Annotated in this window: 52 protein-coding genes and 1 tRNA gene (1 of these 53 running past the window's edge); 15 read left to right on the top strand and 38 right to left on the bottom strand. The window is 43.7% G+C overall.

Annotation, left to right across the window (positions count from 1 at the left end; all coding sequences use genetic code 11):
• Nucleotides 1-1,253 carry the beginning of an ATP-binding protein gene (locus AB4180_RS10305; protein ID WP_102250056.1) on the bottom strand. Its footprint begins 3,040 nt before the window's first position, so only the first 1,253 of its 4,293 coding nucleotides appear in the window; its start codon is at nucleotides 1,251-1,253; the stop codon falls past the left edge of the window.
• Nucleotides 1,254-1,473: 220 nt separating this feature from the next.
• Here AB4180_RS10305 and AB4180_RS10300 point away from each other — a divergent pair, with 220 nt between their 5' ends.
• The gene (locus AB4180_RS10300; protein WP_009846433.1) at nucleotides 1,474-1,746 is read left to right on the top strand and encodes a hypothetical protein; all 273 of its coding nucleotides are present in this window, start codon (nucleotides 1,474-1,476) and stop codon (nucleotides 1,744-1,746) included.
• Nucleotides 1,747-1,765: 19 nt separating this feature from the next.
• Nucleotides 1,766-3,130: a hypothetical protein gene (locus AB4180_RS10295; protein WP_009846432.1), complete on the top strand. Its 1,365-nt coding sequence runs from the start codon at nucleotides 1,766-1,768 to the stop codon at nucleotides 3,128-3,130.
• A 225-nt stretch (nucleotides 3,131-3,355) separates the two neighbouring features.
• Here the strand turns inward: AB4180_RS10295 and AB4180_RS10290 are convergent, their stop codons facing one another.
• Together AB4180_RS10290 and hisC are read right to left on the bottom strand one after the other, a co-directional pair.
• Nucleotides 3,356-4,129 carry an ABC transporter substrate-binding protein gene (locus tag AB4180_RS10290; RefSeq protein WP_017061505.1) on the bottom strand — a complete coding sequence of 258 codons (774 nt, stop codon included), beginning with the start codon at nucleotides 4,127-4,129 and terminating at the stop codon, nucleotides 3,356-3,358.
• A 10-nt stretch (nucleotides 4,130-4,139) separates the two neighbouring features.
• Nucleotides 4,140-5,291: a histidinol-phosphate transaminase gene (gene hisC, locus AB4180_RS10285; protein WP_102250057.1), complete on the bottom strand. Its 1,152-nt coding sequence runs from the start codon at nucleotides 5,289-5,291 to the stop codon at nucleotides 4,140-4,142.
• A gap of 181 nt (nucleotides 5,292-5,472) precedes the next feature.
• Here hisC and AB4180_RS10280 point away from each other — a divergent pair, with 181 nt between their 5' ends.
• From AB4180_RS10280 to AB4180_RS10255, 6 genes are all read left to right on the top strand, one after another.
• Nucleotides 5,473-6,360 (top strand): LysR substrate-binding domain-containing protein, encoded by an 888-nt coding sequence (locus AB4180_RS10280; RefSeq protein ID WP_009846429.1) that lies wholly within the window; start codon nucleotides 5,473-5,475, stop codon nucleotides 6,358-6,360.
• A 285-nt stretch (nucleotides 6,361-6,645) separates the two neighbouring features.
• Nucleotides 6,646-6,894, top strand: coding sequence for a hypothetical protein (locus tag AB4180_RS10275; protein ID WP_012603658.1), 249 nt, complete (start codon nucleotides 6,646-6,648; stop codon nucleotides 6,892-6,894).
• A 161-nt stretch (nucleotides 6,895-7,055) separates the two neighbouring features.
• Nucleotides 7,056-7,658, top strand: coding sequence for a septation protein A (locus AB4180_RS10270; RefSeq protein WP_017101043.1), 603 nt, complete (start codon nucleotides 7,056-7,058; stop codon nucleotides 7,656-7,658).
• Between the two features lie 195 nt (nucleotides 7,659-7,853).
• Nucleotides 7,854-8,252 (top strand): acyl-CoA thioester hydrolase YciA, encoded by a 399-nt coding sequence (gene yciA, locus AB4180_RS10265; RefSeq protein WP_009846426.1) that lies wholly within the window; start codon nucleotides 7,854-7,856, stop codon nucleotides 8,250-8,252.
• 209 nt (nucleotides 8,253-8,461) lie between these two features.
• Nucleotides 8,462-8,758 (top strand): YciI family protein, encoded by a 297-nt coding sequence (locus AB4180_RS10260; RefSeq protein WP_012603655.1) that lies wholly within the window; start codon nucleotides 8,462-8,464, stop codon nucleotides 8,756-8,758.
• 1 nt (nucleotide 8,759) lies between these two features.
• A complete protein-coding gene (locus AB4180_RS10255) occupies nucleotides 8,760-9,158 on the top strand; it encodes a GspS/AspS pilotin family protein (RefSeq protein WP_029223165.1) in 399 nt (132 codons plus the stop codon).
• A 142-nt stretch (nucleotides 9,159-9,300) separates the two neighbouring features.
• Here AB4180_RS10255 and metE read toward each other — a convergent pair whose 3' ends face one another.
• Nucleotides 9,301-11,649: a 5-methyltetrahydropteroyltriglutamate--homocysteine S-methyltransferase gene (metE, locus tag AB4180_RS10250; protein ID WP_102250058.1), complete on the bottom strand. Its 2,349-nt coding sequence runs from the start codon at nucleotides 11,647-11,649 to the stop codon at nucleotides 9,301-9,303.
• Between the two features lie 281 nt (nucleotides 11,650-11,930).
• Between metE and AB4180_RS10245 the strand changes: the two genes are divergently transcribed.
• Nucleotides 11,931-12,842 (top strand): LysR substrate-binding domain-containing protein, encoded by a 912-nt coding sequence (locus AB4180_RS10245; RefSeq protein ID WP_102250059.1) that lies wholly within the window; start codon nucleotides 11,931-11,933, stop codon nucleotides 12,840-12,842.
• A 154-nt stretch (nucleotides 12,843-12,996) separates the two neighbouring features.
• Here AB4180_RS10245 and AB4180_RS10240 read toward each other — a convergent pair whose 3' ends face one another.
• Both AB4180_RS10240 and AB4180_RS10235 read right to left on the bottom strand, forming a co-directional pair.
• Nucleotides 12,997-13,197, bottom strand: coding sequence for a DUF4250 domain-containing protein (locus AB4180_RS10240; RefSeq protein ID WP_004736508.1), 201 nt, complete (start codon nucleotides 13,195-13,197; stop codon nucleotides 12,997-12,999).
• Nucleotides 13,198-13,318: 121 nt separating this feature from the next.
• Nucleotides 13,319-13,999: a hypothetical protein gene (locus tag AB4180_RS10235; protein ID WP_102250060.1), complete on the bottom strand. Its 681-nt coding sequence runs from the start codon at nucleotides 13,997-13,999 to the stop codon at nucleotides 13,319-13,321.
• A 237-nt stretch (nucleotides 14,000-14,236) separates the two neighbouring features.
• Here AB4180_RS10235 and AB4180_RS10230 point away from each other — a divergent pair, with 237 nt between their 5' ends.
• Nucleotides 14,237-16,642, top strand: coding sequence for a YgiQ family radical SAM protein (locus AB4180_RS10230; protein ID WP_102250061.1), 2,406 nt, complete (start codon nucleotides 14,237-14,239; stop codon nucleotides 16,640-16,642).
• A 125-nt stretch (nucleotides 16,643-16,767) separates the two neighbouring features.
• Here AB4180_RS10230 and AB4180_RS10225 read toward each other — a convergent pair whose 3' ends face one another.
• Genes AB4180_RS10225 through AB4180_RS10215 form a run of 3 tightly spaced genes read right to left on the bottom strand, consistent with a single transcriptional unit; the run spans nucleotide 16,768 to nucleotide 19,722 of the window.
• Nucleotides 16,768-17,232, bottom strand: a complete 465-nt coding sequence (locus AB4180_RS10225; protein WP_102250062.1) for a GtrA family protein — start codon at nucleotides 17,230-17,232, stop codon at nucleotides 16,768-16,770.
• Nucleotides 17,219-18,706 carry a glycosyltransferase family 39 protein gene (locus AB4180_RS10220; RefSeq protein WP_017098517.1) on the bottom strand — a complete coding sequence of 496 codons (1,488 nt, stop codon included), beginning with the start codon at nucleotides 18,704-18,706 and terminating at the stop codon, nucleotides 17,219-17,221. Before AB4180_RS10220 ends, AB4180_RS10225 begins: the two co-directional genes overlap by 14 nt.
• Nucleotides 18,703-19,722 carry a glycosyltransferase family 2 protein gene (locus AB4180_RS10215; protein ID WP_017098516.1) on the bottom strand — a complete coding sequence of 340 codons (1,020 nt, stop codon included), beginning with the start codon at nucleotides 19,720-19,722 and terminating at the stop codon, nucleotides 18,703-18,705. The genes AB4180_RS10220 and AB4180_RS10215 overlap by 4 nt, the downstream gene beginning before the upstream one ends.
• Before the next feature lie 125 nt (nucleotides 19,723-19,847).
• Here AB4180_RS10215 and AB4180_RS10210 point away from each other — a divergent pair, with 125 nt between their 5' ends.
• The 4 genes from AB4180_RS10210 (at nucleotide 19,848) to AB4180_RS10195 (ending at nucleotide 23,731) form a co-directional block, all read left to right on the top strand.
• Nucleotides 19,848-20,525 carry a response regulator transcription factor gene (locus AB4180_RS10210; RefSeq protein ID WP_102250063.1) on the top strand — a complete coding sequence of 226 codons (678 nt, stop codon included), beginning with the start codon at nucleotides 19,848-19,850 and terminating at the stop codon, nucleotides 20,523-20,525.
• The gene (locus AB4180_RS10205; protein WP_102250064.1) at nucleotides 20,522-21,820 is read left to right on the top strand and encodes a HAMP domain-containing sensor histidine kinase; all 1,299 of its coding nucleotides are present in this window, start codon (nucleotides 20,522-20,524) and stop codon (nucleotides 21,818-21,820) included. Before AB4180_RS10210 ends, AB4180_RS10205 begins: the two co-directional genes overlap by 4 nt.
• A gap of 127 nt (nucleotides 21,821-21,947) precedes the next feature.
• On the top strand, nucleotides 21,948-22,877 hold the full coding sequence (locus AB4180_RS10200) for a pyridoxal-phosphate dependent enzyme (protein ID WP_102250077.1): 930 nt from the start codon (nucleotides 21,948-21,950) through the stop codon (nucleotides 22,875-22,877).
• A 116-nt stretch (nucleotides 22,878-22,993) separates the two neighbouring features.
• Complete coding sequence (locus tag AB4180_RS10195) at nucleotides 22,994-23,731, top strand: dienelactone hydrolase family protein (RefSeq protein WP_102250065.1); 738 nt, start codon at nucleotides 22,994-22,996, stop codon at nucleotides 23,729-23,731.
• Nucleotides 23,732-23,811: 80 nt separating this feature from the next.
• On the opposite strand, the gene AB4180_RS10190 is transcribed toward AB4180_RS10195, so the two are convergent.
• The 5 genes from AB4180_RS10190 to AB4180_RS10170 form a co-directional block, all read right to left on the bottom strand.
• On the bottom strand, nucleotides 23,812-25,065 hold the full coding sequence (locus AB4180_RS10190) for a D-amino acid dehydrogenase (protein WP_017101033.1): 1,254 nt from the start codon (nucleotides 25,063-25,065) through the stop codon (nucleotides 23,812-23,814).
• A 225-nt stretch (nucleotides 25,066-25,290) separates the two neighbouring features.
• Nucleotides 25,291-26,217 (bottom strand): LysR family transcriptional regulator, encoded by a 927-nt coding sequence (locus tag AB4180_RS10185; protein ID WP_102250066.1) that lies wholly within the window; start codon nucleotides 26,215-26,217, stop codon nucleotides 25,291-25,293.
• A 584-nt stretch (nucleotides 26,218-26,801) separates the two neighbouring features.
• Nucleotides 26,802-26,892 (bottom strand) — tRNA-Ser (locus AB4180_RS10180).
• A gap of 180 nt (nucleotides 26,893-27,072) precedes the next feature.
• Nucleotides 27,073-27,522 (bottom strand): L-alanine exporter AlaE, encoded by a 450-nt coding sequence (locus tag AB4180_RS10175; protein ID WP_009846408.1) that lies wholly within the window; start codon nucleotides 27,520-27,522, stop codon nucleotides 27,073-27,075.
• A gap of 248 nt (nucleotides 27,523-27,770) precedes the next feature.
• Nucleotides 27,771-30,227 carry a hybrid sensor histidine kinase/response regulator gene (locus AB4180_RS10170; protein ID WP_102250067.1) on the bottom strand — a complete coding sequence of 819 codons (2,457 nt, stop codon included), beginning with the start codon at nucleotides 30,225-30,227 and terminating at the stop codon, nucleotides 27,771-27,773.
• Between the two features lie 170 nt (nucleotides 30,228-30,397).
• On the opposite strand from AB4180_RS10170, the gene AB4180_RS10165 reads away from it, so the two are divergent.
• Nucleotides 30,398-30,967 carry a UPF0149 family protein gene (locus AB4180_RS10165; RefSeq protein WP_009846406.1) on the top strand — a complete coding sequence of 190 codons (570 nt, stop codon included), beginning with the start codon at nucleotides 30,398-30,400 and terminating at the stop codon, nucleotides 30,965-30,967.
• A 117-nt stretch (nucleotides 30,968-31,084) separates the two neighbouring features.
• On the opposite strand, the gene AB4180_RS10160 is transcribed toward AB4180_RS10165, so the two are convergent.
• The 24 genes from AB4180_RS10160 to aspS all read right to left on the bottom strand — a co-directional run bounded on the left by AB4180_RS10160 (nucleotide 31,085) and on the right by aspS (nucleotide 57,249).
• Nucleotides 31,085-32,116 (bottom strand): potassium channel family protein, encoded by a 1,032-nt coding sequence (locus AB4180_RS10160; RefSeq protein ID WP_009846405.1) that lies wholly within the window; start codon nucleotides 32,114-32,116, stop codon nucleotides 31,085-31,087.
• Nucleotides 32,117-32,305: 189 nt separating this feature from the next.
• Entirely contained in the window at nucleotides 32,306-33,118 is an 813-nt protein-coding gene (locus AB4180_RS10155) for an ABC transporter ATP-binding protein (protein WP_065678736.1), read from the bottom strand.
• Between the two features lie 354 nt (nucleotides 33,119-33,472).
• A complete protein-coding gene (locus AB4180_RS10150; RefSeq protein WP_102250068.1) occupies nucleotides 33,473-34,534 on the bottom strand; it encodes an iron chelate uptake ABC transporter family permease subunit in 1,062 nt (353 codons plus the stop codon).
• Nucleotides 34,531-35,571, bottom strand: a complete 1,041-nt coding sequence (locus AB4180_RS10145; protein WP_102250069.1) for an iron ABC transporter permease — start codon at nucleotides 35,569-35,571, stop codon at nucleotides 34,531-34,533. Before AB4180_RS10145 ends, AB4180_RS10150 begins: the two co-directional genes overlap by 4 nt.
• Nucleotides 35,572-35,610: 39 nt before the next feature.
• Nucleotides 35,611-36,594 (bottom strand): Fe2+-enterobactin ABC transporter substrate-binding protein, encoded by a 984-nt coding sequence (gene fepB, locus AB4180_RS10140; protein ID WP_102250070.1) that lies wholly within the window; start codon nucleotides 36,592-36,594, stop codon nucleotides 35,611-35,613.
• Between the two features lie 117 nt (nucleotides 36,595-36,711).
• Nucleotides 36,712-37,527, bottom strand: coding sequence for a siderophore-interacting protein (locus tag AB4180_RS10135; protein WP_102250071.1), 816 nt, complete (start codon nucleotides 37,525-37,527; stop codon nucleotides 36,712-36,714).
• 168 nt (nucleotides 37,528-37,695) lie between these two features.
• A complete protein-coding gene (locus AB4180_RS10130) occupies nucleotides 37,696-39,756 on the bottom strand; it encodes a TonB-dependent receptor (RefSeq protein WP_102250072.1) in 2,061 nt (686 codons plus the stop codon).
• 905 nt (nucleotides 39,757-40,661) lie between these two features.
• The gene (gene nadA, locus AB4180_RS10125; protein ID WP_009846384.1) at nucleotides 40,662-41,723 is read right to left on the bottom strand and encodes a quinolinate synthase NadA; all 1,062 of its coding nucleotides are present in this window, start codon (nucleotides 41,721-41,723) and stop codon (nucleotides 40,662-40,664) included.
• A 209-nt stretch (nucleotides 41,724-41,932) separates the two neighbouring features.
• Nucleotides 41,933-42,715, bottom strand: a complete 783-nt coding sequence (gene ybgF, locus AB4180_RS10120) for a tol-pal system protein YbgF (protein WP_009846383.1) — start codon at nucleotides 42,713-42,715, stop codon at nucleotides 41,933-41,935.
• A gap of 33 nt (nucleotides 42,716-42,748) precedes the next feature.
• Complete coding sequence (gene pal / locus AB4180_RS10115; RefSeq protein ID WP_009846381.1) at nucleotides 42,749-43,291, bottom strand: peptidoglycan-associated lipoprotein Pal; 543 nt, start codon at nucleotides 43,289-43,291, stop codon at nucleotides 42,749-42,751.
• A gap of 111 nt (nucleotides 43,292-43,402) precedes the next feature.
• Nucleotides 43,403-44,755 carry a Tol-Pal system beta propeller repeat protein TolB gene (gene tolB, locus AB4180_RS10110; RefSeq protein WP_009846380.1) on the bottom strand — a complete coding sequence of 451 codons (1,353 nt, stop codon included), beginning with the start codon at nucleotides 44,753-44,755 and terminating at the stop codon, nucleotides 43,403-43,405.
• Nucleotides 44,756-44,767: 12 nt separating this feature from the next.
• The gene (gene tolA, locus AB4180_RS10105) at nucleotides 44,768-45,835 is read right to left on the bottom strand and encodes a cell envelope integrity protein TolA (protein WP_102250073.1); all 1,068 of its coding nucleotides are present in this window, start codon (nucleotides 45,833-45,835) and stop codon (nucleotides 44,768-44,770) included.
• A gap of 13 nt (nucleotides 45,836-45,848) precedes the next feature.
• Nucleotides 45,849-46,292: a protein TolR gene (tolR, locus tag AB4180_RS10100; RefSeq protein ID WP_004736481.1), complete on the bottom strand. Its 444-nt coding sequence runs from the start codon at nucleotides 46,290-46,292 to the stop codon at nucleotides 45,849-45,851.
• 3 nt (nucleotides 46,293-46,295) lie between these two features.
• Nucleotides 46,296-46,979 carry a protein TolQ gene (tolQ, locus tag AB4180_RS10095; protein WP_009846377.1) on the bottom strand — a complete coding sequence of 228 codons (684 nt, stop codon included), beginning with the start codon at nucleotides 46,977-46,979 and terminating at the stop codon, nucleotides 46,296-46,298.
• Nucleotides 46,969-47,406, bottom strand: coding sequence for a tol-pal system-associated acyl-CoA thioesterase (gene ybgC, locus AB4180_RS10090; RefSeq protein ID WP_102250074.1), 438 nt, complete (start codon nucleotides 47,404-47,406; stop codon nucleotides 46,969-46,971). The genes tolQ and ybgC overlap by 11 nt, the downstream gene beginning before the upstream one ends.
• Before the next feature lie 172 nt (nucleotides 47,407-47,578).
• Nucleotides 47,579-47,881, bottom strand: a complete 303-nt coding sequence (gene ybgE, locus AB4180_RS10085) for a cyd operon protein YbgE (protein ID WP_102250075.1) — start codon at nucleotides 47,879-47,881, stop codon at nucleotides 47,579-47,581.
• The gene (gene cydX / locus AB4180_RS10080) at nucleotides 47,874-47,981 is read right to left on the bottom strand and encodes a cytochrome bd-I oxidase subunit CydX (RefSeq protein ID WP_000270284.1); all 108 of its coding nucleotides are present in this window, start codon (nucleotides 47,979-47,981) and stop codon (nucleotides 47,874-47,876) included. Before cydX ends, ybgE begins: the two co-directional genes overlap by 8 nt.
• A 31-nt stretch (nucleotides 47,982-48,012) precedes the next feature.
• Complete coding sequence (gene cydB, locus AB4180_RS10075; protein WP_009846374.1) at nucleotides 48,013-49,149, bottom strand: cytochrome d ubiquinol oxidase subunit II; 1,137 nt, start codon at nucleotides 49,147-49,149, stop codon at nucleotides 48,013-48,015.
• 13 nt (nucleotides 49,150-49,162) lie between these two features.
• On the bottom strand, nucleotides 49,163-50,749 hold the full coding sequence (cydA, locus tag AB4180_RS10070; protein WP_009846373.1) for a cytochrome ubiquinol oxidase subunit I: 1,587 nt from the start codon (nucleotides 50,747-50,749) through the stop codon (nucleotides 49,163-49,165).
• Between the two features lie 551 nt (nucleotides 50,750-51,300).
• The gene (gene ruvB, locus AB4180_RS10065) at nucleotides 51,301-52,317 is read right to left on the bottom strand and encodes a Holliday junction branch migration DNA helicase RuvB (RefSeq protein ID WP_009846372.1); all 1,017 of its coding nucleotides are present in this window, start codon (nucleotides 52,315-52,317) and stop codon (nucleotides 51,301-51,303) included.
• Between the two features lie 103 nt (nucleotides 52,318-52,420).
• A complete protein-coding gene (gene ruvA, locus AB4180_RS10060) occupies nucleotides 52,421-53,032 on the bottom strand; it encodes a Holliday junction branch migration protein RuvA (RefSeq protein WP_009846371.1) in 612 nt (203 codons plus the stop codon).
• A gap of 92 nt (nucleotides 53,033-53,124) precedes the next feature.
• The gene (locus tag AB4180_RS10055) at nucleotides 53,125-54,585 is read right to left on the bottom strand and encodes a methyl-accepting chemotaxis protein (RefSeq protein WP_102250076.1); all 1,461 of its coding nucleotides are present in this window, start codon (nucleotides 54,583-54,585) and stop codon (nucleotides 53,125-53,127) included.
• Nucleotides 54,586-54,779: 194 nt separating this feature from the next.
• The gene (ruvC, locus tag AB4180_RS10050) at nucleotides 54,780-55,301 is read right to left on the bottom strand and encodes a crossover junction endodeoxyribonuclease RuvC (RefSeq protein WP_009846369.1); all 522 of its coding nucleotides are present in this window, start codon (nucleotides 55,299-55,301) and stop codon (nucleotides 54,780-54,782) included.
• Between the two features lie 169 nt (nucleotides 55,302-55,470).
• Nucleotides 55,471-57,249: an aspartate--tRNA ligase gene (gene aspS / locus AB4180_RS10045; RefSeq protein WP_009846368.1), complete on the bottom strand. Its 1,779-nt coding sequence runs from the start codon at nucleotides 57,247-57,249 to the stop codon at nucleotides 55,471-55,473.
• Nucleotides 57,250-57,671 lie beyond the last annotated feature (422 nt).

The following is a 57,671-nucleotide window of genomic DNA, read 5'->3' as shown; positions in this document are numbered from 1 at the left end:
TCCACGGCATCGAGCAAAAGCAACTCAGAGCTATAGGTCTTAATTGGGCAAGCCTCACAATAGCGTTTCACAAGCTCTATTCCGACACTGTCGTTTATAGTTCCAATAACGGAGCTCTTCGTTAACTCACCGAATACCGCCAATTTACTCGTATCACTTTTACCAACCAGTGCCCACGGCTCAACCATGAAAGGCTTAGAATAGAGGTGATGCTCATCGTCACCAGTAGAAGGTGTCGCCTTAGTATGAATTACTGGAAGAGAAACTGGATGAGCTTGGTTGCCCTGTAAAACGAGGTCGTTGTCATAAATAAAGTTTAACCCCGTAAGTCGGGATATTTCACTCAATATATCAATCGAAATACCATCAGGCTTACCTTCACTATTCATGAAAGATATAGGCTTAGAGTCTGCCGTCGATGATACATATATGTTCGGATTAAGAAGAAGGAACTGCTGTTCTTTTTCAGTTAATAGCAGCTTGTTTTTACTAACGACTAACAGAAGACGCCTTTGTATTTCGTTCAACCACTTTTTGCGAATATTAACAAGCTTGCTTGAGTTATCTTGGTTTATAGCGTTATTGATAATACCCAGCAACTTCCTATTTTCAGGCGTATCCAGCAAGGCAATAACATAATTATTTAAGGGTAAACCATCATGTAAGTTGACCGACAAAAATAACTCATAGGGGCTATTCATTAACTTGTTGTGCAGTAACACTCCATCATCAACAATGGCTAACGCGTTCTCTCGAGCTACAGCAGCAATCGCGGTTTGATAGGATGAATATGACTTAAAAGAAGAAAATGGGAGAAGCGATTTCACAGAAGACGCGTTACTCGAGTCTTCAAAATAAGCCAGGTTTCGTCCCTTCATTAATAAGTGGCTTTCAATAGGCTCACTACTTAGGCTAACCATTCGACTAGATAAGATAGGTTTAGAGTAAATAACACCGCTACTAGAAACATTTTGTTCAGCCGTAATAATGGCATCAACTTGTTCAGTTTTAAGTACGTTATTTAGATCCGACGGAGAATGAAAACCGACAAACTCCAAGCCATTCAACTCACGCTCTGCATAGAAACCGGTCAATTCAGGCAATAATCCCGAAACCTCCCCCTCTTGGACAACAACGTACGGAGAAAATCCTGAGGTTTGAACTCCGATGGTAATCGAACCACTAGCCTTAACGTAAAAAGATACGGAAGAAGCCAGGATAATTAGAGAAAGTAGATTAAAAGCGCGGAACATGAATAACCTAGAGTTTTATTAATTAGTGCACCTTATATCTTATTCACAGTCTCGACTCACCAATTTGCACTGAACAATATGGAACTTCTGTTTAACGCAATCGGTTGCTCCGTTTTGGCAGTATGACTTATAAAATGAATTGTAAGCAGTTGATACAAAGCTTAATAACCCAATCAGCTACTAGGTTGGTCTCCCCGATGTTATATGAGGTCCCATAACAATGATTAAATTTCTACATATCAGTGCAATTATATTACCTATAGCTTTGATCGGCTGCGGGGGAGATAGTTCAAAAAAATCAACCACCACTTCAAAGCCTAAAACCCAGCAAGTTACCGCGACTAAATCTACTCTAAACCAAAAACTGAACAAGGTAGATTTGCAATCAAAAAAACTGAGCTCAGAAGGCGTTAATACGATTATGAACTTGCCTGTCGGAAAGACGAGCCTATCTATCTCTACACCGACCAAATTCAGTCAAGTTAAACAATAGATATTGAAGGATTAGTATTATGAAAAAAACCGTTTTAGCTTCAACCATTTGTATAAGCCTATTCTCTTCATCTATCGTTAACGCCCACTACAATGGTGCTCATGAAGTCGGTGAGAACATGCGTAGTAGCATTGATGAAATGATTACAACTAAGCTTAAAGCGTCATTTTTTGACTCTGCTGCGCTTTATATGGACGCAACAAATGTTAAGCAATTAAAAACCTCCCCAACTGGATTGCTAACATCTTTGACTACGGGTTCGCAGAACACGGAACTTCCGTTGGAAACTAGACAGGAGTTGATCGACGCATCTCAAGAAGTCGGCTTTGTCGTTGACTACTTGAAGAAAAACCCTAAGACACAAGGTGTCGATAAAGAGGTGATGGATTTCTGTATTGCAGAAAACGTAGAAGCGAAGAATTGGCCGGGTATTGATTATGTTGTCGATCAATACGGCACAAAAAATGGTATCACTACGCTCCCCGTCTCTATTATCTATTTCGCATCCAAAGGCGAATGCCAAGATCCAAATGATTGGGCACCCAAGTTAAATCAGAGCACCGCAAAATCAGAATTTGAATCCTCAATTCCCCAAGAGATCATTGCTTACAGCTCAAACGTAGGTAACACTGGCGGTGAACTCGTCTTCATTCTTGAAAACAGTTATAACTTCAGTGACGAGCCCGAAGAGCAATTTGAGTCTTTTACTTTCTATCAAACATCAAGCGATGACACTCCTGGAACAGGTCTGTTTAGACGTACTCAAGTTAATAAAAACTCCTCAGATCCTACGCAAGCGTATTCAAAGTTTATCAACGTGGCATGTCAGGACTGTAATAGTGACAACGAGAAGTTTAAAGTTGAGAGCCGCGCCGAGTCTGGCTACGGTACAGTGTCAGTCGCTTCAAGTGCTGTCGAATCTGGAGGCAAATTAATTCCTGGTTTCGTAAGTGAAGATTCAACCGAAACCGAATACTTTGTTCAAGTAAACTATGAGACAAAGGCCCCTAACAAGGCTACATCTCTATTCGTTGATGCATTCAAATTCGAAGACTCCCTGATCCATGGCCGTTACTATTACGATGGTTTTAAAGGTGTGAAGTTCAGTGCTGAAGAGTTACAAACCGCGAATTTAATTGCTGAATATTCCCTAGCTCATCCCCTAAGCTTAAACGGGCTATCGGTAGTGGAAACCAACGGTGTTCTAACGAATAACTCTTACTCACTACAGGTAAAATCAAATAACTCGGTCATTGTTGCTCCAGTAACCGTGACGGACGCAGAAGATATTCAATTATTAAATGAGATATCTAAGGTTACAGCAGAAGCTATCAATTACGACAATAGCGATGTGACGATTGCTGATTGGAATAAAATATACTAATCAGATCATTAGTTACGATTGTTCGCAAGGCACTGCCTACTTTCCTTGCACTAAGCCACTCAGTCGAGTGGCTTTTTTTGTACGTCTCTTCTCCCCTTCCCAACTACACACTTAAACACTTAAACACTTAAACACTTAAACAATGGTCTTTTGGAGCCAATAAAAATCCGAGAGTCTCACAGCCTTCGGATGTTTTTGGTGTTCTACTTTCAGATGCTAGGCGAATTACAAATCAGCGCCATAGATATCAAATGTGAAGTACTTCGCTGCGATCTTATCATAGGTGCCATTTGCTCTAATCTCTTCAATCGCGGCATTGAATTGTTTCGCCAGTTTTGAATCCTGCTTTCTTAGTGCTAAAGCCGTACCTTCGCCAATGTAGGCTTTGTCGGTTACTGCTTTACCTTTAAATTCAAAGCCCTCACCTTCTTTTTTATCTAAGAAAGCTAATGACAGTTGATCCGAGTTGCCAAAGGTTAGATCTAGACGACCATTTTGCAGATCCAGATAAACTTCATCTTGGCCGGTATAGCGTTTAATGTTTGCCACATCACCAAACTTGTCGGTTACGTAGCGATCGTGAATCGTACCTTGCTGAACACCGATGGTTTTACCCGCTAAGCCGGCCTCATCAATGCTGAACTCGGCGCTCTTAGCAGCAACAAACACGGCTGGAGTTTGGTAGTACTTATCGGTGAACAAGATTTTGCGCTTACGCTCTTCGGTAATACGCATCGAAGCCATGATCACATCTGATTTTCTCGCCAATAGACTTGGAATCAACGAATCCCAGCTTTGCGATACCCACGTGCAATCGAGTTTAGCTTGCTCACACAAGGCGTCAGCTATCTCAATATCAAACCCGACAGGCACACCGTCACTGTTTTTATAGTTGAATGGCGGATACGTAAAGTCCGACGCCAAACGGATTTCTTTCGCCTGTACCGTTGTACCAAGTAAAGCGGCCGCACAAGCGAGTCCTAGTATTATCTTTTTCATCATTGCCATCCTAGATATGATCTTTATCGAGTTGAGATTGAGTTTCTATATATTGATCTTGTTGACGCTGTCGTTTTTGCTGATCTTGTTGAGTCTGTTGTAGCTCGATTTGGTAGCGTGTTAGTGACGTTATCACTTCTAGCATGCTCTCTTGGCTACCAATACTGATTCGAACACAGTTACGCAAAGCAGGTTCGTGGTTTTGATTCCTTGTCACAATGCCATCCTTCGCCAATACACTGAACACTTGATGCCCAGGTTTTTGACGCAGCAAAATAAAGTTCGTCGATGAAGGGTAAACAGACTCGATGAAATCAAACTGCGTTAACTCACAAGCAAACCAGTTACGTAGTTCGACCAGCTTTTGTGTCGCGTCTTGCATCACTGAGACTCGCTCATCAGACAATGCATCTAACACGATTTGAGATGAGCAATCTGGCATTGGATACGGTGGAATTAATTTAGCGACATACTGCATCACATTTTGACTCGCTATGATAAAGCCACATCGAACCGCAGCCAGTCCAAACGCCTTAGACAAGGTGCGAATCACTACCAAATGCGGATAACGCTCAATAAGGCTCACCGCTGACGTTTGTGGTTCAAACTCGATATACGCTTCATCGACTACCACTAGAGATTTTCCAATCGTACCTTCCAGTACCTGAATCAAATCCGATTTGGGAATCACATTGCCCGTTGGGTTATTTGGTGAGCAAAGAAACACGATGTTAGCCAACTTCGCTTTGTTCACGATATCAGCGACATCAAGACTGAAATCTTCCTGCAATGGGGAGTCCAAGGTATTTATCGCCAATGCATCGGCGCAAAACTCATACATAGCATACGTTGGAGAACAGATAAGTATATTGTCACTCGCTGGCTTACAGAATGTTCTAATCAGCAAATCAATCGCTTCATCTGCACCACGGACAGCAACCGTCGCGGCATCAGTGCCACAGTAACCTTGGTAAGCCTTAGCAATATCTTGTGGTAAGAAGTCTGGGTATCGATTGTGACTCGCTTCTCCTTGAAACAACGAGCTTTCCAATTCATTGGCGTTTAGCCAGACACGTCCATCACCACCAATTCTTCTTGCCGATTGATAAGGTATTAATTTTTTTACAGCCTGAGGTACTAAGCTATCAATAAAAGATGTCAAGAAGCTATCCCTTTCACAAAATCACAATGTCTTCATCATTGCCTTCATATTCAATAAATGTGACCTATACACATATTGAATCACAAATGATGATTAAGTATTTACATTTAAACAGAACACTATTGATAAATGAATCGAAATAATCACATAATAGTCATGACAAAAACTCATAGGTAAAGATATGAATCGCACACTTCCTTCAACCAAAACCTTGCTCGCGTTTTTGTCTACGGCAAGGCATCTCAACTTTACGCGAGCGGCACATGAGCTGAATGTTACGCAAGGTGCAGTGAGTCGTCAGGTATTGTCGTTTGAAGAAAGTCTCGGGTGCGATCTTTTCTACCGACATGCTCGCGGGTTGTCATTAACACCTAAGGGAGAAGAACTGGTTCCGCTGATTCAAGATACCATCCAACAACTGCAATCGGCGTTAAATCAAGTTGCCAGTTCTCCATCGAAGATCAAGCTCAACGCACCAAGTTGTATTACCTCTTGGCTGCTACCCAAGTTGATGTCTTTTCAGCAAGCCTATCCTGAAATTGATGTCGAACTCACGTCGACCATCAAGCACGTTTTTGAACCAAGCTTTGACCCGTTTGACGCCGTAATCACCTATGGTAAGAAGCCAAGCCAACAATCGATAGTGAGCCAGTTATTGTTCAACGAGCAACTGGCTCCGGTCTGCCAAGCGCAAAGCATTACGCAAAGCCATCTTGTAAGTAGCGCTTCTACTATCATCAAGCCACACAAGCTCGCTCAATACACTTGGTTACACGCCAACAATGAGCAGAGTGATTGGCGACTTTGGTTAGAGCACATAGGAAGTCATGACCTTTCAAGCAAGAACAACCAACAATTCGCGACGCTCGATCAAGCGATGAACGCCGCCATTCAAGGGTTTGGTATTGCCATAGGCGACATAACGCTGGCCAAGCAAGATATTGATTTGGGTAGATTGGTGAAAGTGAGTGAAGGCAGTGTCTTCTCTGGAAATGGTTACTTCTTACTGCAACCCAAGAATCGACAAAATACATCCTTATCTACGCTGGTTGATTGGCTCGTCGATTAGCGGCAATCATCGTTGGTAGGCCCCTTTATAAGCGGCAGTAGAGCGTCATAATGAGAATTTTACCGTTCTCAAAATGAAACTATTTTCCGGTAGCTACGTATTGGTGTTTAGAGTTTAGAACGGACGTTTCTTTAACTAGTTGAAAAGAAAATTAATTCAACTTTTTACGTCAGAAATTCTATCCCAATGGATAAAATGGCATTCGAATTGCTTTGTCATAGATAACCCAACCAATATACAGCAGGTTGCACCAATAACATTGCAGCTTGTCACGGAGGATAGGCTATGACCTTACAAAGACATACATATTACGGCTTAATTCACCATGGAATTAAAACCCTATTAATGGACAGAATTGGCCACTTCACAGAGCGTGAATATCACGAATACCTTGACCTAACGACCGGCAAATCGACATGTTTTGCCATGAGTGAACAAGAGCTCGAGAATACCTTAGACAGTTTAAAGAGCGAAGGTTACCTTGAAGACATCAAGAAGCTAATACCTCGCTATCAAACCACATCAATGCAATAACGTTCTTAATCTCGATTAGGCGCTTCAATCCTTTATTGGGGTTAAACTTGTCAAAACGGTTAGATGTAATTAATTGGCATCCAATTGTCTCGAGCTATTTAGCATCGAGACAGTTTTGGTTAGACTGTCTGCAACTCAACTAACTGGATAGTCAGTGCCACATGAAGCAAATTCTTGATTTCATTCCTCTCATTATTTTCTTTGCGCTTTACAAGATGTACGACATCTACACCGCTACAGGTGCATTGATTGTTGCTTCCGCAGTACAAATCATTTTGACGTACATCATCTACAAGAAAGTAGAGAAAATGCAGATCATCACATTCTTGATGGTTGCCGTATTTGGTGGCATGACCATCTTTTTGCATGATGACAACTTCATAAAATGGAAAGTGACCATCGTTTATGCGCTATTTGCTATCGGCCTTACAGTCAGTCACCTAATGGGAAAATCAGCGATTAAAGGCATGTTGGGTAAAGAGATCTCTCTTCCTGAAGCAGTATGGGGCAAGATCAACTGGGCTTGGACTCTGTTCTTCACATTGTGTGCGATCCTCAATGTTTACGTTGCTTTCAACCTGCCATTGGATGTGTGGGTCAACTTCAAAGTGTTTGGCTTACTAATCGCTACTTTTGCATTTACCTTGCTAACGGGCGTTTATATCTATAGACATTTACCAAAAGACACGCTTCCGTCAAAAGATCAAGAAACACAAGACGATAAGCAACAAGATCTCTCCGGTAAAAATACCGACGAGAAATAACCCTTGGGGATGAGTCCTCATCCCCTTTTTGATACAATTATTATCAATATGCGATTTAACAGTGGCCAATGATACTCGTGATCATTGGCCACTGATTGTTTGTGTTCGGTGAATACGTTAAAAATACGACCACCGCGAACCCCGCAAACACATCTATTTAAATTTAAAACAATCAATACCATTAAGAGTACAACAATGACTATTCAATCAACTTTGAACCCGATTGGTTCTTTACTTCTTCGCACTTTGGCGATGCCTTCTGATACCAATGCAGCAGGCCAGATTTTCGGTGGTTGGATAATGTCTCAGCTCGACCTTGCTGGCGGGATACTGGCGAAAGAGATCTCTAACGGCAAGATAGTCACCGTGTCAGTATCAAGCATCGAATTCAAACAGCCAGTGTCGGTTGGCGATGTGGTCTGTGTTTATGGCGACTGCACCAAGATTGGCCGTAGCTCGATGAATATCGACCTAGAGGTGTGGGTTAAGCCGGTACTTGATCACGGTATTGGCGATCGTTACAAGGTATGTGGCGCGACATTCAACTACGTTGCCGTGGACGAAAGCGGTAAACCTCGCTCAATCAACAAATAACGTTTTTCATTAAGCCATTAACGCAAATGGTCTTTAGTTTCAGCAAATGAAATTACTAAAGACCATACAACTCTCTCGTACCAATTCACCTCGCACCAATTCACAATTTCTTATCATTAACTCTTCCAATACCGATTAGTTCGCGTAAATTAGCCAGATAACTAATTTAATCGCTCTCATTCAGTGAAGTAACATAAGGATATCTCAACATGTGGTACGTGATTTTTTCTCAAGACGTCGAAAACTCATTAGAAAAACGCCTAAGTGTTCGCCCACAACATCTAGAACGCCTACAAACACTTCACGATGAAGGCCGACTGTTAACAGCAGGTCCAATGCCAGCAATTGACTCCGATAACCCTGGCGAAGCAGGCTTCACTGGTTCTACTGTTATTGCTGAATTCAACTCTTTGGAAGACGCACAAGCATGGGCTGATGCAGACCCGTACATCGCTGCTGGTGTCTACCAGAATGTAATTGTTAAACCATTCAAGAAAGTATTTTAACGTGAAAAAATGGATTATTGGGTCACTGGCTATTGCCCTACTCGCAGGCTGCAGCTCATCAAGTGAACAAGACAAACAAAGACAGTTAGAGATGATGGCTCACCATCGTGCGGGCGTTTTATCTGCCGGCCTACCTATTGAGTATGGTCCACTCTCTATCATGCGTGTGCTAGCAAAAAATACTGTCGTCGAAATCATGATGATCTACAACCAAGATGCAAAAGGTGCTAAGCCTTTAAACCAAGTTGTAGATATGAGTGTGAATAGCTACTGCACCAACTCTGAAGTAAGAGCTAACCTCGACATGGGCTTAGCTTACAACATCAAAATTCGCAATACTCGCGGACAACTGATGGTTGAAAAGCTGATCAGCAAAGAGACTTGCCAGAGCAGCAGCTAGATTCGAGATTCGAGATTCGAGATTCGAGATTCGAGATTCGAGATTCGAGATTCGAACAAGTATAAAACCAGAAGGCCTCGCAAATGCGAGGCCTTTTTGTGGGTCATCGTGGAGTAGAGGGTCAATCAAATCTTAGACTGAATTATGCCTCAGCTGATTCCCACTCTTTACGCAGTGTCTTCGTCGCCGAAACTAAGTTAGTGAGTGCCGCTTCTGTCTCTGCCCAATTACGTGTCTTCAGCCCACAATCAGGGTTTGCCCATAAACGTTCTGCAGGTATTTTTTCTGCCGCTTTCTTAAGTAAATCAACAATCCACTCTTCTGAAGGGATGTTTGGCGAGTGAATATCATAAACGCCAGGTCCAATCGCATTCGGATAGTTAAACTCTTCAAACGCTTTCAGTAGTTCCATGTTCGAACGAGAAGTCTCAATGGTAATCACATCGGCATCTAGCGCGGCCACTGAATCAATGATCTCGTTGAACTCGCTGTAACACATGTGGGTATGAATCTGAGTTTCTGGTTTAGCACTCGCCGCTGAGATCTTAAAGGCATCCACTGCCCATTCTAAGTACTCTGCATGGTCGCGCTTTTTCAAAGGCAAACCTTCGCGAATAGCAGGCTCATCGATTTGAATAATGTTGATTCCTGCGTCTTGCAGATCAGACACCTCATCACGCAGCGCAAATGCCAGCTGGTTAGTGATCTCTTTACGCGAGATATCTTCACGTGGGAATGTCCAACATAAGATAGTCACTGGCCCTGTGAGCATGCCTTTCATCTGCTTTGAAGTTAGAGATTGAGCATAAGTCGACCACTCGACCGTCATTGGTTTTTCACGCTCAATATCCGCAACCACAATCGCCGGTTTCACGCAGCGAGAGCCATAGCTTTGTACCCAACCAAACTTAGTGGTTTGGAAGCCTGCTAGGTTTTCTGCAAAGTACTCCACCATGTCATTGCGTTCCGCCTCGCCATGCACAAGCACATCCAAATCTAAGGCTTCTTGGCGTTTAACCGCATCAGCAATATGACCTTTCAATGCGGTTGTGTATTCCGCTTCATTCAGTTTGCCAGTTCGGTAAGCACTACGCTGAAGACGAATCTCTCCTGTCTGTGGGAACGAACCAATGGTTGTGGTTGGTAACAGCGGTAAGCCGAGAACTTCAGACTGATGCGCTGCACGCTCTGCGTATGGAGCACTGCGTTCTGCCAGTGCTTTGGTAATGGTATTGATACGAGCCTGAACTTGTGGCTTGTTCACATGAATCGCGCTCTTACGGGCAACAATTGGTTGGCTGTAAGTCTCACACGCCAAAATGGCCTTTTGATCGCCGTCTAACGCCGCACCCAACAAGCTCACCTCGGTCACTTTCTGTTTTGCAAAGGCAAACCAACTCTTCACTTCTTCGCTGAGCGTTTCTTCTAACTCCAAATCAACAGGACTATGCAGCAATGAACATGAACTTGCGATCCAAAGCTTATCTCCTAGTTTGTCTTTCACAGGTTGCAGTAACTCAAGCTGCGCGGCTAAGTCAGCTCGCCACACATTGCGTCCATTGATTGCACCCGCAGAAAGTACCCAATCTTCCGGTAGTTTATTAACCACTTCATCGAGTTGCTGCGGTGCTGCTGCTAAGTCGATATGTAAGCCGTTGATAGGCAGATCTACGATTTTATCTAATGTATCTGTGACCGAATCAAAGTAAGTGGTAAGTAGTAGTTTTACATCGCCTTGAATCACTTGATAAGCCAGCTTGAATGAATCTACCCACTGATTATCAAGCTCCAAAGCTAGGATTGGCTCATCAATTTGGACCCACTCTACGCCAAGCTTTGAGAGCTTTGCCAAAATGGCTTGATACGCGGTAAGAAGGCGAGGAAGTAGAGATAAGCGGTCAAACCCATCTTCCACTTCTTTGCCTAGGTATAAGTAAGAGAGTGGCCCAAGGAGTACAGGCTTAACTTTGTGTCCTGCTTTAATCGCTTCATTCACTTCATCAAACAGTTGAGGCCAACTTACTTCAAAAGAGTCATCTTTGCTGAACTCAGGAACAATGTAGTGATAGTTAGTGTTGAACCACTTGGTCATGTCAGAAGCAGCTGAACTGTCTTTAGTGACATCATTCGACGTATGCGAACCACCGCAGCAAGTAGATTGAACTTGAGACTGACCACGACCAACGCGGAACAAGGTATCTAAATCTGGGAAGGCTTTTTCATCTTCTGATCCACCAGCATGGCGCTTGGGAACGTGGCCTAGAAGTAGAGTCGTAGTTAGTACATGGTCATACCATGCGAAGTCACCCGCAGTTGCAAAGCTTAGATTCGCGTCAGCTTGTACATTCCAGTTACGATTTCTTAATTCACTGCCGGTCTGCTTGAGCTCAGATTGATCGATCTCACCGCGCCAGTACTTCTCGAGAGTGAATTTGAGTTCGCGTTTTTCACCGATACGTGGGTAGCCAAGAATATGCGTTGTTGTCGTCATGTGTCTGTTCCTTATTCGATAATTTTAATTTCCGGTCAGACGGTTTAGTCCGTAGTTTTAACTTTCAACCGAGGCGTCTGGATGGCTAAACTATCTCCCTAATCTGAACGATGAACAAGGTCCAAATATTCATCTTGTTTATTAATAATTTTCATCTTTGATAATCTAACTGCTAATTTATTAAATCCATCTGGACATCTGGACGTTTACAAATGAAAGAAAACACCGTAGGGTGATTATTAAGAAATATTGAATTGGCTTAGGGAATATGAGGAATACTCATGATAGAGCTTAAACACCTTCGGACATTGACCACCTTGAGAGACAGCGGCTCGCTAACCGCGACTGCAACTTCTCTTCATCTGACTCAGTCGGCACTTTCTCACCAGTTGAAAGACCTTGAGGCCCGTATTGGCGGTCAGCTCTTTTTGCGTAAAACAAGGCCGGTTAAATTTACCTCGGAAGGCGAAATTTTGTTAAAACTGGCTGATGAGATACAGCCACAAATCGCCAAAGCTGAAAACGAACTCGCAAGCCTAAAAGAGGATGTGAATGGCCGATTGCACATGGCGATCGAGTGTCACTCATGCTTCCAATGGCTAATGCCCGCTTTGAAGGAATACCAAGTTGCTTGGCCAAGCGTGACCTTAGATTTCTCGTCAGGGTTTGGGTTCGAGCCTCTACCGGCATTGATGGCTGGAGAACTCGATTTGGTGATCACCTCTGATATACAGCCCCGTTCTGAAGTTCACTACGAACCTCTCTTTGATTTTGAGATGCGTTTGATCACTGCAATCAACTCACCTTTGGCAGAAAAACAGAGCATAGAACCGCAAGATCTTAGTGATATTACGATGCTCTCTTATCCGGTTCAAAAGCAGCGTCTCGATGTAGTGAAACACTTTTTGCAACCTGCAGGCGTTGAACCAAAGAAATGGAAACAGGCAGACAACACATTGATGTTAGTGCAAATGGTATCGGCAGGTTTAGGTGTTGCGGCCTTACCTAATTGGGCAATCAGTGAGTTTTCAAGACAAGGGTTAATCGCCAGTAAACCATTGGGCAAAGGACTTTCAAGAAGGTTGTTCGCAGCGGTAAGAAACTCAGAAAAAGACAAACGTTACCTACAAGCTTTCTTTAGCACGGCAAGACAGCAAAGTAAGAGTCACCTAGATGGCATTGAGGTCGTTTAAGAGACTCGTTGTTGGGTTAGTTTATGCCTGCGTTGAACCTGATAGATATGCGCCAGAAACAAAAAAGTCACAGATTATCTGTGACTTTTTATTACCAATACCGACAACAGGCAATGAGTATTAATTCGTGATAGAAGAAACTCTCATTGTGAGCTTATCTTGGATAAGACTTAAACTGGTTAGTTAATGGATCGTATTGATAGCCCAACATATCAAGCTTACCTACAACACTTTCTATATCCATTTCATACATACTGATCAGCTCTTCAAAGCTATCGCATTCTAAGCGAAGTTTTTCATTCACGATTCCCAGCAAAATAATGCTATCGAAACCTTTGACGTTGCTTAAATCCATCCCGTACTCCTAACGAACACACCGACTAGATTTAAGTTTAGAACGCTTACCAACACCACGCTAAAAAACAGATCACACTTTTTCGATTCAACACCGAAAGGCTTGTGAGATCAGTAACCGCCTACATCGCCCAAACTGGCGTTAAACCAACAGCCGCCGCCAATAACATCAACAATGAAATAGTCAGCTGAAGCTTTTCAGGGGTTTTAACGAACAATAAATGCCAACACCACACCACGATAGCAGAGATTAGCAAAGCAAAGCTAAACAGCAGAGTTGAAATCATTGGCTCTAATTGAGCTTCAGACAGAGAGTAAACATTGATGACCGTCGCCAAAACCACCAACATCCCCGTCAGCACACCAACAACGGGCAGAACACGGTGAAAAGCCTGTAAGCGTGTTCTTGCAATCGTCAGCAGTAAATGACCAAACGCTGCCCCCAATAAAGCCACGAGTAATAAAGTGCTAATAATACCGACTGTGGTTGCTTGCTCCGTCGCTTGTATAGCAACGTATGACAGTGCTAAACCACAAGCTAAATACATCACCCAAATAGGGCCAGAATCTCGAGTCTTCTTGGTTTGAACTTGAGAATAGAAATAAAAGATCGCGAACACGACAAGAAATGCTTCAATTCTTAATGAGGCAACGGCAAGCCAAAGCACGCCAATTGCAGGCAACATCTTGTGAATGCGGCCACGTTGTCCCGGGCAAATATCCCCTTTCACTAAGATGAGGGTTAAGATCAGTTGGGCTCCTAATAGCATCGGAGCAAATTGTACTAATAACGTTTCGACCATTGTGGATCTACTTCTTCAAACTTATTTTCGCGAATAATATCAAAAACTGGTGCGAACACTAATCAAAATCATAAATTAGAGACGAGATTCAAGGCTTCAACTATGCTGATGTATGGCTCTTCTGTCGCCATTTACCGTAAAAATACGAAAGACATCAAAACTAACAGGGGCATGTTCTACTGGCTAGTCTAGGCTCATGCCGCTATAATTCCCGCCTCAAAAATCAGAGGTTGAAATATGTACAGCGATATCACTCCTATTCACGAACACAAAAAATACTGGGCCGAGTGCTACGGAACTGCACCTTTTTTGCCTACCAGTAGAAAGGAGATGGATGCTCTTGGATGGGATAGCTGTGACATTATTATTGTAACTGGTGACGCTTATGTCGATCACCCGAGCTTTGGCATGGCTATCATTGGTCGCCTTCTTGAAGCTCAAGGATTCCGCGTGGGCATCATTGCGCAACCAAAGTGGGACAATAAAGACGCCTTCATGAAGCTAGGTAAACCTAACCTATTCTTCGGCATTACAGCGGGTAACATGGACTCCATGATCAACCGCTACACCTCTGATCGCAAATTACGTCACGATGATGCTTATACGCCAAACAACGAAGGTGGCAAGCGTCCTGACCGTGCAACTCTAGTTTATTCCCAACGTTGTCGCGAAGCCTACAAAGGCACGCCAATCGTTCTTGGTGGTATCGAAGCAAGTTTGCGCCGTGTTGCTCACTACGACTACTGGTCAGATAAAGTTCGTCGCTCTGTATTGTTTGACGCAAAAGCAGATATTCTTCTTTTTGGTAACGCTGAGCGTGCACTGGTTGAAGTGGCACACCGCATTGCCGATGGCGAAGACATGTCTACGCTGACCAATATCCGCGGTACTGCTATCAATCTTCCTGCTGCCCCAGAAGGCTTCAAGATCATTGACTCTTCTCGTATCGAAAAGCCGAACAAAGCGTACGTTCCGGTTAACCCTTACGAAGTTGAAACCCAGTGTGATACTAAGAAAGACGAAAAAGAAGAAGTAAAAGCGCAACCTATTACTATTCGTCCTTCTCGTCACGACGCAAAAACAACCGCGGTTCGTATCCCAGGTTACGAAAAGCTAAACAATGACCGTATTCTTTACGCTCACGCTAGCCGTATTCTGCACCTTGAGACAAACCCGTACTCAGGTCGTGCTCTGATTCAACGTCACGGTGATCGCGAACTTTGGGTTAACCAAGCGCCGATTCCATTGACCACAGAAGAGATGGACTACGTGTTTGGCCTTGCTTATAAACGTGTTCCGCACCCTATGTACGGCAAAGCGAAAATCCCTGCATACGACATGATCAAAACCTCGGTTAACATCATGCGTGGTTGTTTTGGTGGCTGTTCTTTCTGTTCAATCACAGAGCACGAAGGTCGTATCATTCAGAACCGTTCGAAAGAATCTATCTTGGATGAAATCGAAGACATTAAAGATAAAGTGCCGGGCTTCACAGGTACTATTTCTGATTTGGGCGGCCCAACGGCGAACATGTACCGTTTAGGTTGTTCAGATCCTAAAGCAGAAATTAACTGTCGTCGTCCATCATGCGTGTTCCCGAAAATCTGTGAAAAGCTAAACACAGACCATCAACACACCATCGACCTGTACCGCTCTGCGAGAAAAGTACCGGGCGTTAAGAAGATCATGATCGCTTCTGGTGTACGTTACGACTTAGCGATTGAATCTCCAGAATACGTTCGTGAGCTTGTGACTCACCACGTTGGTGGTTACTTGAAGATTGCTCCAGAGCATACTGAAAAAGGCCCACTGGATCTGATGATGAAGCCGGGTATGGGCACTTACGATCGTTTCAAAGAGATGTTCGAGAAATACAGCGCTGAAGCCGGTAAGAAACAGTACCTAATTCCTTACTTCATCTCTGCTCACCCGGGCACAGAAGATGAAGACATGCTTAACCTTGCAATGTGGCTGAAAAAGCACAACTACGAGTGTGACCAAGTACAGAACTTCTATCCATCGCCAATGTGTAATGCAACGTCGATGTACTACTCAGAGACCAACCCTCTGAAACGCGTGAAATATAAGAAGCGTGAAGATGTTCCTGTACCGAAAGGTGATCGTCAACGTCGTCTGCATAAAGCGCTGCTTCGTTACCACGATCCTGAAAACTGGAAGATCATCCGTGAAGCGCTGATCAGCATGGGTAAAAAGCACCTAATTGGTGACAAAGCAAACTGTCTAGTACCAGAAGAAGATTTTGAAGCTCAGACACCGGCGCAGCGTCGTAAGTCTGGTCGTCACGGCTCACAGCGCTTTGCGACTAAGCACAGTAAGTCTCAACCAGGTCTTGGTGGCGAAAGCCCACGTAACCATTCTAAGCCAGGTGGCAATAAGCCAAAACCGGGCGGTAAGAAGCCAACGGGTAGCCAAGGTAATGGCAATCAGGGCAACGGAAAGCAGAACGGCAATGGTAACGCGCATAAACCAGCGACGGGCTTCATCAAAAAAGCCCCTGCTAGTCAGCAATCTCAAGGCAATGGCGGCGGGAATGGCAAGCCAAACCGTAACAAAGCGGGTAATGGTCAAGGTGGTAAACCTGCGAGTAACGGAAAGAATCGCCAGCGCGCAACACAGCGTTAATATAGCGACCCCATTTACTTGGTTATCATAAAAATACAAAGCGCAGCTATTTAGCTGCGCTTTTTTGTGTCTGTTACTAATGAACTACCCAAAAGTTTCACTTGGTTATGTGATTAAAAGGGATTCTAACGGGTAAAGACCCAATACTGACTAAACAAATAGTTAGTGACCATGCCCACCAAGATACCAACCGCCATGGCAATAAATACTGCCCCAGTAAACGCAGACAGCAATTCCGTCATCAGCTTAAAGCACAGCAAATTAGGTACCGCTGATATTGATGCGGTAAACATAAACTTTTGCCACTGAATCAGCTTCTCAAACCAATGACCTCGCCCTTTATATTCAAAAGTCAGTATACGATTACCCAACCATGTCGTCGTTGCAGCAGCAATAAAGGAGCTAATTCGCGCCATCATTAAAGGCAGCCCAACAACATAATGCAGCAATGCAAAAACCAAACAATCAACAACAAACCCACCAACACCAACCACAGCAAATCGAACCATCTTGTGGTGGGACTGTAGTCTTTGGCTATGTGATTGAAGCTTGTCATTGAACATTCGTAGCCTTGAGTTAACGCTGAACATCATTTTCACTTTCAATATGATTCAACGAAAAATTTGGTGTGTTGCTCTGGTGATGGCAGCTGAACAGAGCACGCTTAATCTTGACCGTCGGTTCCAAAATACACGTTAATGCGTTCTCTTTGATCTTAATTTCCACTTCCGCTTTATGGCCGATCAAATAGAATTTATCGATGCCATTTAGTTGCTCGATATCAAGAAGCTTTTTCGCTTGCCCATGACTGTAAAATTGCCCTGAGAATGGTCTTTTACCCACATAAAAACTTGGCGCAGAATCCGTAATCTGTTCAAAAATAATACGGTCACTTTTCTCGTTCGCCTTCCCTAAGTTCAGGTAAACCATCGCAATCATTAACAGCACAGGTAGCACCAAAGCCACACTCGAAAACCACTTCTTATCTTTTTCCACCACAAGTATAGCAACCAGCATCCCAAGGGCTGGAATCCCCGGCAGTACGTACGCAGGGAGAATATTGCCCGCCATAGTGAAAAGAATCAGTGGCGAAATCAACCAACAGACAAGGAATGAAAACAACCCACTATTCTCAGCGTTAATTTCCGCAATTTTCTTGCGACGAGCGAAAGTTAAAATAGGTAATACAATCGACCACGGCGCAGCGGCCTGAATCCAAAACACCCAGATCATGCCTCTGGTTTCATCATGAGCAGAACCGTATAAATCGCCCTCCCAACCACTCACAACAAAACGCTTAAAGTGTTCGCCAACAATAAAATAATCAATAAAGCCCGGAGTAGCCATTTCAGCCATAATGTACCAAGGCAAGGCAATCGCCAGCATGACACCTAAACCAGACAACAGTGGAAAGCGTTGCCACAACACTTTAAAAGCCCCAAAGATACCATGTTGTAATAGCAACCAAGGGAATACTGCGATACCCATGATCACAATCGCAACAGGACCTTTTGCAAGCAAGCCCAACGCCAAGCCTACAAATCCAACGTAACCCCAGGTTTTGTTGGTTCTCTCACTTCCTTCGCCTTTACAGTCTTCTCCACCGAGCCAACATAAGTAAAAGCCCAGCATCGCGATGGTCATGGCTAACGTTAACGCCATGTCGGTCATCACAGCACCCGCGGCGATAGAGAAAATCCCACATGTTGCCAATACAACAGCCGCCACTAAGGCACTTTGTCCCGTACGCTTCGCCAGATACGCGACCAATAGAATCGTCGCGAAACCTGCTAACCAATGCGGAGCACGCACAGCAAACTCACTCAAGCCGAACAACTCAATACCAGCAGCACTCATCCATGTGAACAACGGTGGCTTACCCCAAAAAGGAATACCGTAATCAAACTGAGGGGTTAACCAATTGCCAGTTTCTACCATCAAGCGAGCCATTTCTCCATAGCGCGCTTCAGTGGTGTCCATTAACGGATAAGTCGCCAAAGATAAAAGCCTTAAAACTAGTGCAAAAGCCAACAAATACCATAGATGCGTTCTGTTCAAACTCATGCTGATTCCTCTAATTTAAAATGTGTTTTCAATGCGGGAGTATCAACGACCGATTGGATCAGATAAAGAGGGCGATTCTTGGTTTCGATGAAAATACGACCTATGTACTCCCCCATTAAACCAATACTCAACAGTTGGATTCCGCCAAGTGCAAGTTGCACGACCATCATTGACGGATAACCCGTAATTGGCTCGCCAAACATCATGGTTTTGAATACGATGAAGACGCCATATACAAAAGCAGTAAGCGCCACTAAACCACCAACGGCCGTCGCAATACGCAGAGGTCGGATAGAGAACGAGGTAATCCCATCCATCGCCAAACCGATTAACTTGAGGTAGTTCCACTTGGTCTCGCCACAGAAGCGAGCATCACGCTTAAATTGGAGTGTCGCTTGTCGGAAACCCGGCCATGAAAAAATGCCTTTCATGTAGCGGTTACGTTCTGGAAGCTGATTGATATGGTCGACAACCTCGCGGCTTAACAGTCGAAAATCACCCACATTCTCAGGAACATCAATCTTCGCAGCCACGTTCATGACTTTGTAAAAGCTCGCTGCTGAAAACTTCTTAAACCATGTTTCACCATCACGCTGGCTGCGCTGCATATTGACGACGTCATAACCTTCGCGCCACTTGGCAATCATTTGCGGGATAAGCTCAGGTGGATCTTGTAAGTCAGCGTCTAGCAAAATCACCGCTTGTCCACGACAGTGCTCAAGGCCTGCGCTCATCGCTGATTCTTTGCCAAAATTACGGCTTAAACCGATAACAGAAATTGAGCTATTGATTGAAGTGAATGAACTCACCAACTCCAAGCTGCTGTCTTTGCTACCGTCGTCGACATAAACGATTTCACTCTTGATGGGCAAGCTATCAAGCACCTTGGTAAGGCGAGAGTGGAACTCTTCCAATACCTCTTGTTCATCGTAAAAAGGCACAATGATAGACAGAGAAACCGCAGGGTTGATTTGCGATGTAGATATCTTAGGGCGGCTTATATGAAGTTCAGACATAATACGTTCTTCTATTTTTTAATCTGAACCCAATCTACCCTCCCATAAGTGAAAGTTATGTTATTGACATATTTTTCACGCTCACTCAGGATAATGTTACCGTCTATTTCTGTATGAGAATCAAAATGAAACGAGTTCTATTAGTCGAAGATAACCGTGAAATCGCAGGTGTCTTGTTTGATTATTTTGAGTGTATTGGTATGGAACTCGATTATGCGGACAACGGCGAACTCGGCCTGCAACTCGCGTTGGAAAACTCATTTGATATCATCATATTGGATCTGATGTTGCCAAGAATGGACGGCCTCACGGTTTGTAATAAATTGCGAAACCAAGGCAACGCGACACCTATTTTGATGCTGACCGCGCTAGATAGCCGCGATGATATGTTGAAAGGGTTTGAGCATGGTGCCGATGACTATCTAACCAAGCCTTTTGATTTGGATATTTTAGAAGCAAGAATGAACGCACTAGTTCGTCGTTACCGCGGAAAAGTAGCCTCTTCAAAACTTCAGTTCGGTGAACTCACCATCGACCAAAAAACCCGTAAAGCTTACCGCCAAGATAAGCTTCTTGCGCTAAACCCAACCACTTACACCATACTTGAGATGCTCTGCCAAAACGCACCGGAAGTGGTGACTCGTGAAGGTATCTCCTACAAATTATGGGAAGAAGATGAACCCAATAATGATGTGCTGCGCAGTCACATCTATCAATTACGAAATCAACTCGACAAGCCTTTTGACAGTCAAATGTTGATTACGGTTCCTAAAATAGGATTCCGCTTGGAGTCATCGAATTGATTTCCAACTTTCTGACTAGCACTAAAACCCTCACCGGCCGCTTAGCTGTTTTCTTTGGGCTAATGGCCGTGATTGTGTCTGCGTTCGTCTATGTCGTTTTTATTGTCGCGCTCTACATGTCTGAAGACCGGGTCGGTGAAAGACGCATCTTGATTGACCGCAATTACGCCGTCGAGCTATTTCAAGCCGGAGAAAGTGGTGAGTTAAGAATTGATGACCTGACCGTCGCCTATAACGACCCGTCATTCGTACCTCCCGAATATTATAAGCTCATTGCAAATAAAGAGAGCTTTCTCGGAGAGATCGGCGAAGAGCCAGAGTCAAGAATGGTCTATGTTGGCGAGTATTCTGACAAAGGAAAAACCCACCCAATAATCCTACTTTCCGAAATAGACCGTGTTGAATTTGCTATTTCTGAACTTGTGTACGCGACCGCCTTTGTGCTCACGTTACTTTCTATCTTAATTTTTAGTTTTGGTGCTCTGCTCTATCGACTCTCAAAACGACTGATTGAACCATTCAACTCTCTGTCTGAGCAACTTGAGTCGAATAAACTCAATCTCAACGAAGAGTTCGGTGTGAGCGATGATGCGGCAGTTGAATTTCGTCAGCTAACCGAACAACTGAATCAGTATCGTCGAGAAATCAATTCCTTGGTCAAGCGTGAACAAGCCTTTGCTCGATACTCAAGCCATGAGTTAAGAACACCACTAACCGTTGCTCGTGGTGCGAATAAATTGCTATTAAGAAGCGAAACCACCGAGTTTCAATCTCGGCAGGTTGAACGCATTGATGAAGCCATTGTTCAGATGTCTGAGATGGTCGATGCTTTGCTTGGCCTAGTTCGTTACGAAAGAAACAGTGACGATGCACCGCTGCGCTTGTTCAGTCAGCAAGAGTTGGAAGCTATCGTTTCCAAGAATTCATTACAAGCAGATGAGAAGCAAGTCGAGATATCCCTTCACATTCAATCTGAGCCTATAATTCAAGCCACAAGCGCGATAATGAACATGTTGGTCGGAAACTTGTTGAGAAATGCGATTGCTGCGACCAATAGTGGCACCGTAACTATCACTCTTTCCCAAGACACTCTTGTGATTGAAGACCAAGGTGAAGGCCTTCAGGAACAGTACAATCCGAATGGTCATGGATTAGGTTTATTGATTGTCGACGACTTGTGCCAACGCTTCCATTGGGACTTTGAGTTGGTCAATCGCGACTCCGGAGGGTGCACTGCAAGAATCGCCTTTCAGACAGGTTCCTCCTTATCCACATTAAAGCAAGCAAACTCGTAATACGAGGCTCAATACCCGATGAAAACTTGATTTAGTTGGTTTACAGCGCTCGCTAGCTACTAGATACTCAGTAGTCCTTTTTGATTTAAAAATGCTGGCTCTTGAGTCAGCATTTTGTCTAAGTGCGATGAAACTAAATAATAGCCCTGTAACTCAGCATCAATACAACGATCACACCTTTTTCTTAAAGCGAGACGATAAGCTTCACTCCCACTTTTGCGGCAACAAAGCCAGAAAGTTCATGAAGCTACTGGAAGACGATCACCCAGACACCACCACTCTAATAAGCTATGGATCCGCTCAAGCTAACTCCTTGTTCTCGCTAGCCGCACTTGCAAAAATCAAAGGCTGGACGCTTGAGTTTTACGTCGACCACCTTCCTCAATGGCTACAAGAACGCCCACTCGGCAACTACCGTGGCGCTATCGATCTTGGGGCTAAGGTTATTTCAGTCAAAGAAACAGGCTCTGAGCTTCATCCACAAGCGTATATTGAACAAATAAGGCAACCAGGTTCCGATTGTATTGTGTTACCTGAAGGTGGACGTTCTCAGCTTTCTGAATATGGCGTGAAGCAACTGGCGATGGAAATACTCAGCTGGACGCGCTTCGAAAACAAACACGATTTTGTGGTGGCACTACCCGCTGGTACAGGCAGTACGGCTCTGTATCTACATAAGCATTTAAAACTGCACAATATCCCGGTGTTAACCTGTGCGTGTGTAGGTGGTAATGACTATTTAACTCAGCAATTCGATGAACTTGGCGAATCCGATCACCCACAGATTTTACCGCTCAAAACCAAACACCATTTTGGTAAGTTGTATCAGCAGGATTATCAAACTTGGTTAGATCTGCAAGAGCAAACTGACATTGAGTTTGACCTGCTCTATGACCCTTTGATGTGGCAATGCTTAGTACAGTGGCAACAAGACAACCCAACTAAGACCATCATCTATATTCATCAAGGCGGCATCTTAGGCAATGAATCGATGTTGCCGCGCTATCAGCGGAAGTATCCGGAGATGAGCATTAGCAAAACCAACACATCTTGGTAATTTTTTCCTTTATTCTCCAGTTTAGCTATTCAAGTTATAAACTGAAATCTGGCGAGAATCATCGCGTTATCTATACTTTCGATTGGAACATCAATTGTCATCGAAAGGAATCACGCATGCGAACAATCACTACGCTCGGCCTGTTTTCAGTTTTACTGCCCTTCTCTGCGATTTCAGGAGAAAACATCACTTACCAAGTCGATGGTATGGATTACGAAGGTTATTGGAGTGAAGCCAGTGACCAAGCGCCTTTGGTGCTGCTAATTCACGATTGGGATGGCTTAACTGATTACGAAAAGAAACGTTCTGAGATGCTCAACGAACTCGGTTACAACGTGTTCGCCATCGACCTATTTGGTAAAGGCATTCGCCCTACCGAAGTGAAAGACAAAAAACAACACACAGGCGAGTTGTATAAAGACAGAGAAAAAATGCGTGCACTACTTGATGCGGGAGCGATGGAAGCGAAAAGGCTTGGTGGTAACTTAGATAACAACGTGATAATGGGTTACTGTTTTGGTGGCGCAGCCGTTTTAGAAGCCGCTCGTGCTGGCATCCCATCGAAAGCTTATGTCACCTTCCATGGCGGTTTATCGACACCTAAAGGACAAGACTACTCTGAGACAAAAGCTCCAGTTGTCGTGTTCCATGGTACAGCAGACGCCATGATCTCAATGCACGACTTTGGAAGCCTCGCAGCTCAACTTGAATCAAGCAAGGTTCCGCATGAAATGATCACCTACAGTGGTGCGCCACATGCCTTTACCGTATTCGGCTCAAACAACTATCAACAAGAAGCTGACCAGAAATCGTGGGATAGATTTACCCATGTACTAGAAACCACCACCAGATAACTTTCGATACCCACCCAGAAAAAACAACCCCATTCTAAAACTTAGAATGGGGTTACTTTCACCATCACTACATCATGTTGTTACAAATAACGATGGATACTTAAGTCATCAGATTTAATATCACTGGCAGAGCCACTGACTATGCTTGCTAGGATCTTTCCTGAGCCACATGCCATTGTCCAACCTAATGTTCCATGACCTGTATTGGTAAATAAATTTTTGATAGGTGTCTTGCCGATGATAGGCGTGCCATCTGGCGTCATTGGTCTTAGCCCAGTCCAGTATTCAGCCTTAGAAAAGTCCCCCGCTTGTGGGAAAAGATCTTTTATCACCATATCAATCGTGGCTTTACGTTTTTCTGGGATTAGGTAGTCAAAACCAGCGAGTTCTGCCGTACCCGCGATACGAATACGATCATCAAATCGCGTCATCGCGACCTTGTAGGTTTCATCCATAACAGTCGAAGTCGGTGACTTATCTACATTCACGATAGGCAATGTTAGTGAATATCCTTTCACTGGGTAAACCGGTATAGACAAGTCGACTTGCTTTAATAGTTCTCGAGAATAGCTTCCTGACGCGACCACGTAAGCATCCGCTTTAAACTCGCCTTGAGTCGTTGTAATAGTCTCAATGGCTTGATTCTGATGATTCAAACTTACCACTTCAGTATCAAACACGAACCTAACACCGAGTTGCTTGGCTTTCTCAGTCAAGGTTAAACAGAACTGATGGCAATCACCGGTTTCATCATGAGGTAAGTATAAGCCGCCCACCAGCTTGTCTTTGACGTCCGCTAAACCCGACTCCACTGACAGACACTGGTCAACATCAAACAGCGAGTGTTCGATCCCACTCTCTGTTAATAGCTTCATATCCTGCTGAATAGCATCGAGTTGCTTCTCGCTTCTGAATACTTGCAAGGTGCCTTTCTGCCTGCCCTCATAAGCTAAATCTTCACTGGTTCTTAGATGAGTAAGACACTCTCGACTGAAGTTTGCCACTCTTAACATGCGTGACTTATTCATGGCGTACTTGGCTTCATTACAGTTGGCCAACATCTTAGTCGCCCAAGCAACTAATTCAGGAGAAAGTGACGGCTTCACTTTTAGAGGCGCATGCTCTTGGGTAAGCCATTTCATTGCTTTCAACGGAATCCCCGGTGCCGCCCATGGTGAAGAATATCCGTAAGAAATTTGCCCTGCATTCGCAAAGCTGGTTTCCTTGCCACTGCTATCTTGACGATCAATAACCGTCACTGTATGACCTTCTTTCGCCAGGTACCAAGCACTGGTTAACCCAATAACACCGCTACCAATTACAATAACTTCCATTCTCTTCCCCTAATGCCCGACAAAGCCAAAATCTGTCGAACACAGCTGTCAGTCTAAAACTCGTTTCGTTAATAATTTGTAACTTATTCCGCGTATGTTGACTTATCAATAGAGTGTGAGTTGACAAAAACTCAATTCAACTTAAAAACGAATTCGGCAGTTTGGAACTGTGATATTGGCGGTATTTGGACGCTTAGAAGGAGTCGCTAAGTAAATCTACTATTCTTAGATATTGTAAGCGTCATGACTCAAGAAAGTGGCGTTTTCAAGTAAGAAATCTAACAAGGTTTCGGCCTGTAGCGTGAGTGCGCGGCCTTTTAAAGATTGAACCTTAACCGTCGCCTTCGATAGCATCTCCAACTCGGTCGCAACCACTTCAATCTGTCCTGACTTTATTTCATCGATCACAGTGAGCTTAGGCATAAAGGTGACGCCCAATCCTGCTGATACAAAGTTAGTCAGTGCGGTCACCGAATTGGTTTGAAGCTTTGGCTGCAAGGTAAGGTGGGAAATTTGTTCAGCCTGCTTTACCAGCCTCCCCATACCGGTCGAGTTATCGATCAAGGCAAGAGAAGCGTCTTGAATATCTTGCATTACCACTGGCGCTTCTTTCATCGTAAGGAAGTGCCCCTTCGGAGCAATCAATTCGAGCGGATGACTACGTTCAACGTGGGAGTGCAGCTTAGGATGTGGAGCAGAAGCATAGGTTATTGCGAAGTCTATCTGTTGATCTTCCAACATCTTGACCGCGTCCAATGCCCCTGCAATTTCAATAGAAAGGTTGATATCAGGATAACGGGTCATAAAGGTTTGCATCGGCTTTGACACCAAGTTGGTAATAAACCCTTCACCGATGGCAATACTGACACTGCCTCCTTTGAGGTTTTTAAGCTTGGCTAGTCGAGTAAGCACTGCAGCCTCTCCACGAACAATGGAACGATAGTAATGCAGCAGCTCATTACCCGCCTCAGTTAACAGTGATTGGCGGTTGTTGCGTTCCCAAACTTTCATTCCCGCTTGCGCTTCGAGCTGGGTCAGCATTCTGCTCATTGCAGCAGGGTCAACATTCATCATCTTGGATGCCTTACGCAATGAGCCATACTTAGACAACGCGTTTAAATACTCAAGAGCGCGGATATTAAAGTGATGCATTCAACTTCCTTGTGATTCGACTGACACTAGATCAAGCGTCTCACAAATTGGCTGCGAACATGTATCCCATTTTATCAAGAACGTATTTACACTTACTAACTTGTGCACCGAGTCACTTCAAGGCAGCTAAAGGCTCATGCTCGTTTATTCGATCTACTCTTGATAGACAGATGGAAAGAGCTTAAAGAACCTGTTTTAAACCGCTTAACGAAACATTTTCGATGACATGGCACCTTTGAAGTTCGGCTTTCACTTGAGTAATACCAATCACAGTAAATAAGTGATCAAACATAGCGTAGGAAAAAAGCTTGAGAACAAGGCAGAATTTTTCGATAAGTAGTTATTCTACAATCAAAAATTCTAACGAAGTTATCGAGGTTTTTAACAAGCTAGGGTGACCAGTTATTTACTACGATTGGTATAATACCAATCACAGTAAGCAAGTGGTCATAAACAGCGTTGGAAGGCGTGATAACTAGGCAAAGGACTTTGGGCTAGAGATAGAGATAGAGATAGAGATAGAGATAAAATATAGGTGCTCTAAAACGAGAAAACCCCAGCATTTCTGCTAGGGTTTTGAATAGTGGTGGAAGGATGGGGATTTGAACCCCAGATACGCTATAAACGTATACTCGCTTTCCAGGCGAGCGCCTTAAGCCACTCAGCCATCCTTCCACAAATTGTGTGTTGAGCTTGTCACTCAACGAGGCGCTACTTTATTGATTCTGCTTGCTTTGGTCAAGAGGCATTATCAAAAAAAGTGCCTTTTTCAGTTTGTTCGATTAGAAATTAACTCATTAGATCAAAAACAAACCAAATTTCATTCTATCGTTGTACTTACGCTTGTTGCTTTTCTTAAGCTTGTTGATAGTAGCCCGGAACTCTAAACCATTTACGGCACATATCTAAGAAATAACCGTACAGCACGCCCATACCACATGAGATAACAGCGTTACTGGTGACAGCCGTAACAATCTGGTCGCTCGAAGCACCTACTGCCAATAAAATACCGGCATACACAGGTGACTGGAATAACACGTACGCCACCAAGTCAGACAAATTTTTCATCAATGAGCTTTGTGAAAGCTTTGCGCCGTTACGCAAGAACCAATCACGAAAGACTCCATAAGGCCAAGCGATAGCTATGTTTACCGGAATAGATAACGTTCGAGAAGCAAGAGACTGCTCAAACGTCATACCAGAAATAAACACTTCAACAATCATTCCAGAAATAAAACAGAAAACGACCATAGCGAATGTATCCGCAGCTGCGTTTCGAATACAGAATGGACCACGAGACTTCATTGACGATAAACCTAAAATATATCACTACTTATATTGTGATTTAACAACACATAAACAAGGCTAGATTACACCTAGCCAGATAATGTCACTATTAAATCACAATATAAGCAGTCATACATTCCAAATTAAAAATAAAGTTGTAAATTAACAACCAAAAACCACTTTAAAAGCAGTCACTTCCACCAACAAAACCCACAAAGGTCAAATAACGAGCGATTTGTTATTATATTTCCGTAATTAAACAACAACTATGCCATAGGAAGATTTACCGTAATGCTATTGATGATTTCTTGTTCAGGAGTGAAACCGAGAGAAACCTGCTCTAAAGCTTTATCGACGTGATCTGTGAGCTTTGCATTATTCATAGGTTCAGCATGAACACGCAAGCTCTCTAATGCAGACTTAATCAGCGCTAAGTTATTATCTTCGAGCGCAACGTACAGCGTGACGAGTAGCTCTTCGGTGTTATCTTTGTTTCGTAGATCAGGTTTAGGTAGTGACTCGCTGTTACTTTGCGAATCGTTTTTTTCTACATCTAGGCTATCAAGATCATGAGCTTTAACTTCATGGTATTGGTAAAGCTTGTTTGAATAGCGGAATAACGCATCATCCAACTCACGCTCATCAATCGGCTTGGCAATAATATAATCCACACCCGCACCAAGCATACGTTCGCGAGTCTCTTTAAAGACATCAGCCGTACAACCAAACACCAGTACCGATGATATCTCACCTATCAAAGCTCGAATTGCAGTGGTTGATTCAACGCCGTCCATCACTGGCATATGGTTATCCATTAATACCAAATCAAAGCGCTCAGCCACCACGGCTTGTATCGCAAGTTCACCATTTTCGACGCTCTTACAAGTAAAGCCTTTACTGCTCATGAAAGTTTCAATAATGACGGTATTGGTTCGGTTATCTTCGACAATCAGTACCTTCAAGCCAGAGTAATCTAACTTCTTATGTGGCAAGCTCTCTATTTCGCCAGGCTGGCAAGGTTTAATCTTCAAGCGAACATCGAAGCTGGTGCCTATCCCTTCTTCACTGGTGACGCTAATACTGCCCTCCATCAATTGGGCAATTTTCTTCACAATCGCCAACCCGAGACCAGTACCGCCAAAGCGTCTCGTAGTCGAAGACTCAGCTTGTTCAAACGGTTTAAAAATACGTTTTTGTGCTTCTTTAGATATACCAATACCGGTGTCGCGAACTCGAATACTAAGGTAGGTGTCACTTCCCTCTACTACTTCTTTAAGATATACCTCGACAAAGCCTCGAGAGGTAAACTTGACTGCGTTGTTTAAGAGGTTAAATAAAATTTGGCGAAGGCGTGCTTTGTCTGAGAAGTACCAACGGCCAGAAGGCACTTCGGAGTACACTTTGAATTGAAGCCCTTTCTCGGAAGACAATGTGTAATAGACACTGTTGATACTACCTATGATTGAATCAAGCGGGAATCGTGTTTCATCCAGATCTAACCGACCCTGCTCTATCTTTGAAAAATCCAAAATTTCATTGAGTAACGTCATCATATGATCACCCGAATCATACAGGCTCTTAAGATGCTTCTCTTGCTCTGTGCTCAAAGGGGTTTTCAGTAAGATCTGAGCCGTTCCTAATACACCATTCATCGGGGTACGAATTTCGTGTGACAAGGTCGCAAGAAAAGCCGTTTTGGCATTGGTTGATGCTTGAGCTTTAACCTTCTCAGCTTCGAGATAGATGGTTTTTTCGTTGAAGGTTTTGATCAAATGTCCAATTTCATCATCACTAGAGTAGTCAACATCGATGATCTCGCCCGCTTTAGAACTATCAACTTGGGCGGCAATCGTTGTGATTGGGCTTATCAAATAGCGGTTCAGTAAGTAATAACCGGCCATGACACACAACAACAACAGCGGCACAATACCGCCTTCAACGCTCATTACCTGACGAAACACTTCGTCTGCTACTCGTGATTTTGAGTTGACGACATCCACTTGCCATCCAAACTCTCCAAATTGGTTACTACTAATATAAATCCCATCAACGAGATTGAAGTTATGAGAAACCAACACTTGGTTGAGTTTGTCTCTTAGAGTAATACCAAGGTTGTATTCTTCCGCATGGTTCTTGATAAAGCCGAGCAACTCTTCGAGTGAGAGATCCACCGTCGCGACACCTGCAAAAGTTCCATCGTAATAGTAAGGTGAAGATGCTGTGATCATTTGAACATGTGTATATGGGTCAATATACACATTGCTCCATGCAATGGTTCCCTGCGCTTTGTTTACTACAGATGTATACCAATATTCGTTTTGATAAGGCGCATTTTTGGGGTTGTTATAAGAAAAGAGCTGGTCAATATCACCATCGTCGGCTTTGTTGAAAAAATAACTGTTAAGGATTTTATCAGAATCCAATGCATGCGGTTCTGGCCAAATGCCTGCGCTGACGATCGTGTCATCGCTCGCCGCCAACATTGACTTAATAAATAACGGTATAACATCAGTATCACTGCGCTGCGCCTGAGCGAAACCAACCAAACTATCAACAAAACCTTGAGAGCTGCCGAGGGGTGCTGTAATCAATTCCGATAACAGTTGTGTACGTAAGTCGAGGTTTTGTTGCAACTTAGCGCGTACAGGAGATTCTACGACGTAATACGTCACACTACCGACAATAGCAATGAACATTGCGAGGTATACACCAAGCGCTACCATACTTTTTTTCTTGAGAGACGAGCGTATTTGCATAATTATCTTGTTATTTTCTTTTCTGTTTAACCTAGTGTTTATCACTAATGACATCAAGCGTTTTTAGATGAAGCTTGATTGGCGCAAGTTCATTGGTACTATAAGCACAAATATGTTCCCTTTTACGGTACCTCACTTTGACTTTACAAGACATTCTTGCGCTTCCAGAGTTGGAAGGAAAGCTAATCACAGAACACAAAACCATGGGCTTTGTCACTGCAATGGCAGCAGCTCCAAATGTGTTAACTCCTCATGAATGGCTACCATTCCTTTGGGGTGGCGAAGAAGTCGCGCCTTTTACCGACGGTGAACAGCTGGAAAGCTACATTGAAGTTATCATCGCGCTTTGGAACAAAACCCGCCCAGAACTGATCGAAGGTACTTGGGTATGGCCTGAAGCTTGTCAATTAGATGATGCAGAAGTTGTAAATACAGCAGCTCGCGATTTTTGTGAAGGCTTACTTCAAGGTTGGCAGATAGCCCGTGATGATTGGGAAACACTGATGCCCGAAGACAGCGAAGACAACGCATTGGTCGGCGGCGTGTTGCTTTCACTAAGCATGCTTTACGATCCAGAAACTTCCATTGCTACGCTTGCAGAACAAGGCATCGAAGGCCTTGAGCAATTTGAAGAGATCTTTAATGCTGTGCCAGTGATGCTTTGCGGGTTAACGCAACGCGGTATCGCATTAGCCGAAGCTCAATAATTTTCCATTCTCTCTAAAGCGAGAGATATAAGAGAAATAAGCTGCGCTATATCGAACGATAGTAAGAAGGCCTCACAATGAGGCCTTCTTTCGCTTCAGGAGAGACTAAATCGCCGTCTAAAAGCCTTTCCAATCGAAATGATCAATTCGCTCATCGGCAATGTAAAACAACTTAGTGCCGCTGCTGACAACTTGGTCTAACTCCGGATTAAGCTCTATACCACTCCCCGTATCAATCGCGATCAGCGTTGCTTTATACTTCTCTTTGAATACAGAGAAAATAGGCGCGACGGTTACAGGTTCGGCATCTTTAGGGTAATACGTCGAATACTGTGTCATACCTCTAGTTGAGCTTAAAAGCTCTTGATGAAGTGCACTTGAACCGGGATCAACCGCAGCTTTAGCCAGCATTTCGGCACCCACTGCCGGAATACATTCAGAGTTTGGGCAATGTTGATGCAGTAAATCGCTCAACGCCTCATCTTTAAAGTAAACCAGAAGATGAGCCTTAGGGTTTCGGTTCGCACAATAAAGCGCCGCAGACAGCGTGATATCGTCTTCGGGGTTATCAATAAGAATACAGCTGGCTGACTCAATGCCCGTTTTCTCCATCTCTTTGCCATCGGTGTAGCTGTTTACCTTAACGAAATTGATCTCACCGGGTAACGGATTTTCAATATCTGAACGCGTACATAATACGATTGGTCGCTTGCCCGTTTCTTCATGTTGCAGCATACGGATGAGATGAATGGTTCTTTGTTCATTCCACCCCAACATCAAAATGTGGTTTTCCACTCTAACTCTCCTTTTACCTAACAAGCCCGCTCGCCAATATTCAACACCTTCTGTTGCCACCTTACCCAGTAAAGCAGCGAAAAGGCTGAGCCCTCCAGGGATAACAAACAAAATAACAATCCATCGCCCCGCTTCCGTCGTCGGTGACAAATCGCCATAACCAACCGTAGAAGCCGTCACGACTAAATAGTATGCAAATGTAGTAAACGAGTTGGTTAAGTCCGTTTCACCCGCCAAATACAATGTCGACCACGATAAAAACACGTAGCCGAGGAAAGTAAACAGTAGGTTTTTACCATTCAAAACAAAGATATTCGCTTTGACCCAACGTTTGAGTTGTAACCAGATTATCATTAGAGCCTCTAATCCATTTCTCTTAGTTACATGCTAGAAAAAATAAATGATATCAACAAGATGTATCTTAAGAAAAAGGCACATGAGCCCAAAATAATGCCAATAGTCCACATTTAGGTACAAAAAGACTTAGAAATATCTACAAACAATTTCTGGAGTTAATCAAAACTGAGCAAAAAGTCATATGAGTTACTTCCCCAAAGGCACAATCAATGGAGTATGACTTACGGGATCATCAATAATAACGCTATCTAAGCCAAATACTTGCTTAACGAGTTTGGCGTCAATTAAAGACTTAGGTTCCCCTTGTGCGACAATTTCTCCACCAGCAAATGCAATCAGATGATCCGCATAACGACAGGCTTGATTCAAATCATGCAGCACGGCGACGATAGTGTGTTTTTTCTCTCTATTGAGGCTGCGGAACAACTCCAACAAATCGATCTGGTGTGCGACGTCTAAATAAGTTGTCGGCTCATCAAGTAATACTATCGGTGTCTTTTGTGCTAATACCATGGCAATCCAAACTCGTTGTTTCTGACCTCCTGATAGTTCATCAACCTGCCTCTCGGCCAAATCGGTGACACCAGTATCTTCCAGCGCTTGGAAGACCGCCTCTTGATCATCTAAGCTCCACTGCTTAAATAGTTTTTGATGCGGATAACGGCCTCTTGCTACCAAATCAACGACTCGAATCCCTTCTGGAGCTTGTGAACTTTGGGGAAGTAACCCCAACTCTCTCGCCAACTCTTTAGCTGGTACTTTTTGGATATTCTGACCATCTAGACAAATTTGGCCTTTAGAAGGTTTCAATAAACGGCATAAGCTTCTCAATAAGGTCGACTTTCCGCACCCGTTGGGTCCGACAATGACCGTAAATTTACCTTCAGGAATATGAAGTTCGAGATTTTCACAAATAACGCGATTCTCGTATGCAAGTTTAAGGTTACTTCCATTTAGTCGAGAGATGGTTTTGGATTTAACCGGTGTCGATAGGCTCATAAGTTTCTGATTTAATTTATGTTAAACAATATCCCCAAGTAACTTTTAGCTATTTGCTTATTTCGCTAATTACTTAACTAATTAGCTCTAGCTATTCAGTTACTTGGGAAAGCGTGGCATCAAGAATAGACTTGTTGCTGCTTAAGGTTACGCTTGGTTTCTTCGGGGCTAAAACAGGCAGCGTTACACAATTTCAAGTTCAGTTGGGTACACCATAACCCATTGGACCAACTTGTCATTTTTGAGTACTGATCTAACTCGGTAAAACGAGTCTTGCTCTAACACTCATATACTTGACAAATAATCGGTAAACTTAAGAAGTATCGCTCTCATTAATCATATGAGTACCTATGCTTAAAACTGGCGAGATCGAGTCAATAGCCAAATTAAATATATGCCACCTACAATACCCGTCATCCTGCCTATCGGCACGCTTGCTTGAAAAGGCAACCATTGAATTAAAACATCTGCGGTTAAGACCAACAACGCGCCCATAAGAGCTGAGGAGAACAAGGATAATGCTCGCGACTTTCTCAATCGACCAACTAATTGAGGAGCAGCAAGGGCAATAAAGGCAATAGGCCCAGCAGCTCCTGTCGCGAATGCGGCTAAGACCACAGCAAAGAAAATCATAGAAAGACGGACTCGCTCTACTCGGATACCCAGCTGAGTTGCGATGTCATCCCCCATCTCTATCATGGCAAGCGCACGCTTTAGCATCATCATAAAAGGGAGGAGGAGACATACCCCTATAAGTACAGGATAAACATGTGTCCATGTCCTAGCATGCAGTGATCCTGCAAGCCATAGATTGGCCAAAATGGCATTGTCTAAATTACCCTTAACTAACATCAGGCTGTTCAGCGCACTCAAAATGGACCCGATCCCAATACCAGTGAGTATTAGGCGATACCCTCCAACCACTCCTGTTTTTACCGCAAGTAAGTAAACGATAACAGCCGTGATTACTCCGCCGACTATCGCCGCGATTGCCACTTCGATAGCCCCTTGCTCAAACAAAACTATTTGAGCAATTGCCCCGGTAGCAGCCCCCGTTGTAAAGCCAATGACATCTGGAGAACCAAGAGCATTTCTTGATACCGATTGAAATACCGCACCAGAAATGCCTAACGCAGCCCCAACAAAGACCGCAGTAAGAACCTTCGGTAGTCTTATGTTAAGAATTATTCGCTCTTTTACGCCCCCCTCTCCAACCCCAAGAATGATATCGGCCACTTGAGGCAACGAGATATTAAACTTACCCAATGTCATGGAATAAGTTGCAATAGCGCAAACTGATATCAACAAAATCAAAGCGATAAGTATATGAGACGGTTGATAACAGAAAGAAAACTGACCGAAGCGTACAACACTTCCCGAGCCAGAATTTTGAAGAGTGTAAGGCTCAATCATCATAGGAGAGATATCTTCCAACGTTTCACTAAGAATACAAAGAATGGCCCGCCGATTAGAGCAATCATAATGCCTACACTGATCTCATTGGGATACCCGACGATCCGGCCTAGTACATCGGCGACAACTGCCAGAATGGATGCAATCAGTAAAGAGAAAGGCATCAACCATTTATGATCAGGCCCCGCCGCCATCCTTGCAATATGAGGGGCAGTAAGACCAACAAAGCTGATAGGACCAGCCGCCGCAGTAGAGGTCCCCGCTAAAACCACAATAGCAATAGAAGCAAAACACCATATTTTGATCGGGTTAACACCTAAGGCGTGACCAATATCGTCCCCTAACGAGACAGTATCTAAGGCTTTACTTAATGAAAACGCGATTGCTAATCCAATGGCTATTAACATGGCTGCGGGGATCAAGACATCGTAACCTCGCCCTTGAAATGACCCCACAGCCCAATGTCTATATTGTTCAAACACCATTTCATTGCTGTTTATTGTGATCATATGAGTCAGCGCAAGCAACACAACCGACAAAGCAGTTCCCGCCAATACAACTCTTACAGGGTTAACCCCTTTATTTACCTCAGCAAGGGCAAAAACACCCGCTCCGGAAACAGCCGCCCCAAGTAAACCAAACCACATCACATAGGCCATATCATGGATGCCCAGAAAGGCTATCGCTGATACTATGGCAACTGTCGCCCCCGCATTGACACCGAGTATCCCAGGTTCTGCTAATGGGTTACGAGTTAAGCTTTGCATGATAACGCCAGCAACACCAAGCGCACCGCCAACAACTAAAGCTAACAAGGTGCGTGGAATTCGAAGGTGGACAACCAATAGATGATCACTGTTGGTTGGATCAAAAGAAAAAATCGCATCCAAAGTCACTACCGGCGATATGTAATGCGTGCCGATAAAAAGGCTAAAACACGAGGCAAAAAATAACAACACGACTCCCGCCATCAGCCATCGTTGTCGTTGTCCATTTCTTATCTGTTCAAATGCTTCTGCAGGACTAGCAATACTTGTCATCACGGACATCCTTTACCCATTTCCCATCGGCATTAGCCATTAACCTGCATTTGTATCTCGTTCAAAAAGCTGAACAATGTCGTTAACGATTTCAGTAGCACTATACATATCGATACGAAATGAATTTTCACCTAAACCAAAGACTTGTTTATTCCGGACGGACGGAAGGTTGATCAGGATTGGGTCGTGCATAAATCGATTAGCGCTATCATCACTCGCTTCTAGCAAAAATGTTGTATCAGCTTTAAGTTGAGTCAGCAGTTCAAAGTGGACTCGCATAAAATCTGATAAAGGCACGGTGTTGTCATGCCATTGACGATTTTGCACTTCCATTTTGAAACCGAGGTCAATGAGCAAGTCGGCATGAACGCCGTCCTCTAATGCGATAGCATTGGTTGCTCCAGGTCCAAAATACGCCACAATATTGGTTTCGCCTTCTGGTATCTGTAGCTTGTTTTTACTCTGGTTAACGAACAACTCAAACTGGCTAATTTTTTGTTGGGCTTGTTCTTCTAACCCTGTCGCCTGTCCAAGCCTCAAAGCCAAGTCTTGCCATGATTGTGCGGTGTAATCCAAAATAATGGTTGGTGCTATTTGCTTAAATTCAGCTATTTGATCTCTCGCCGAATCACCACCGCGCCATGCTACAACAATCAAATCAGGTTCATAGATATAGGCAGACTCTAAATCAACGCTGCCGGCAGGCCATGCCTTTTCCACGCTTCTCTGTTCAGCAATATCTGCCCATTGACTAAAAAACTTTCCTTCATAAGTGAGTGCTGTTGCGGCTAAAGGAGCATCAATAGCCAGTAGCGTCCCGCTAATCGTCACCGAGGTAGAAAGGATTCGAGTCGGTTTAGATGGGATCACTGTCTGTGAGCCATCCGCATTAACGAAAGTCTTGGGATAAGTATTTTGAGATGTCATTTCGGTTTCTGCGAAAACAGAAGCCGAAGCTAAAATCAAAAAAACAACAACGAACTTAAACACAATATTGATTTTAAAAATTACATTGATTCTCATTTACTACTTGCACTTCATTTAGTCTGCGTTTAATTATTAAAATGGACTCGCTGTGGTAATTACTAAATCAGAAAAATCATGGCTGAAACATCCATCGAATAAATTCAATAAGGCTGATTAGTACTCTTCATCCATAACTTCATGACGTTCATCATGGTACGCTTCTTCATCCTTACCTCGTTTCCAGTAAGGAATCGCATACATATCTTTTTTAGACAGCTTGTACTCTTGTTTAAGCGCTTTACGACACGCAATCACGCTTTCATTTTCACCCGCAATGAAAGCCGAAAGCGAGTGAGGTCCATTCGGTGCAATTAAGCCGGAAATGGCTTTGCTCAATAGATATTGATCGCTATTTTCGTCTCTAATTAGCCACTTCAGAGCCAGACCTTGCGGATGCTGAATATCATGCTTATCTGCGGCATCCTCTATCTCGATAAATACATAGCCTTGAGTGTCAGAGGGAAGGCTCTCCAAAATCGCACTAATGGCTGGTACTGCTGTTAAGTCTCCCGCAATAATATGCCAATCTGCGGGTTCAAGTAATGGGTCAGGCCCAGCAGGACCTACAAGGCCAATTTGGAAACCTTGTTCTGCTTTAATTGCCCACCCGCCGCCGGGAGAATCGGTTCCGTGGATCACGAAATCGATATCAAGCTCATTCACATCAGCTCGATACTTTCTTACGGTATAGGCTCGGGGCACGGGTTTATGCTCAGGCCAAATCACAGTTTCACCTTCTCGGTAAGGTAACTGCAATATCCCACTAGCTCTATTGGGGAAAAACACTTTTATGTGTGTACCATTTTGATCTTCAGGGAACCCTTTTAAAGAGTCGCCCGTAACAGTTACTCGCAGTAGATGCTTTGAGATCTTCTCCTTACGAACAAAGTCCAACAACATCGGATGTAAACGCACTGGTTGATCGCTCATCAATTTTCCTCTTAAAGAGATCTACAGTATTGAGGGGAAAGCATGACTTTGGTGGGAGCCTCTCCTAATGTTCAGAGTTTTACTCATAGGGTCTTCGCCACTTTCCATGCTAATGATTTCAAAATAAACGCCTTGTTTTGAGCAAGGCGTTTTCTTATATCTAACCGATTAGAAGTACAATTCTACTGAACCACCAATTTGGCGAGGTGCTTGCTTCGTAAGATCGTCTCCGCCAAAATTGAATGTTTCTTTTTCAGAATCAAACAAGTTTGTAGCGAATAAAGACATACGTCCGTTAGTAAACACATAGGCAACTTGTGCATTTGCAACCCAGTAAGCATCAATACTCTGGTTAGCTGAGTTTTCAACGTCACTGAAGTAATCTCCAGTGTAATTCGCATTACCACTCAATTCGAAATTCTCAGCAAACATGTATAAAGCACCGAAGCTTGCCGTCAAAGAAGGAGCTCGAGCGAGTTCTTTTGAGCTATTAGCATGATCTTTGTAACTTGTTTTCAACAAACCAAGTGAAGCCAATAGTTCTAGGTTTGATGTCGTTAACCAACGGCTTCCTAGTTCTGCACCGTAGGTATATGCTTCATCAACATTATCAACTTTCACATCACCTTTTGATGAGGTCTCCAGAACTTGGAAATTATCGTAGTCGTTGTAAAAGACGTTAGTTGTTAACTCAAGTTCATTATCTAGCAAACTATGGCGAGTGAAGAATTCATAGTTCCAAACGTATTCGTCTTCGTACGTATATGAAGAAAATGCCCACGTTTTGTTATTGAAGCCAACGCCGCCACCTCCAGAGTTAAAGCCCTTAGCTGCTCGGATACCCACGGTTTGGTCTGATTCAGGCTTATAGGCAACTTCAAGCTTGGGAAGGAATACATTTGATGTTTCATCATAATCTAAGCCAAAACGACCCGGGGCAACATAGCGTTTTTTGCTTTCGCGTTCGAATCGCCCTGCCGCTACAACTTCGATGCTCGGCATCACCAAGTACGTCACTTCAGCGAATGCCGACATAGCACGGCTTTTGCCTTCCATTGGTATAGATGACCCAGTCTGTTCAAATACATCGTCATCTTCAGATTTGAAGTAGCGTAAACCAAACAAACCAGAGAGATCTTCGCTAAGGGAATCAAATCGAACCAAAGGCTCTATTTGGAACTCATTACCTTTGGATTTGAAATCCTGCTTTCTGCCTGCAGGGTCAGTGATTCGGTCGTAAGTGCGATCGGTGTAGATCAAATTATTTTCAAACACTAACGTATCTGAGATGTCATAAGATACATCCCAAATGCCGCTTGTTGACTGAGTTTCGTAAACAGCTCTATTGATCTTTGTTTGTTGAGATTCAGATTGAGGTCCCACAGTATCCATATGGGCAATCGTTAACGTGGTTTTGAACCCAGGAAGGCCTGCTGGCTCTAGCAAAAATTTACCACGAGCTGTCGTCATTTCAATGCGATTAGGGTCACCGACTGGTTCATAAGCAGTAAGGTCTGCGTAACTACTGCGTTTTTGTTGATCAACACTCAATCTGAAGGCCAGTTGATCTTCTAGTATTGGCGCCGAGATAACCGCTGCGGTTTGAGAATAGTCTTGCTGACCAATAGCAGCCTTTACTTTGCTCTCAAAATCGTAAGTCGGATCATTAGATTTTAAAACGATAGCACCCGCAGATGCATTTCGGCCTTGAACGTAGCTTTGCGGTCCAAGATAAATTTCCGCTTGCTGCATATCCCATAAAGAACGAGGGCCAAACGCAACTTCAGAATAGCTGAGTGAACGTCCATCAATTGAAAGGTTCAACCTTGGCACGGAGCCACCAAAAGCAGCCAACCCGCCAATAGAAGGTCCAGAACCATCAACACCACGAATCGATGGTAGGTTATTACCCTGCCCTGAATCCACAATGTTTGGTGTTAACTGCAGCAGATCGTCGACCTCAGATGCGCCTGGAGTACTCGCGATACGATCTTCATCATACACATGCACGCTTGAGCCTGTATCATAAATCGAACGTTCTATTTTTTCGCCATACACGGTAACTTCAAAAGTAGTTTTGTCTTCGTTAGTGGTAGTTTCATTATTATTGTTTGTCGCTGCAAAAGCTTGACCACTTACACTAAGTCCCATGATGATTGCAGATAAGGTGCGAAGTTTGAATCTGCTATTTCCTAGCTCATTCACTGTCGCGGGGCGTAATGCTGTCATTTAAAATTCTCCTTGATTAAGCATTAACTTTAGGTGGGCTCATGTAACGGCATTTATAATGAAAACTAGGGAAGACATTCAAAAGGTGTTGAAAACGCAACAACTCAAAATGAGTATAAGCTGTACTTCCTTAGCTCCTTATTGACCACTGCTTTAATACATGAGCCAAAATTCCGACTGAAAACCGTCACATTGAACAAGCCCTAAGTCACTCAACGAATAAATTGAAAAATGATTTCCCTTTCAATGACCTGACGAATTTTCAACCGTACCTTATCGGTTGCATATTTAAATGTAAAGCATTCTCATTTAATATTGATAATAATTATCACTAGCATTAATTAACTTGAATTGAGAATTCTGATTTTTGATGGTTCGAGCACCTAACGAGACGCCCTATTCATGAAGAAGGGAAGAAAAATTAAAAATAAGACAGTATTAAGCTTATGTAGAGTTAATCTGAGACAGAGTTAAGAGCTTTAGAGAGGTACTTGAGCAAATGATTAGCAGGCTGAGTACGTAATCCTACTCATCTCTTGAATAGTTAAGCGGTAGCCTGCAATTCCGCTATCACTGACACCAATAATCGAATATTGCTCTCCTGCTAAAGCGCTCGTGCGGACTGACCATCTCGCTGATACTGGCTCGTGAGCACTATGTCTCAGACTTACCATGTCCATAAAAATCAGGACTTATTAACTGATAGCTATTACTAATAGTGGTATTTGCTACGATTGGTACATATCTAATGCAAACAGCAGCTACTAGTCAGACTAGATAGAGGCTAATATTCAGATACAAAAAAACCAGCACTGCGGCTGGTTTTTTAATGATGACAAATGCACCACATTATAAAGACTGCATAGTTATAAATATTGGATTATTTATAACCTCACGTCATTAGATTAAGCGTTGCCTTTCACTTGCACGTTAAGCTGCTCAGCAAAATCTAGCATGCGGTTCAATGGGATAAGGGACTTCACGCGCAGTTCGTCAGAAACGAAGATCTCGTGTTGCTCGCCACCATTCTCAAGCGCATTTTCAATCGCTTCAAGGCCGTTCATTGCCATCCAAGGGCAATGCGCGCAGCTTCGACAAGTTGCACCGGCACCTGCTGTCGGCGCTTCAATCAGCTCTTTTTCAGGAACCAGTTGCTGCATTTTGAAGAAGATACCTTTGTCTGTCGCGACAATCATCTGTGGATGAGGCAGCTCTTTTGCTTTCTTGATCAGTTGACTTGTTGAACCAACAGCGTCAGCCAGTTCAACCACGCTTGCTGGTGATTCTGGGTGAACCAAAATAGCCGCTTCTGGGTATACTGATTTCATTTTCTTCAAAGCATCAGCTGAGAACTCGTCATGAACAATACACTCACCTTGCCAAAGCAGCATGTCAGCGCCAGTTTGATTTGCGATGTAAGAACCTAGGTGACGGTCTGGGCCCCAAATAATGGGTTTGCCTTCAGCGTCTAGGCTTTCAACGATTTCTAAAGCGATGCTCGACGTAACTACCCAGTCTGCACGAGCCTTAACAGCCGCAGAGGTATTCGCGTATACAACCACTGTATGGTCAGGGTGAGCATCACAAAATTCTGTAAATTTGTCTGCAGGACAGCCAAGATCAAGAGAACATTCAGCTTCTAGTGTTGGCATTAGAATGCGTTTTTCAGGTGTAAGAATCTTTGCTGACTCCCCCATAAAACGAACGCCAGCGATGATCAAAGTGCTTGCAGAATGGCGGTTACCAAACTTAGCCATTTCTAATGAATCGCCAACAAAACCACCAGTTGCTTCAGCCAGGGCCTGAATTTCAGGATCTGTGTAGTAGTGTGCAATTAGAACTGCATCTTTTTCTTGAAGTAGTGTTTTGATGTTTGCGATGTGGGCCTGCTTCTGAGCGTCGCTCAGTGGAACTGGCTTAGGCGGAAACGGGTAAACTGTATCGATTTTATCTAGTATATGACTCATTGCTCTTGCTCTACGCAACTTCTTCCGAGAATTAGAGTATTCTACACAGGACAGCGATTGGGATCAAAAAGGATTGGTTTCAAGCGATGACTAACTAATGCTTAAAACGCATAAACAAAGCGATGCGTTGGCATTACAAAGAAGAGAAGTAGACACAAAAAGAAAGTGATCAGATATAAAAAAGAGGTACCTGAGCACCCCTATTTTGTTTACAAATGGGTTTTAGCCACTTTAGCCGAAGCACTGTTTGGATACTCGGTTACAACTTGCTGGTAATATTTCTTAGCTTGCGTCGCGTTGTTGTTACGCGTAGCTATGTCACCAAGCTTAACCAGAGCATCAGAGCGCTTGTTGGAGTCTTTGTATGACACAACAGCGGCAAAGCTCTTCACAGCTTCCTTATCTTGCTTTTTAGCGAAATAAAGCTGACCTAACCAATAATGGGTGTTAGGCGTGAAGGTCGAGTCTGGGAAGTCTTTTTGAAACTTTTGGAATGCTGCAATCGCACCCGTGTAGTCTCGTTGCTTTAGAATCATATCTACAGCATTTTGATAAGCGGTTTGCTCATCAACATCAGTACTGAACGTACCAGAAGCATCCTTAGAGCCTTCGCTCGCTGCTACTGCTACCGTTGCTGTTCCTGCTGCTTTCACCTCGCCTCTCACACGATCCAGTTCAATGAACAGTTCACGCTGACGCTCGAGCATTTGTTTCATATCGTAGCTGTTTCGCTCCAACTCACCACGAAGTTCACTGATCTCCAGTGACATATCGTCGATTTGTTGCTGCATTTGAAGCTGAACGAGATTACGATTTTGAAGCAAGCGCTCTAAACGCTCAATATCTGATTCGTTAGATGCTGATCGAGAGGAAGATGATGAATTTGTTGCGGTGCTATTGAGATCGGATACTGGAGCTGGTGCAGCGAACGTGGTGTTCGCTGCACTTGCCAGTAACGAAAGCAAAATGACTCGCTTTGTGTTACTGAACATGAGGCAATTCCTCAATTATATAGCCTACTGAAATTAGTAAACTAGTACTGCACGACGGTTTTTAGCGTACACGTCTTCAGATTGACCTAGAAGAAGTGGCTTCTCTTCACCGTAGCTTACGATAGAGATTTGGTCTGCTTGAACACCTAGAGCTTGTAGGTATTTCGCTACAGCTTGTGCACGACGCTCACCAAGTGCGATGTTGTACTCAGGAGTACCGCGCTCATCAGCATGACCTTCAACAGTAACGTTCATATCAACGTTCTTAACTAGGTATGCTGCGTGAGCTGCAAGCATTTCTTCGTAGTCGCCAGCGATAGTAGAGTTATCGAATGCGAAGTAGATTGTTTGAGTTTCGCGTAGCGCTTGCTCTTTAAGCTCTTGCTCAGACAGTTGACCGTTAGCGTCAATTGGCGTTACAACAGTTGTATCTACGTTGCCTTCTGAACCTGAAGTTGTTTGGTTGCTTTCTGTGCCAGATGTTGCAGAAGTTGCTTCATCAGTTGAGCTACATGCCGTTACTGCCATCACTGGTAGTGCAATCATCAAGCCTTTAAGAACTTTGTTAAGTTGCATCTTTTTTTCCTTACGTTATCAAACTTAGTTTCTACAGCGACTAAGTGCTATAGATAGTTAAATGCCACAATAGTTAACACTATCAATAGCTAAAAGAATGTATCAAATCAACTAGAGAAACGGTGACCACGAAGGCGCTCTTACGCGTCCGTTCGTTGCCGGTAATCTAGCCTTAAAACGACCGTCGATAGAAACCATCGATAGTACGTTTGTTTTATTGTAAATAGAGCTATAGATAACCATACCTCCATTCGGTGCAATACTTGGAGATTCATCTAACAATGTTTTTGTTAGCACCTGAACCGCACCGGTTTCCAAATCTTGTTTAGCCAAGTTAAAACCCGAATTGCTACGATTAACCATAATCAGGAATCGTCCGTCAGGGGTGATCTGGCCACCTAAGTTTTGGCTACCTTGCCAAGTAATACGAGATGTCGAATTATTTGACAAATTTACATTATAAATCTGTGGTTTACCACCACGATCAGATGTGAAAATTAGAGACTTGCCATCTGGGTGCCAGAATGGTTCAGTATTGTTAGAACGACCGCGGGTAATTTGAGTCAGCTTACGGCTAGCAAGGTCGAGTGTGTACACCTGAAGACTGCCTGTTTTCGACAATACCAACGCCAATGTTTTACCATCTGGCGAGAATCTTGGCGCACCATTATGACGAGGGTATGACGTCACTTTCTCGCGCTCACCCGTGTAAATATTCATTATGAATATTTCAGCTTGGCCATTTTGGAAACTCACATACGCAAGCTTCTTACCGTCTGGCGACCATGCTGGTGACATAAGAGGTTGCTTAGAACGAAGCACCAAACGCTCGTTAAAGCCGTCGTAGTCAGCAACACGAAGCTGGTACGGGTATTTGTCTTTGTCGTTCACAACTACGTAAGAAATACGCGTTAGAAACGCCCCTTTCTCACCCGTTAGCTCTTCATACACTAAATCAGAGATTCGGTGTGCGTACTCTCTCAAGCGTTTACCAGGCACTGTCGCTTTCTTGTTGAACAGCACATGATCTTTAGAAAGTACTAATTGGCCTTCATCGCTTAGTGCACGGCTTTGCCCTTTAGTCAGTTGACCACGAACAATGTCGATCAGTTGGTAGTTCACCACATACTGCCCTTCGGCATTTTTAGTGATGCTACCTGTTAGCAGTGAATCAACACCTAGGTTAGTCCAAGCATCAAAATTCACCTCGGTTTCGCTGTAAGGCGTTTGAGGCATTTTACTTGTCGCAACTGGGCTAAATTTACCACTGCGTTGCAAGTCAGAAGCGATAACTGCTGACACATCGTGCGGCAATGGCCCTGCGCCTTCCCAACGGAAAGGAACAATAGCGATAGGTCGTGCAGAGTTAATACCATCTGTAATAACCAGCTCCAGTGCCGCATGGGCAAACTGGCTGCTTGTAGCTATTAAGAAAACAAAACTCAGTAATAGTTTCTTTAACACAAGTTCGTCCTTTTACTCTGGTGATACAGTTAAGTTAATGTCTTTCAGTGATTTTATAATGTCTGGGTCCTTAGGTAACGGGTAAGATTGCACTTGTGCTACCGCACGCTTCGTTGCCGCACATAAGCGACTGTCACCATCTAAGATACTCAATCTACCTAATATCGCATTAGATCCCGTTGGAATAAGCTTTAGGTTCACTCGACATGAACGACCTCTGTAGCTGTCTTCTAACAACAAGTTTTGTTGAATGAGTTGGGTATAGATAGCACCATAACGCTGCGCTTCATCACTAATAAATTGTTGTCTAGCTGAAGAGTTTTGAGTCGCTTCAGTTTCAAGCCCAGCAAAAATATCATTCAATGCCGCTTCTTGCTGTTTACGCTCTTTCTCCGCTCTTGCTGCAGCTTCTTTCGCTTTACGAGCTTTTTCTGCTGCGGCTGCCGCTTCTTTCTCTTTCGCTATACGTTGTTTCTCAGCACGCTCAGCGGCTTCTTTTTCTTTACGGGCTTTTTCAGCGGCCTCTTTCGCGGCTTTTTCTTTCGCCACGCGTTCTTGTTCAGCTTTAGCAATGGCCGCTTCTTTTGCCTTGCGTTCTTTCTCTGCTTTCACAACCGCGGCTTCTTTCAACTTACGATCAGCTTCTGCTTTAGCGGCTTTCTTTTTCTCTTGTTTTAAGCGAGCCTCTTCAACTTTACGTTGCTTTTCATTTTCAACTCGACGCTTTTCCGCGTCGCGAGCCGCTTTGGCTTCTTTAGCTTGCTTTTCTTTCAGCTTTCGAATGTTCTCTTCTTCAGCTTTACGATTTTTTTCAAGTCGTTCGCTTTCACGTCTTAGTTTATCTAAACGCTCTTGCTCTTTTTTGCTCGCCGCTTCTCTTTGTTGACGAATCTGTTGAGCTTGTTGGCGAACCAACTGAGGATCAATCACCACGGCTTGAACCATCTGCCCAGTAGGCTTTGGTTCCGACATCGTGAAATCCGCCCCCCAAATAAGCGCAACGAATAAGATGACGTGCAGCCCAAGAGAGATAAGAAGCGGTGATCTAAAATTATTGGATTTCTTATTATTCGCTTTCATGAATGCTACGGAGCTATTCCCTTATATCCGTTAATAGGCCAACCTTTGGCACACCTGCACGGCTTAATTCATCAAGTAATAAAACCACTTCAGCGTAAGGCGTTGCGGCATCACCACCAACAGCCACTGGAGAGTTTGGCTTAAGAGACAGCTCAGCTTTCACTCGGACGATAATGTCTTCCATCGATAAACCACGCTGTACTTCTTCGTTGTTCACACTCAAACCAAGCTCACCGTCTTTGTTCACTTCAACGATAATAAAGCTCGCATTGTCGTCACCCAATAGATCTTGTGCAGACTGAGCCGTTGAAGCCTTAGGCAATTCAACATCTACGCCTTGAGTAACGAATGGCGAAGTCACCATAAAAATGATCAGCAAAACAAGCATAACGTCGATGTAAGGTACAACGTTAATCTCTGCTGTCATTTTGCGTTTTTTAGGTTGGTATCCGGCCATCTATTATTCCCTGCCAGCCATCGCTTGACGGTGAAGAATACTGTGAAACTCTTCAGAGAAAGTCGCGTAGTTGTGCTCTAGCTTGCCTACTCGGCTGCTGAAGCGGTTGTACGCCATTACTGCTGGAATCGCAGCGAATAGACCCATTGCTGTCGCGATCAGTGCTTCTGCAATACCAGGAGCAACCATTGCTAATGTCGCTTGCTTCACTTCACCTAATGCGATGAATGAGTGCATGATGCCCCAAACCGTACCAAATAGGCCGATGTATGGGCTGATAGAACCGACAGTCGCCAAAAAAGGTAAGTTAGTTTCCAGTTCATCAACTTCGCGGGCAACCGCAACACGCATTGCACGACCAGTGCCTTCCATTATGAAGTCTGGAGACGCTGCATTTGATTTTCGAAGGCGAGCAAACTCTGTGAAGCCGGCGTAGAAAATCTCTTCAGTACCAGAGAGTTCGTCTTTGCGCTTATTACTCTCCTGATACAATTTAGCGAGATCAACACCAGACCAGAACTTATCTTCAAACACGTCAGTTTGTTTAGTAGCTTGAGATAATACTTTGCTTCGTTTGATGATCATCGCCCAAGAAACAACAGACATGCCCATGAGAATTAGCATGACCATCTTAACTAGTAAGCTAGCTTCTAAAATTAGGCCTAAGATTGAGATTTCAGCAGTCACTATTCGTTAGCTCCGTGAGAATAAATGTTGGCATTGCTTTGGGTTTCATTTTTTGATTGTCGATACATGCTACCTTAACCATTGCTTTACACAATGCTTTGCCATCAGGATTTACGATCTCTTGACAGAAGACCAAGGTAGCTCGCTTCAACTCGTAAATATTTGTAATGACTTGTAAAGAATCATCAAGGCGCGCACCTTGAGTAAAATCGATGTCCATATGTCGGACTACAAAACCGATATTTTGTTCTAACAAGACTTGCTGAGAGACGCCAATTGAGCGCAACATCTCAGTTCGAGCGCGTTCGAAAAACTTAAGATAGTTTGAATGGTATACAACACCACCTGCATCGGTGTCTTCGTAATACACTGTCACTGGCCACGTAAATGGCTTAGATAATCCCTGCAATTTGATACCACAATTCAAAACGATAAAGATCTCACTATAACCTAACTCCTTATCATTAATAGTATATCGCTGTGAATTTTTTGATTTAAGAGACGAAAAAAAAGGCCATCTGTATAAGATGACCTCTTTTTGGCTAAAAACCCAACAAGTATAAAGGTTCACGTCGTTATGAACCTAAATCCTTTGCCTTTTATAAAAGGCGCAGCACCGTTAGGTAGAGCAAAATTGTGAGTGAAACGTATGGGCTGAACAGTACCTGCCACATCCAAGCTCTCGGCTTAAATCCGATACCGTAAACCATGCTTGAACATGCAGCCCAAATGAACATTGGCCCGATGATCGCGTTAAAGCCACCGATGCTTGTCGCATACGCTTCAGGTTCCCACATCACTAAACCTACATGCATGAAACCCAATACTAGAGATAAAGCTCTTAACAGAGTCTTATCCATTGGTTGATGCAGTTTAGCGATTTGCTCTGCGAGATTACTCACTGTCTTTATCCATCATTTCTGAATGCTCTAACCATAGAGCATTGATGATGCCGAATGCACATGCTAGAAGTACACCCAAAATCCATGCGAAATACCACATAAAATTTCTCCTAAGTTATTTAACTTCTAGCTTAGTAAGCTGAAACGTCGTTATCTTCGATGTGTTTCTTATCTAGACGACCGAACATTTTGTAGTATGTCCACGTTGTGTAGCCAAGAATCACAGGAACCATTACCGCCGCAACTCCAGTCATAAGACCAAGCGTTAGCTCACTTGCTGTTGAATCCCACATAGTCAAACTATGGTTAGGATTCAGGCTTGATGGCATTACGAATGGGAACATTGCAAAACCAGCCGTTAGAATAACACCAGCGTTAGATAGGCTTGAGAACAAGAATGCGAAACCACCACGCTCAAAGCGAGATGCAATCACAGCAAGCAGTGGCATTACTACACCAAGAATCGGCGCAGCCCACATTGCTGGATATGTTTCGAAGTTTGTCATCCAAGCACCAACTTGAAGTGATACTTCTTTGTTTAGTGGGTTTGAATCAGCAAACGTGTCTATCGTGCTTGTAATTACATAGCCTTCGATAGATTGAACCCAGAAACCACCGATAACGAACAGAGCAATAGCAATTAGGCCAGTGATCTGAGCAACGTTACGTGCGCGGCTGTGCAGTTCTTCTGTTGTCTTCATTTGAAGCCATGTTGCACCTTGCATCACGAACAACATCAGAGCCAACACGCCACATAGCAATGCAAACGGGTTTAGCAGAGCGAAGAACGTACCATGATACTTAGACATCATCAGGTAGTTCAGTTCGAATGGAACACCTTGCAGTAAGTTACCAAACGCTACACCAAAGATGATTGGCGGAACTGTGCCACTAAAGCAAAGTGCGTAGTCCCATGCCTTACGCCATTTTGGCTCTTCAATCTTTGAACGGTAATCAAGAGCAAGTGGACGTAGCCAAAGTGCTGCTAGCGTCACGTACATTGCGAAGTAGAAACCAGAGAAAGACGTCGCGTAAACCAATGGCCATGCAGCGAACAATGCACCACCAGCCGTAATTAGCCATACTTGGTTGCCATCCCAGTGAGGGGCAATCGTGTTTAGCATAATACGACGTTCAGTGTCGCTCTTACCGATAACAGGAGACAGAGCAGCAACACCCATGTCAAAGCCGTCAGTTACGGCGAAACCAACCAGTAGAACACCGATCAATACCCACCAAATAAGTCGTAAGCTTTCGTAATCAAACATAATATTCCCTCACTTATACTTCGACTGAACGGCTAACTTTGTCTTCAACAGAGTTATCGTTTTGTTCAAAGTGGTAACGGCCTGTCTTTAAGCTACTTGGACCTTTACGTGCGAATTTCAGCATTAGGTAAACTTCAGCAATCAAGAACACTGTGTACAGTGCAAGAATTGCAAATAGAGAAGTCCAAAGCTGTTCAATAGTCAGTGCTGATGCAGCAACGTTAACCGGCAGGATTTCACCAACCGCCCATGGTTGACGACCAAATTCAGCAACAAACCAACCTGCTTCAATCGCAATCCAAGGTAGTGGGATTGAGAATAGCGCCGCTTTAAGTACCCATGGTTTCTGTTCGATCTTCTGACGACACGTTTGAACAAACGCCGCACCGAATACAAACAGCATGATGAAGCCACAAGCAACCATCAGACGGAACGACCAGAATAGAGGCCAAACTGTCGGGATAGAATCATCCGCAGCCATTTGGATTTGGTCTTCTGTTGCATCAACAACATCGTCTGTGTAGCGCTTAAGAAGCAGACCGTAACCTAGGTCACCTTTTACTTCATCAAATGCCGCTTTGTTCTCTTCTGAACGGTCACCACCACGTAGCTTTTCAAGCAACTCATACGCATACATACCGGTACGAATACGATCAACGTGATCGTCGCGCAAGTCACGTAGTCCTGTTACTTCTGTATCAAAAGAACGTGTTGCAATAATACCCATAACGTAAGGAATCTTAATTGCGTAGTCTGTGTGCATGGTTTCTTGGTTTGGAACACCAAATACAGTGAACGCGGCCGGTGCTTCTTCAGTGTGCCATTCAGCTTCAATAGCTGCTAGCTTCACTTTTTGAACTTCACCAAGCTCGTAACCAGATTCATCACCTAGCACGATTACTGACAAGATTGCCGCCATGCCGAAAGATGCTGCAATCGCAAAAGAGCGACGAGCAAAGGCAAGGTCACGACCTTTAAGAATGTAGTATGAGCTGATACCAAGGATGAACATTGCACCCGTTGTGTAACCAGACGCTACTGTGTGTACGAATTTAACCTGTGCTACTGGATTTAGTACAACTTCAGCGAAGCTCACCATTTCCATACGCATAGTTTCAAAGTTAAATTCCGCACCCACTGGATTTTGCATCCAGCCGTTAGCTACCAAGATCCAAAGCGCAGAGAAGTTAGAACCAAGTGCTACTAACCACGTTACCGCTAAGTGTTGACGCTTTGACAATCTGTCCCAACCGAAGAAGAAAAGACCAACAAAAGTAGACTCTAGGAAGAATGCAACAAGCGCTTCGATAGCCAGCGGAGCACCAAAGATGTCGCCAACATAGTGAGAATAGTATGACCAGTTAGTACCGAACTGGAACTCCATGGTTAAGCCTGTCGCTACACCAAGAGCAAAGTTAATACCAAACAATTTACCCCAGAACTTAGTCATGTCCTTGTAAATTTGCTTGCCAGTCATTACATAAACTGACTCCATAATGGCAAGTAGAAATGCCATACCTAAAGTCAGTGGAACAAATAGGAAGTGATACATCGCTGTAAATGCAAATTGCAATCGCGACAGATCAACAACATCAATCATGGTAACTCCTTTGTGTCGGCTGAATGACACTTGTGTGATTATTCACCGCAAAAATCCGTGTTAAAACAATTCGTGAGATTGTTATTACAAATTGAAATTTGTAGTAAAAACGTACCGTTATAGTTAGATTATTGTTAAGCATGAGCTAATATAGCTGGCGCTAATATTACTGGTAAAATCAGTATGTTTCAAAAGGTTTATAGGAGAACCTTGCGTTGATTTGTATCAATTTTATTCAAGCAAATTAGAGTTATTTTTGAACAGTTATGATTAAAATCACACCAATTATGTCTCTATTAATAGCAGCATATGATATCTGTGACAAAAGCTCAGCACCGCATCAACATATGAATTACAACTACCCATAAAGTATTAACAAAAAACATGACAGCTTATTTCATTTTTTGTAACTCAATTCAAACGTGAAATCAAAGTTTTCATTTTTGATGGAGCTATTCAGCTTTTTTATCGACTCGCTCAAAGAGTTGTTATTCAATAGAAAGCAAAAAATCCCAGCGCTTATGCAACTGGGATCTTTAAAAATGAATAAATTAACGATTAGATGGTTTATCGATGCCGAAGTGTAAATACGCCCTGTCGGTCGCGATTCGACCTCTTGGCGTTCTTTGTAGATAACCTTGCTGAATCAAGTAAGGTTCTAACACATCTTCTATGGTATCTCTCTCTTCACCAATCGCCGCAGCCATGTTGTCTATACCAACCGGGCCACCACCAAACTTCTCCATAATCGCAAGCAAAAGCTTCCTATCCATGTAGTCGAAACCTTTAGCATCGACATCCAACATGTTTAGCGCTTTATCAGCAACCTCTGGGCAAATATGTCCATCGCCTTTCACTTCCGCATAGTCACGAACACGGCGCAGCAAACGGTTAGCAATACGTGGCGTACCACGAGCTCGACGAGCAACTTCTAACGCCCCTTGCGATTCCATAGAAAGACCAAGACAATCAGCACTTCGTTGAACGATGTTTTGTAAATCTTCAACTTTATAGTACTCAAGACGCTGAGTAATACCGAAACGGTCACGCAACGGCGATGTCAGTGAACCAGCACGAGTGGTTGCGCCAATCAAAGTGAAAGGAGGGAGGTCGATCTTGATAGAACGTGCCGCTGGGCCTTCACCAATCATGATATCTAATTGGTAATCTTCCATTGCCGGGTACAACACCTCTTCAACCACAGGACTAAGGCGGTGGATCTCATCAATGAATAGAACATCATTTTCTTCAAGGTTGGTCAGCAATGCCGCCAAGTCACCTGCTTTTTCTAATACAGGTCCTGAAGTGGTACGAATGTTCACATCCATTTCATTAGCAACAATGTTTGCCAATGTGGTTTTGCCCAAGCCTGGAGGACCAAATATCAACAAATGATCGAGCGCCTCATTACGCATTTGTGCTGCTTTGATGAAAATTTCCATCTGACCACGGACGTGATCCTGACCTTGATAGTCGGCAAGTGCTTTAGGGCGTATTGCGCGATCAATGACATCTTCATCTTTAAAGACCGGATTATCCGGTGCAATCAGGCGATCGGCTTCAATCATAAATTCTGTTATTCCTAACTCTGCTCTTCCTGACTCTGCGCTTCTTGACTCTGTGTAAAGGCAAAGTGAATGAGTCTATTTTGTAGAACAAGTATATGAGGTATTAAACCATCGACTTTAGTGCTTCGCGAATCAATTGTTCACTTGTCATGCCATCTTTAGCCACTTGAGAAACCACCTTAGAAGCTTGGGTCGGCTTGTAGCCTAATGCAAGTAGTGCACTTACCGCTTCTTCTTCCGCGTCGTGCACCGTTGGCATAGAGTCCATTGGCGCTGCATCTGTTGCAGGTGTAAACAGGTCACCTGCGCCCCACCCTTTCAGGCGGTCTTTCATTTCAACGACCAGACGTTCTGCGGTTTTCTTACCAACACCCGGCAGTTTAACCAGCGTTGAGATATCTTCTCGTTCAACACTTTGAACGAATTGGCTAGCGGTCATGCCTGAAAGAATCCCAAGACCAAGTTTAGGACCGACACCATTCGCTTTAATCACTTCACGGAACAAGGCGCGCTCTTTAACCGTGTTAAAACCATAAAGTAGCTGAGCATCTTCACGTACCACAAAATGAGTGTAGATAATTGCTTCTTCGCCTACGTTTGGTAACTCATAAAAACAGCTCATTGGCATTTGAACTTCATAACCAACACCACTGACTTCAATCAATAATTCTGGTGGCTGTTTTTCTATTAATGTACCGCGGAGACGTCCAATCACAATTCACTCTCTTGATGGAATTTAATTTGGAGGACAGAATATAAAAGAACTGGATACTTATCCAGTTCTTTGTGTTTTTTGAAGTGAATTATTTAGACTTGCTTGGCTTGCGAGACCACGCAGTTCAAGCTCGCGACCAGTTCTTTAACCGAAGTCACATGACCTGTTAGCTCAGAACCATAATTAGCGACTAAGCCTGACACCGATTTAGTTTCCGCCACACTTTGGGCAACTTCTGAACTGGCGAGATCGAGCTCTTTTAACGAATTCATCTGCATCGCCATAATATTAGTCAGTTGGTTAACGTCGGTCGAGATGGTTTGCACCTCGGAGATAATCCCGTTCATTTCATTGGCCGTGGTTTCAATGATTGCTCTGCCATGCTCCACTTCCTCTTTACTTCGGTCTAACAAAGTTCGAATCTCTATCGCGGAATGACTGCTTTTCGCCGATAATTCTCGCACTTGATCAGCGACGACAGCAAACCCTCGTCCTTGCTCACCAGCACGAGCCGCTTCGATTGCCGCGTTGAGTGCTAATAGATTGGTTTGCTCAGCAACCGAAGTGATCAAATCAGCGACTTTCATTATCTCTTGATTACTTTGAATAATCTGGCTGATCGCATCGGTTGACGCTTCTAGTGACTCTGAGCTCTTTTGCGCTTTAGTGCCAACCGCTTCGCTGCGCTCTTTTAGTTCACCCACAAATGAATTGGATTCTTCGATGCCTTGAGTCATTTGATGGAGTTGTTGGCTCATCTCTTCTGCAGCGCTTGCTTGAGATTCACAATTGATGTTCAACACCTCAACTTGAGTATGCAAGTCTTGTGACTGCTGATCCAAATAAACCGAAACACCTTGCAGACTCTCTGAATTCGAATTGGCTTGGTCGAGCACGATAGAGAGCCGACCTTCACTTTGCGTCGCTTGATTGGCAACGTGTTGGCTTTCTGAAATCGCATCCTCTGCCATTTCGATGGCCACCTCTTTCTGTTTCGCAGTAAATGCTTGAGCAATGCAAATCACCACCAGCGGCATAATCACACCAGACCACGTTTCAACCATTACCGCTTCAGGAGTAAGTACTAACTGCGGAAATGCAAATCCATTGAGATGTGCTGAGGTCATCACTAATGAAACACCGATAACCAGTCCACTCCATACCAAAGCCACAATTCGTGTTCCTGATAAGAAAAAAGCGACCACTAACAAAGGCACCCAATAAGCTTGAGTGGAAGCCACAACTCCACCGCTTTGATAGATGATGTTCAACGCGTGAACAGCCATGCCGACAAAACCAAAGTTAAGTGCAAGGCTCGGCTTACTCGTCACACGAAGTAGCAGTGCAGAGATCAGTTCGAATACGATAAGAAATACAGATGTGGCGATCAGAAGTTGCTCTTCGTGCTTAGTCCACTTGATTAAGCTATAGACACCCACGAAGAATGCGATAAAAGTGAAGAGTAATAAGATATCGACTTGTCTGACTTCGTTGTTACTCCAGCCATTGCTTTTAGGTAGAAACAGCGCGCGCCACAGCTTGATTGGGTTCATCAGTGATCATCCTTGATTAACTTGTAAGACCTCCGACCAATGTTAATAACATGTTAAATGATACGCAATGTTATTATCTGGGTTCTGTTCGAAAGATCTCATTTCATCAAGGATTTAGGTGCGTATTGTTTTGATATGAGCCAAACGGGGCGTAAGGCTCATCGAAAGAAAACTTCTAGAAAGCGATAGGGGGATTAACGGTAGCGTCCTTTTCTCGCACCTGTCGCTTTACCTGCCAGTGCAACCAAGGTTTTATTGGTGTTAGCGTGAGTGATCGCTACGCCGAGAGCATCGGCAGCATCAGCCTGTGGTTTGGCAGGTAGCTTGAGCATGCTCATCACCATATTCTGAACCATCGACTTATCAGCACCACCATTACCTGTCACCGCTTGTTTGATCAAACGAGCCGCATATTCATGAACGGGTAAATCCGCATTCACCGCTGCCACAATCGCACTACCACGAGCTTGTCCAAGCTTAAGTGCAGAATCAGCGTTCTTCGACATGAAAACCTGCTCGATCGCAAACACATCTGGCTGAAACTGAGTGATGATTTCGCTCACGCCAGCGTAAATCTGTTTTAGTCGACCTGGCAGTTCTTTTTCGGAAGTACGAATACAACCACTACCTAAGTAATATAGATGGCGACCATTTTGACGAATCACGCCATAGCCGGTAATGCGAGAGCCAGGGTCAATCCCTAAGATAATAGACATAACTTCAATACTGATTATTTATACATGCTTTTCAGCTTAGTATATCGAACGCAAAAAAAAATGCCCGTCAAATTAACGGGCATTTTCTAATTTACTCACAAATCTTGACTAATTAATTAAGAGCTCTCTATCAACTAGGATCTCTTCATCAACGAGAAAGATAACAGGCTTACGCTTGCTCTTTCTTCTCTGCCAATTTAACAGCGATTGCTAGCTCTTCCAGTGATGCTGGGTTTGCTAGGCTTGGCGCATCTGTTAGTAGACATGCTGCAGCTGTTGTTTTCGGGAATGCGATAACATCACGGATGTTCTCTGTACCACAAAGAAGCATAGCTAGACGGTCAAGACCGAATGCTAGACCTGCGTGTGGTGGCGTACCGTACTTAAGTGCTTCAAGTAGGAAGCCGAACTTCTCTTGTTGCTCTTTAGCTTCAATACCTAGGATACCGAACACAGCCGTTTGCATTTCTGCGCTATGAATACGTACCGAACCACCGCCTACTTCGTAGCCGTTGATTACCATGTCGTATGCATCAGAGTTTGCTGCTGCTGGGTTCGCTTTTAGCTCTTCCGCGTTCACACCTAGTGGCGATGTGAATGGGTGGTGCATTGCGTGTAGGTTACCTTCGCCGTCTTCTTCGAACATTGGGAAGTCAACAACCCACAGTGGAGCCCACGCTTTCTTGTCTGTTAGCTCTAAGTCATCACCTAGCTTGATACGAAGTGCGCCCATTGCTTCAGCAACGATGCCCGCTTTGTCTGCGCCAAACAGAATGATATCGCCAGATTCAGCTTGAGTGCGATCTAAAATACCGTTGATTACGTCTTCGCTTAGGAACTTAGCAACTGGAGATTGAATACCTTCCATGCCTGCAGCACGGTCGTTAACCTTCATCCAAGCTAGGCCTTTCGCGCCGTAGATGTTTACGTGTTCAGCGTAACCGTCAATTTGCTTACGAGTTAGCTTAGCACCACCTGGAACACGGATAACTGCTACGCGACCTTTTTCGTCGTTAGCTGGGCCAGAGAACACCTTGAATTCAACGTCTTTAACCAAGTCAGCAACGTCAACTAACTCTAGTGGGTTACGTAGATCTGGCTTATCAGAACCGAAACGACGAATCGCTTCAGAGAAAGGCATTACTGGGAATTGACCTAGTTCAACATCTAGAAGTTCTTTCCACATATCGTGAACAAGCTTCTCAGTTACGTTACGTACTTCTTGAGAAGTCATGAAAGATGTTTCGATATCGATTTGAGTAAATTCAGGCTGACGGTCAGCACGTAAATCTTCATCACGGAAACATTTAACGATTTGGTAGTAACGGTCAAAACCAGACATCATCAGCAGTTGCTTGAACAGCTGAGGAGATTGAGGAAGTGCGTAGAAGCTACCTTTGTGAACACGGCTTGGTACTAGGTAGTCACGAGCGCCTTCAGGTGTCGCTTTCGTTAGTACTGGCGTTTCGATGTCTAGGAATAGGTTCTCGTCTAGGAAACGACGAACGAAGCTAGAAGCACGCGCACGAAGCTTGATACGGTCGCTCATTTCTGGACGACGAAGATCGATGTAACGGTACTTAAGACGCTGCTCTTCAGAGTTCGTTTGGTTGAAGTCTAGTGGAAGCGCTTCTGAACGGTTGATGATCTCAAGGCCAGTTGCGTAAAGCTCAACTTCACCCGTCGCCATATCTTTATTTACTTGGCTGTCAGGACGAACACGTACTTCACCAGTAAATTTGATACAGAATTCATTACGCAGTTGGTTAGCGATCGGAAAGATATCTTTCATATCTGGATCGACAACAACCTGAACGACGCCTTCACGATCTCGCATATCGATAAAGATAAGACCGCCTAAATCACGGCGACGGTTTACCCAGCCGCACAATTCTACAGTTTGTCCCGCCAGGGACTTGTTCAGGTTACCACAGTAATGGGTACGCATAATGAATTTCCCAATCTCTTAATTATTTACTAATTTCCAAGCTGTCAGTGGTCATTCCACACAACAGAGCAAAGGAACATTTATACGCGGAAACTCGCTTAAAATCGACCTTCCACATTCGAATTTATTGTGTTTTATCTGGCTTTGCTGCTTTTTAGCCCATCAAGTGCGCAAAGATTCATCAAAACCGAAAAAATTGCGATAATTATATCTCGAAAGTACCTTAATCAGCAAAACTCTCGTAAAGTAGATTTTAGGGCGCGTTGACCTTTCGTGGTTAAATTTCGTTCGAGATAAAAGCGTTTTAATCGCGGCGAGGGAGAAGTAGCCTAGTCATTCTAAGCAAATCTCCCTCAACAAAGAGTAAAACGCTTTTAGCCGAACCCTTCGGGCAGCGTTTGCTGGTCATTTCTACTACGTTA

It is taken from the genome of Vibrio sp. 10N.286.49.C3 (genome assembly GCF_041469545.1).
Lineage (GTDB): Bacteria > Pseudomonadota > Gammaproteobacteria > Enterobacterales > Vibrionaceae > Vibrio > Vibrio tasmaniensis_A.
This window is presented reverse-complemented; position numbering and strand designations above follow the sequence as displayed.

What these genes read in the sequence shown, in the direction of transcription:
- AB4180_RS10300 (WP_009846433.1), top strand. Translation starts at nt 1,474, where the DNA reads ATGATTAAATTTCTACATATCAGTGCAATTATATTACCTATAGCTTTG.
- AB4180_RS10295 (WP_009846432.1), top strand. Translation starts at nt 1,766, where the DNA reads ATGAAAAAAACCGTTTTAGCTTCAACCATTTGTATAAGCCTATTCTCT.
- AB4180_RS10290 (WP_017061505.1), bottom strand. Translation starts at nt 4,129, where the DNA reads ATGAAAAAGATAATACTAGGACTCGCTTGTGCGGCCGCTTTACTTGGT.
- AB4180_RS10280 (WP_009846429.1), top strand. Translation starts at nt 5,473, where the DNA reads ATGAATCGCACACTTCCTTCAACCAAAACCTTGCTCGCGTTTTTGTCT.
- AB4180_RS10275 (WP_012603658.1), top strand. Translation starts at nt 6,646, where the DNA reads ATGACCTTACAAAGACATACATATTACGGCTTAATTCACCATGGAATT.
- AB4180_RS10270 (WP_017101043.1), top strand. Translation starts at nt 7,056, where the DNA reads ATGAAGCAAATTCTTGATTTCATTCCTCTCATTATTTTCTTTGCGCTT.
- yciA (WP_009846426.1), top strand. Translation starts at nt 7,854, where the DNA reads ATGACTATTCAATCAACTTTGAACCCGATTGGTTCTTTACTTCTTCGC.
- AB4180_RS10260 (WP_012603655.1), top strand. Translation starts at nt 8,462, where the DNA reads ATGTGGTACGTGATTTTTTCTCAAGACGTCGAAAACTCATTAGAAAAA.
- metE (WP_102250058.1), bottom strand. Translation starts at nt 11,649, where the DNA reads ATGACGACAACAACGCATATTCTTGGCTACCCACGTATCGGTGAAAAA.
- AB4180_RS10245 (WP_102250059.1), top strand. Translation starts at nt 11,931, where the DNA reads ATGATAGAGCTTAAACACCTTCGGACATTGACCACCTTGAGAGACAGC.
- AB4180_RS10240 (WP_004736508.1), bottom strand. Translation starts at nt 13,197, where the DNA reads ATGGATTTAAGCAACGTCAAAGGTTTCGATAGCATTATTTTGCTGGGA.
- AB4180_RS10235 (WP_102250060.1), bottom strand. Translation starts at nt 13,999, where the DNA reads ATGGTCGAAACGTTATTAGTACAATTTGCTCCGATGCTATTAGGAGCC.
- AB4180_RS10230 (WP_102250061.1), top strand. Translation starts at nt 14,237, where the DNA reads ATGTACAGCGATATCACTCCTATTCACGAACACAAAAAATACTGGGCC.
- AB4180_RS10225 (WP_102250062.1), bottom strand. Translation starts at nt 17,232, where the DNA reads ATGTTCAGCGTTAACTCAAGGCTACGAATGTTCAATGACAAGCTTCAA.
- AB4180_RS10220 (WP_017098517.1), bottom strand. Translation starts at nt 18,706, where the DNA reads ATGAGTTTGAACAGAACGCATCTATGGTATTTGTTGGCTTTTGCACTA.
- AB4180_RS10215 (WP_017098516.1), bottom strand. Translation starts at nt 19,722, where the DNA reads ATGTCTGAACTTCATATAAGCCGCCCTAAGATATCTACATCGCAAATC.
- AB4180_RS10210 (WP_102250063.1), top strand. Translation starts at nt 19,848, where the DNA reads ATGAAACGAGTTCTATTAGTCGAAGATAACCGTGAAATCGCAGGTGTC.
- AB4180_RS10200 (WP_102250077.1), top strand. Translation starts at nt 21,948, where the DNA reads ATGAAACTAAATAATAGCCCTGTAACTCAGCATCAATACAACGATCAC.
- AB4180_RS10195 (WP_102250065.1), top strand. Translation starts at nt 22,994, where the DNA reads ATGCGAACAATCACTACGCTCGGCCTGTTTTCAGTTTTACTGCCCTTC.
- AB4180_RS10190 (WP_017101033.1), bottom strand. Translation starts at nt 25,065, where the DNA reads ATGGAAGTTATTGTAATTGGTAGCGGTGTTATTGGGTTAACCAGTGCT.
- AB4180_RS10185 (WP_102250066.1), bottom strand. Translation starts at nt 26,217, where the DNA reads ATGCATCACTTTAATATCCGCGCTCTTGAGTATTTAAACGCGTTGTCT.
- AB4180_RS10175 (WP_009846408.1), bottom strand. Translation starts at nt 27,522, where the DNA reads ATGAAGTCTCGTGGTCCATTCTGTATTCGAAACGCAGCTGCGGATACA.
- AB4180_RS10170 (WP_102250067.1), bottom strand. Translation starts at nt 30,227, where the DNA reads ATGGTAGCGCTTGGTGTATACCTCGCAATGTTCATTGCTATTGTCGGT.
- AB4180_RS10160 (WP_009846405.1), bottom strand. Translation starts at nt 32,116, where the DNA reads ATGATAATCTGGTTACAACTCAAACGTTGGGTCAAAGCGAATATCTTT.
- AB4180_RS10155 (WP_065678736.1), bottom strand. Translation starts at nt 33,118, where the DNA reads ATGAGCCTATCGACACCGGTTAAATCCAAAACCATCTCTCGACTAAAT.
- AB4180_RS10150 (WP_102250068.1), bottom strand. Translation starts at nt 34,534, where the DNA reads ATGATGATTGAGCCTTACACTCTTCAAAATTCTGGCTCGGGAAGTGTT.
- AB4180_RS10145 (WP_102250069.1), bottom strand. Translation starts at nt 35,571, where the DNA reads ATGACAAGTATTGCTAGTCCTGCAGAAGCATTTGAACAGATAAGAAAT.
- fepB (WP_102250070.1), bottom strand. Translation starts at nt 36,594, where the DNA reads ATGAGAATCAATGTAATTTTTAAAATCAATATTGTGTTTAAGTTCGTT.
- AB4180_RS10135 (WP_102250071.1), bottom strand. Translation starts at nt 37,527, where the DNA reads ATGAGCGATCAACCAGTGCGTTTACATCCGATGTTGTTGGACTTTGTT.
- AB4180_RS10130 (WP_102250072.1), bottom strand. Translation starts at nt 39,756, where the DNA reads ATGACAGCATTACGCCCCGCGACAGTGAATGAGCTAGGAAATAGCAGA.
- nadA (WP_009846384.1), bottom strand. Translation starts at nt 41,723, where the DNA reads ATGAGTCATATACTAGATAAAATCGATACAGTTTACCCGTTTCCGCCT.
- ybgF (WP_009846383.1), bottom strand. Translation starts at nt 42,715, where the DNA reads ATGTTCAGTAACACAAAGCGAGTCATTTTGCTTTCGTTACTGGCAAGT.
- pal (WP_009846381.1), bottom strand. Translation starts at nt 43,291, where the DNA reads ATGCAACTTAACAAAGTTCTTAAAGGCTTGATGATTGCACTACCAGTG.
- tolA (WP_102250073.1), bottom strand. Translation starts at nt 45,835, where the DNA reads ATGAAAGCGAATAATAAGAAATCCAATAATTTTAGATCACCGCTTCTT.
- tolR (WP_004736481.1), bottom strand. Translation starts at nt 46,292, where the DNA reads ATGGCCGGATACCAACCTAAAAAACGCAAAATGACAGCAGAGATTAAC.
- cydX (WP_000270284.1), bottom strand. Translation starts at nt 47,981, where the DNA reads ATGTGGTATTTCGCATGGATTTTGGGTGTACTTCTAGCATGTGCATTC.
- cydB (WP_009846374.1), bottom strand. Translation starts at nt 49,149, where the DNA reads ATGTTTGATTACGAAAGCTTACGACTTATTTGGTGGGTATTGATCGGT.
- cydA (WP_009846373.1), bottom strand. Translation starts at nt 50,749, where the DNA reads ATGATTGATGTTGTTGATCTGTCGCGATTGCAATTTGCATTTACAGCG.
- ruvB (WP_009846372.1), bottom strand. Translation starts at nt 52,317, where the DNA reads ATGATTGAAGCCGATCGCCTGATTGCACCGGATAATCCGGTCTTTAAA.
- AB4180_RS10055 (WP_102250076.1), bottom strand. Translation starts at nt 54,585, where the DNA reads ATGAACCCAATCAAGCTGTGGCGCGCGCTGTTTCTACCTAAAAGCAAT.
- ruvC (WP_009846369.1), bottom strand. Translation starts at nt 55,301, where the DNA reads ATGTCTATTATCTTAGGGATTGACCCTGGCTCTCGCATTACCGGCTAT.
- aspS (WP_009846368.1), bottom strand. Translation starts at nt 57,249, where the DNA reads ATGCGTACCCATTACTGTGGTAACCTGAACAAGTCCCTGGCGGGACAA.